Annotated in this window: 50 protein-coding genes (2 of these 50 cut by a window edge); 32 read left to right on the forward strand and 18 right to left on the reverse strand. The window is 40.2% G+C overall.

The window, feature by feature from the left end; all coding sequences use genetic code 11:
• Both AWN68_RS15915 and AWN68_RS15920 read right to left on the reverse strand, forming a co-directional pair.
• Positions 1–532 carry the 5' portion of a gluconate 2-dehydrogenase subunit 3 family protein gene (locus tag AWN68_RS15915; RefSeq protein ID WP_068417873.1) on the reverse strand. Its footprint begins 170 nt before the window's first position, so the window shows 532 of its 702 coding nt (coding positions 1–532); its start codon is at positions 530–532; its stop codon lies beyond the left edge, outside the window.
• A 3-nt stretch (positions 533–535) separates the two neighbouring features.
• A complete protein-coding gene (locus tag AWN68_RS15920; RefSeq protein ID WP_068417875.1) occupies positions 536–2,257 on the reverse strand; it encodes a GMC family oxidoreductase in 1,722 nt (573 codons plus the stop codon).
• 305 nt (positions 2,258–2,562) lie between these two features.
• Between AWN68_RS15920 and AWN68_RS15925 the strand changes: the two genes are divergently transcribed.
• The 3 genes from AWN68_RS15925 (at position 2,563) to AWN68_RS15935 (ending at position 5,069) form a co-directional block, all read left to right on the forward strand.
• Positions 2,563–3,438, forward strand: a complete 876-nt coding sequence (locus AWN68_RS15925) for a TolB family protein (protein WP_068417880.1) — start codon at positions 2,563–2,565, stop codon at positions 3,436–3,438.
• Positions 3,439–3,548: 110 nt separating this feature from the next.
• The gene (locus AWN68_RS15930) at positions 3,549–4,604 is read left to right on the forward strand and encodes an acetate and sugar kinases/Hsc70/actin family protein (RefSeq protein WP_068417881.1); all 1,056 of its coding nucleotides are present in this window, start codon (positions 3,549–3,551) and stop codon (positions 4,602–4,604) included.
• 12 nt (positions 4,605–4,616) lie between these two features.
• Positions 4,617–5,069, forward strand: a complete 453-nt coding sequence (locus AWN68_RS15935) for a bactofilin family protein (RefSeq protein ID WP_068417884.1) — start codon at positions 4,617–4,619, stop codon at positions 5,067–5,069.
• 21 nt (positions 5,070–5,090) lie between these two features.
• On the opposite strand, the gene galK is transcribed toward AWN68_RS15935, so the two are convergent.
• On the reverse strand, positions 5,091–6,239 hold the full coding sequence (gene galK, locus AWN68_RS15940) for a galactokinase (RefSeq protein ID WP_068417885.1): 1,149 nt from the start codon (positions 6,237–6,239) through the stop codon (positions 5,091–5,093).
• Positions 6,236–7,897, reverse strand: a complete 1,662-nt coding sequence (locus AWN68_RS15945; protein WP_068417888.1) for a sodium/sugar symporter — start codon at positions 7,895–7,897, stop codon at positions 6,236–6,238. Before AWN68_RS15945 ends, galK begins: the two co-directional genes overlap by 4 nt.
• A gap of 263 nt (positions 7,898–8,160) precedes the next feature.
• On the opposite strand from AWN68_RS15945, the gene AWN68_RS15950 reads away from it, so the two are divergent.
• From AWN68_RS15950 to mnmA, 4 genes are all read left to right on the forward strand, one after another.
• Entirely contained in the window at positions 8,161–8,409 is a 249-nt protein-coding gene (locus AWN68_RS15950; protein ID WP_068417891.1) for a hypothetical protein, read from the forward strand.
• A gap of 192 nt (positions 8,410–8,601) precedes the next feature.
• Positions 8,602–9,144 carry a TetR/AcrR family transcriptional regulator gene (locus AWN68_RS15955; RefSeq protein ID WP_068417894.1) on the forward strand — a complete coding sequence of 181 codons (543 nt, stop codon included), beginning with the start codon at positions 8,602–8,604 and terminating at the stop codon, positions 9,142–9,144.
• Positions 9,141–9,923 carry a GNAT family N-acetyltransferase gene (locus AWN68_RS15960; protein ID WP_068417896.1) on the forward strand — a complete coding sequence of 261 codons (783 nt, stop codon included), beginning with the start codon at positions 9,141–9,143 and terminating at the stop codon, positions 9,921–9,923. The genes AWN68_RS15955 and AWN68_RS15960 overlap by 4 nt, the downstream gene beginning before the upstream one ends.
• A 126-nt stretch (positions 9,924–10,049) precedes the next feature.
• Positions 10,050–11,252: a tRNA 2-thiouridine(34) synthase MnmA gene (gene mnmA, locus AWN68_RS15965; protein ID WP_068417898.1), complete on the forward strand. Its 1,203-nt coding sequence runs from the start codon at positions 10,050–10,052 to the stop codon at positions 11,250–11,252.
• 196 nt (positions 11,253–11,448) lie between these two features.
• Here the strand turns inward: mnmA and gyrB are convergent, their stop codons facing one another.
• The gene (gene gyrB / locus AWN68_RS15970; RefSeq protein WP_068417901.1) at positions 11,449–13,404 is read right to left on the reverse strand and encodes a DNA topoisomerase (ATP-hydrolyzing) subunit B; all 1,956 of its coding nucleotides are present in this window, start codon (positions 13,402–13,404) and stop codon (positions 11,449–11,451) included.
• A 104-nt stretch (positions 13,405–13,508) separates the two neighbouring features.
• Positions 13,509–13,874, reverse strand: a complete 366-nt coding sequence (locus AWN68_RS15975) for a CoA-binding protein (RefSeq protein WP_068417903.1) — start codon at positions 13,872–13,874, stop codon at positions 13,509–13,511.
• 102 nt (positions 13,875–13,976) lie between these two features.
• Between AWN68_RS15975 and AWN68_RS15980 the strand changes: the two genes are divergently transcribed.
• The 4 genes from AWN68_RS15980 (at position 13,977) to AWN68_RS15995 (ending at position 17,317) form a co-directional block, all read left to right on the forward strand.
• Positions 13,977–15,182, forward strand: a complete 1,206-nt coding sequence (locus AWN68_RS15980; protein ID WP_068417906.1) for a thioredoxin fold domain-containing protein — start codon at positions 13,977–13,979, stop codon at positions 15,180–15,182.
• A 118-nt stretch (positions 15,183–15,300) separates the two neighbouring features.
• The gene (locus tag AWN68_RS15985) at positions 15,301–15,999 is read left to right on the forward strand and encodes an aspartate/glutamate racemase family protein (RefSeq protein ID WP_068417907.1); all 699 of its coding nucleotides are present in this window, start codon (positions 15,301–15,303) and stop codon (positions 15,997–15,999) included.
• Positions 16,000–16,146: 147 nt separating this feature from the next.
• On the forward strand, positions 16,147–16,653 hold the full coding sequence (locus AWN68_RS15990) for an RNA polymerase sigma factor (protein WP_068417910.1): 507 nt from the start codon (positions 16,147–16,149) through the stop codon (positions 16,651–16,653).
• 4 nt (positions 16,654–16,657) lie between these two features.
• Positions 16,658–17,317 (forward strand): hypothetical protein, encoded by a 660-nt coding sequence (locus AWN68_RS15995; RefSeq protein WP_068417913.1) that lies wholly within the window; start codon positions 16,658–16,660, stop codon positions 17,315–17,317.
• A 214-nt stretch (positions 17,318–17,531) separates the two neighbouring features.
• Here the strand turns inward: AWN68_RS15995 and AWN68_RS16000 are convergent, their stop codons facing one another.
• Positions 17,532–19,109, reverse strand: coding sequence for an NAD(P)/FAD-dependent oxidoreductase (locus AWN68_RS16000; RefSeq protein WP_068417916.1), 1,578 nt, complete (start codon positions 19,107–19,109; stop codon positions 17,532–17,534).
• A gap of 146 nt (positions 19,110–19,255) precedes the next feature.
• Between AWN68_RS16000 and AWN68_RS16005 the strand changes: the two genes are divergently transcribed.
• Positions 19,256–20,452 carry a 6-bladed beta-propeller gene (locus AWN68_RS16005; RefSeq protein ID WP_157716285.1) on the forward strand — a complete coding sequence of 399 codons (1,197 nt, stop codon included), beginning with the start codon at positions 19,256–19,258 and terminating at the stop codon, positions 20,450–20,452.
• A 41-nt stretch (positions 20,453–20,493) separates the two neighbouring features.
• Positions 20,494–21,681 (forward strand): 6-bladed beta-propeller, encoded by a 1,188-nt coding sequence (locus AWN68_RS16010; RefSeq protein WP_068417922.1) that lies wholly within the window; start codon positions 20,494–20,496, stop codon positions 21,679–21,681.
• 20 nt (positions 21,682–21,701) lie between these two features.
• On the opposite strand, the gene ppk2 (AWN68_RS16015) is transcribed toward AWN68_RS16010, so the two are convergent.
• Both ppk2 (AWN68_RS16015) and ppk2 (AWN68_RS16020) read right to left on the reverse strand, forming a co-directional pair.
• Positions 21,702–22,484 carry a polyphosphate kinase 2 gene (ppk2, locus tag AWN68_RS16015; RefSeq protein WP_068417924.1) on the reverse strand — a complete coding sequence of 261 codons (783 nt, stop codon included), beginning with the start codon at positions 22,482–22,484 and terminating at the stop codon, positions 21,702–21,704.
• Positions 22,484–23,383 carry a polyphosphate kinase 2 gene (ppk2, locus tag AWN68_RS16020; RefSeq protein ID WP_084362894.1) on the reverse strand — a complete coding sequence of 300 codons (900 nt, stop codon included), beginning with the start codon at positions 23,381–23,383 and terminating at the stop codon, positions 22,484–22,486. The genes ppk2 (AWN68_RS16015) and ppk2 (AWN68_RS16020) overlap by 1 nt, the downstream gene beginning before the upstream one ends.
• A 121-nt stretch (positions 23,384–23,504) precedes the next feature.
• Here ppk2 (AWN68_RS16020) and AWN68_RS16025 point away from each other — a divergent pair, with 121 nt between their 5' ends.
• Positions 23,505–24,287, forward strand: coding sequence for a hypothetical protein (locus AWN68_RS16025; protein ID WP_068417926.1), 783 nt, complete (start codon positions 23,505–23,507; stop codon positions 24,285–24,287).
• Positions 24,288–24,291: 4 nt separating this feature from the next.
• Here the strand turns inward: AWN68_RS16025 and AWN68_RS16030 are convergent, their stop codons facing one another.
• The gene (locus tag AWN68_RS16030; RefSeq protein WP_068417927.1) at positions 24,292–25,326 is read right to left on the reverse strand and encodes a DUF1573 domain-containing protein; all 1,035 of its coding nucleotides are present in this window, start codon (positions 25,324–25,326) and stop codon (positions 24,292–24,294) included.
• A gap of 112 nt (positions 25,327–25,438) precedes the next feature.
• Here AWN68_RS16030 and trpS point away from each other — a divergent pair, with 112 nt between their 5' ends.
• Together trpS and AWN68_RS16040 are read left to right on the forward strand one after the other, a co-directional pair.
• Positions 25,439–26,407 (forward strand): tryptophan--tRNA ligase, encoded by a 969-nt coding sequence (gene trpS, locus AWN68_RS16035; protein WP_068417930.1) that lies wholly within the window; start codon positions 25,439–25,441, stop codon positions 26,405–26,407.
• Between the two features lie 83 nt (positions 26,408–26,490).
• Positions 26,491–27,033: a hypothetical protein gene (locus AWN68_RS16040; protein ID WP_068417933.1), complete on the forward strand. Its 543-nt coding sequence runs from the start codon at positions 26,491–26,493 to the stop codon at positions 27,031–27,033.
• 121 nt (positions 27,034–27,154) lie between these two features.
• On the opposite strand, the gene AWN68_RS16045 is transcribed toward AWN68_RS16040, so the two are convergent.
• Entirely contained in the window at positions 27,155–30,340 is a 3,186-nt protein-coding gene (locus AWN68_RS16045; protein WP_068417936.1) for a beta strand repeat-containing protein, read from the reverse strand.
• Positions 30,341–30,625: 285 nt separating this feature from the next.
• Entirely contained in the window at positions 30,626–33,757 is a 3,132-nt protein-coding gene (locus AWN68_RS16050) for a T9SS type A sorting domain-containing protein (protein WP_068417938.1), read from the reverse strand.
• A gap of 405 nt (positions 33,758–34,162) precedes the next feature.
• On the opposite strand from AWN68_RS16050, the gene AWN68_RS16055 reads away from it, so the two are divergent.
• The 3 genes from AWN68_RS16055 to AWN68_RS16065 all read left to right on the forward strand — a co-directional run bounded on the left by AWN68_RS16055 (position 34,163) and on the right by AWN68_RS16065 (position 38,133).
• On the forward strand, positions 34,163–36,196 hold the full coding sequence (locus AWN68_RS16055) for a M3 family metallopeptidase (protein WP_068418549.1): 2,034 nt from the start codon (positions 34,163–34,165) through the stop codon (positions 36,194–36,196).
• Between the two features lie 220 nt (positions 36,197–36,416).
• Positions 36,417–37,604 carry an MFS transporter gene (locus AWN68_RS16060; RefSeq protein ID WP_068417939.1) on the forward strand — a complete coding sequence of 396 codons (1,188 nt, stop codon included), beginning with the start codon at positions 36,417–36,419 and terminating at the stop codon, positions 37,602–37,604.
• Between the two features lie 43 nt (positions 37,605–37,647).
• Positions 37,648–38,133, forward strand: coding sequence for an SRPBCC family protein (locus tag AWN68_RS16065; RefSeq protein WP_068417942.1), 486 nt, complete (start codon positions 37,648–37,650; stop codon positions 38,131–38,133).
• 3 nt (positions 38,134–38,136) lie between these two features.
• On the opposite strand, the gene AWN68_RS16070 is transcribed toward AWN68_RS16065, so the two are convergent.
• Positions 38,137–38,685 (reverse strand): peptidylprolyl isomerase, encoded by a 549-nt coding sequence (locus AWN68_RS16070; protein WP_245658021.1) that lies wholly within the window; start codon positions 38,683–38,685, stop codon positions 38,137–38,139.
• A 46-nt stretch (positions 38,686–38,731) separates the two neighbouring features.
• Positions 38,732–39,271, reverse strand: a complete 540-nt coding sequence (locus AWN68_RS16075; protein WP_068417944.1) for a hypothetical protein — start codon at positions 39,269–39,271, stop codon at positions 38,732–38,734.
• 228 nt (positions 39,272–39,499) lie between these two features.
• Between AWN68_RS16075 and AWN68_RS16080 the strand changes: the two genes are divergently transcribed.
• The gene (locus AWN68_RS16080) at positions 39,500–40,333 is read left to right on the forward strand and encodes a hypothetical protein (protein WP_068417945.1); all 834 of its coding nucleotides are present in this window, start codon (positions 39,500–39,502) and stop codon (positions 40,331–40,333) included.
• A 1-nt stretch (position 40,334) separates the two neighbouring features.
• Here AWN68_RS16080 and AWN68_RS16085 read toward each other — a convergent pair whose 3' ends face one another.
• Positions 40,335–41,468 (reverse strand): DEAD/DEAH box helicase, encoded by a 1,134-nt coding sequence (locus AWN68_RS16085; RefSeq protein ID WP_245658022.1) that lies wholly within the window; start codon positions 41,466–41,468, stop codon positions 40,335–40,337.
• A gap of 81 nt (positions 41,469–41,549) precedes the next feature.
• Between AWN68_RS16085 and mog the strand changes: the two genes are divergently transcribed.
• The 5 genes from mog (at position 41,550) to AWN68_RS16110 (ending at position 45,822) form a co-directional block, all read left to right on the forward strand.
• A complete protein-coding gene (gene mog / locus AWN68_RS16090) occupies positions 41,550–42,077 on the forward strand; it encodes a molybdopterin adenylyltransferase (protein ID WP_068417947.1) in 528 nt (175 codons plus the stop codon).
• A gap of 179 nt (positions 42,078–42,256) precedes the next feature.
• Positions 42,257–42,949 (forward strand): GTP cyclohydrolase I FolE, encoded by a 693-nt coding sequence (folE, locus tag AWN68_RS16095; protein ID WP_068417948.1) that lies wholly within the window; start codon positions 42,257–42,259, stop codon positions 42,947–42,949.
• The gene (cysS, locus tag AWN68_RS16100; protein ID WP_068417951.1) at positions 42,946–44,457 is read left to right on the forward strand and encodes a cysteine--tRNA ligase; all 1,512 of its coding nucleotides are present in this window, start codon (positions 42,946–42,948) and stop codon (positions 44,455–44,457) included. The genes folE and cysS overlap by 4 nt, the downstream gene beginning before the upstream one ends.
• Before the next feature lie 4 nt (positions 44,458–44,461).
• Entirely contained in the window at positions 44,462–44,989 is a 528-nt protein-coding gene (gene dcd / locus AWN68_RS16105; RefSeq protein WP_068417952.1) for a dCTP deaminase, read from the forward strand.
• Positions 44,990–45,087: 98 nt separating this feature from the next.
• Complete coding sequence (locus tag AWN68_RS16110; RefSeq protein ID WP_068417953.1) at positions 45,088–45,822, forward strand: YoaK family protein; 735 nt, start codon at positions 45,088–45,090, stop codon at positions 45,820–45,822.
• Between the two features lie 170 nt (positions 45,823–45,992).
• On the opposite strand, the gene AWN68_RS16115 is transcribed toward AWN68_RS16110, so the two are convergent.
• Positions 45,993–46,541 (reverse strand): REP-associated tyrosine transposase, encoded by a 549-nt coding sequence (locus AWN68_RS16115; protein ID WP_068417956.1) that lies wholly within the window; start codon positions 46,539–46,541, stop codon positions 45,993–45,995.
• 309 nt (positions 46,542–46,850) lie between these two features.
• Between AWN68_RS16115 and AWN68_RS19235 the strand changes: the two genes are divergently transcribed.
• Complete coding sequence (locus tag AWN68_RS19235; RefSeq protein WP_262501386.1) at positions 46,851–46,979, forward strand: hypothetical protein; 129 nt, start codon at positions 46,851–46,853, stop codon at positions 46,977–46,979.
• Between the two features lie 13 nt (positions 46,980–46,992).
• Here the strand turns inward: AWN68_RS19235 and AWN68_RS16120 are convergent, their stop codons facing one another.
• Complete coding sequence (locus AWN68_RS16120; RefSeq protein ID WP_221405735.1) at positions 46,993–48,348, reverse strand: M28 family metallopeptidase; 1,356 nt, start codon at positions 48,346–48,348, stop codon at positions 46,993–46,995.
• Between the two features lie 109 nt (positions 48,349–48,457).
• Between AWN68_RS16120 and hrpB the strand changes: the two genes are divergently transcribed.
• The 5 genes from hrpB (at position 48,458) to AWN68_RS16145 (ending at position 55,459) form a co-directional block, all read left to right on the forward strand.
• Positions 48,458–50,941: an ATP-dependent helicase HrpB gene (gene hrpB / locus AWN68_RS16125; RefSeq protein WP_068418564.1), complete on the forward strand. Its 2,484-nt coding sequence runs from the start codon at positions 48,458–48,460 to the stop codon at positions 50,939–50,941.
• 136 nt (positions 50,942–51,077) lie between these two features.
• Positions 51,078–52,340: an alginate export family protein gene (locus tag AWN68_RS16130; RefSeq protein WP_068417957.1), complete on the forward strand. Its 1,263-nt coding sequence runs from the start codon at positions 51,078–51,080 to the stop codon at positions 52,338–52,340.
• A 216-nt stretch (positions 52,341–52,556) separates the two neighbouring features.
• Positions 52,557–54,023, forward strand: a complete 1,467-nt coding sequence (gene nirK, locus AWN68_RS16135; RefSeq protein WP_068417958.1) for a copper-containing nitrite reductase — start codon at positions 52,557–52,559, stop codon at positions 54,021–54,023.
• Between the two features lie 14 nt (positions 54,024–54,037).
• Positions 54,038–54,823, forward strand: coding sequence for a formylglycine-generating enzyme family protein (locus AWN68_RS16140; RefSeq protein ID WP_068417961.1), 786 nt, complete (start codon positions 54,038–54,040; stop codon positions 54,821–54,823).
• A 45-nt stretch (positions 54,824–54,868) separates the two neighbouring features.
• On the forward strand, positions 54,869–55,459 hold the full coding sequence (locus AWN68_RS16145; protein WP_068417964.1) for an SCO family protein: 591 nt from the start codon (positions 54,869–54,871) through the stop codon (positions 55,457–55,459).
• A 3-nt stretch (positions 55,460–55,462) separates the two neighbouring features.
• Here AWN68_RS16145 and AWN68_RS16150 read toward each other — a convergent pair whose 3' ends face one another.
• Complete coding sequence (locus AWN68_RS16150; RefSeq protein WP_068417965.1) at positions 55,463–56,533, reverse strand: AI-2E family transporter; 1,071 nt, start codon at positions 56,531–56,533, stop codon at positions 55,463–55,465.
• A gap of 324 nt (positions 56,534–56,857) precedes the next feature.
• Here AWN68_RS16150 and typA point away from each other — a divergent pair, with 324 nt between their 5' ends.
• Positions 56,858–57,671: the 5' portion of a translational GTPase TypA gene (gene typA / locus AWN68_RS16155; protein WP_068417966.1), read on the forward strand. Its footprint extends 989 nt past the window's final position; only the first 814 of its 1,803 coding nucleotides appear in the window; it begins with the start codon at positions 56,858–56,860; its stop codon lies off the right edge, out of view.

Here is a 57,671-nt window from a genome sequence, read left to right on the forward strand (position 1 = left end):
TCACTCCTATTTCAGAAGTAAAATAACCCGTCATGGTGAGGTTTCTCATGTTGGTGAAGAACCTTTCCCCGTGCTTTAATTCAGGTGGCGTTTTGCCCGGATAAGCAATGCTATCGCAAATGGCTTTGTGTTGTTCCTCATTGAGTTTTTTGAATTCCATTCCATACAATTTATTGGAATGGGAATCGAGCCAAGCCAAGCCACCACGGAGAGGCAATTGGTTGTTCGGCATATCCTTCACGATAAATTCGATAAACTCAGGTACGCCTGCATCGGTTGCCGATCCAAACTCAGCGTTGGCTGGAAGAATGATATCACACAACACTGCGATTGTTTCTAATTCATGTTCGTTGAAAAAGGTTTCTGAAAGTACTTTGGCATCATGTTCCTTTTCCGCTTCATTTCTTCCATAGCCCGGAAGTTGCGGCTTTTCGGGAATTTCAACTGTGTTTTCTGGCGCACAACCAGTCACCAGCAGTCCACCTGCTACAGAACCGACCAATAAAGATTTTAATGATTCGCGTCTATCCATGACTTAAATATTTCTTTGTTTTACTTGTTCAATTAAATAATCTGATGCTCTCCAAGCCAAGGCCAAAATGGTCCAAGTTGGGTTTTTATCTGCTTGCGATACAAATGGACCTGCGTCCATAATAAACACATTTGCACAGTCGTGAAGCTGGTTGTACTTGTTAGTCACCGACTCTTTCTTGTCGTCACCCATTCTGGTAGTTCCCACTTCATGAATAATCTCGCCCGGAGCGGTCAACCCAAAGTTTCGGTCTTTTCCTGGCTTATCGCCCAACAGAATACCACCAGTAGCATCTAAAATTTGCTCAAAAGTATCCTGCATGTGTTCCGCTTGGTTGACCTCATGCTCTGTCCATTGGTAATTGAACTTAAGCACTGGAATTCCCCACTCATCAACTACATTATTATCGATTTCGCAATAATTGCCACGCTGTGGAATACTTTCACCCCTACCTGAGACGCCAAGTACGGCACCATAGTATTTTTTCACATCAGTTCGTAACGATTCGCCATAGCCACCTACATCGCTCCCCATAATTTTATTCAAATTATTTGGGTTGAAACCGAAGCCATAGCTTGGCATTCCCATTCCACCCCAAACTTCAATATGATATCCCCTTGGGAATTTGAGTTTCTTATCGTTGAGCCACCATGGCGTGTAAACGTGCATTCCGCCTACTCCATCTTCATTATAAATCTTACGATCCATGAGCTTTGGAAGGAATACAGAGCGGCTCGCGCCAGTAGAATCGTGTAGGTATTTACCTACCAAGCCACTGCTGTTTCCTAATCCATCTTGATGAATACTACTTTTTGAGTTCAGAAGAATTCGGGCTGAGGAACAGGCCGAAGCTGCCATAACAACAACCTTAGCCCTAAGGTGATATTCCTTTCTGTCTAGCTTGTTGATGTAATTTACGCCAGTTGCTTTTCCTTCTTTGTCAGTGGTTACTTCTCGCACCATACAATTGGTCATCAACTCTATTTTTCCACCATTCTTTTGGGCTGGAAAAATTAAACACGTTCCTGAAGAGAAATCGGCATAAGCCGAGCAAGCCCGATTACACTGACCACAGTAAAAACAACTACCACGTTGGTTGTTAATTCTTTTGGTCAGTATGGAAAGCCTTGAAGGAATTACTGGAATCCCAGCTTTTCTTGCCCCATTAATATAGTATAGCTCATGAAGTCTTGGTTTTGGCGGAGGTAAGAAGAAACCGTCAGGCTCGTTGTGAATATTTTCTTTACTACCGAAAACACCAATGAGCTTGTCCACCTTATCGTAATAAGGTTTTACATCATCATAGCCAATCGGCCAATTGTCGCCAAGGCCATCAACGCTTTTTCGCTTAAAATCTAACGGCCCAAAACGAAGCGAAATTCTTCCCCAGTGATTGGTTCTTCCTCCCAACATTCTTGAGCGGAACCAAGCGAAACGCGTCCCTGGTGCTTCAGTGTATGGTTCGCCTTCTAGGTTCCAACCACCATAAGCGGCATCGTAGTCTCCAAAAGACCTTCTGTCGGAACTGGCGCTACGCCTTGGAGATTCCCAAGGCCAGCGTAATTGGGTTCTGTATTCGTCTTGTGCGGGGTCAAAAAATGGACCTGCTTCGAGTACTGCTACATCGAAACCGGCCTCTGACAATATTTTTGTCGCCATTCCCCCACCGGCTCCTGAGCCGACAATGACAACATCATAAACTTTTGAAGATTCTATAACTTGCATAAGGTACGGTTGATTTCAGCTTAAAATTTAAGGAATTCAACTGTAACGAAGGCCTTTCGCCAAATAAGTTTTTATGAAAAATTAATTTTTCAATCATCAAGCCGCTGGTTTTCAAATATTTTGGCAAAAAAGACTCATTCTAAATTAATTCAAAAACCCAAAATAATAGAAAGGTGTATATAAATATCGCCAAGGTTAACACTGATCATCCTCTTAAAAAATGGCAAACCACTTTCAAAGCTTCAATTAAATTTTTCGTTGTCGGTAAACTTTAATATTTTCGATAAACATTTTGTACTCACTTCATGAAAAAACGACTCCTCGTTTGTCTAGCCTTTGGCTTATCTACCTTGGTAAGCTATGCTCAAGCACCACCTCCAGACACTGAAATCTTTGTCTTTAATCTTAAGGAAGAAAAAGGCAATATAACTATAGAGAAAGGCAAGAATGTAACAGAGCGAAAAGGCTACGACAATCAACCTTACTTTTATGGAGAAGATCGAATACTCTATACGGCTTATGACAATGGTCAAACAGACATCATAATGTTAGACCTTTCAAATAATAAAAAGACGAACCTTACTAACTCAAAGGACAGTGAATACTCAGCAGCGATGGTACCTGGGTCTGAGTCATTTGCAGCGGTAAGAGTTGAAGATGATGGTGCCCAAAGACTTTGGCTATTTCAGTTAAACACAAATGAATCTCCGCAACTCGTTTTTGAAAACATTGCCCCCGTGGGCTATCATGCATGGAGCGGATCAAAGGTAGCCATGTTTATTTTGGGAACACCAGTTACCTTGTTAACAGCCAACACAAAAAAGCCTGATGAGAAAAAAATCACTGACAATATTGGAAGAACGCTCAAATTGATTCCTGGAACTTTAGATTTTGCCTTCGAAAGAACAGAAGAGAATGGTGACAAAAATATTTATCGGCTTAACTCAAACTCTTCAAAGTATGATTTAATAGTTAAAAAGCCTAAAAACTCAAGTGATTGGACTATCACCAAAGAGGGCACCTATGTAACCAGTTCAGAATCAAAAATCCTCACATTCAACCCAAAGTATAATAATGAATGGAAAGAGATTACCAACTTTAGTTCAATGGGATTCTCTGGAATTACTCGGATGGCCATAAATGAAAACAACACAAAAATTGCGATAGTCATTAACCAATAGAAGATTATCTGTTTTTAAATCAATTTTTTTTTCAGAGATTCAAGCGATAAATTGTATTATTGTTTTTTGTTGAAACCGCTCTAAAATATTTGCATACCAAATCATTAACTATGTTCAAAACTTATACTTTCCCAAGTGTCTTTGAAGGGAATAATACTGACCTCAAAAACGTGTCTCCCGACCTGATCAATGGATTGAAAATTTTTCATAATGGTGAAGGTTATGTAATCGGAAATCTTGCCCTAACCGAAGGGGTTTCTCCGCATAAAAATATTAACAGTGCACCAGACGAATTGGATTACCAACTTCTTCTAAAAGCCGCATTGCTCATTGCCAATCAAAAATTGGGAAACCCTATTACAATTACCACAGGATTCCCTTTTTCAACTTTCCAATTGAATAAAGAAAAAGCCACTCAGTTAATTGACGGCCAACATACGGTTGAGTATGATGCAGCGACCTTCGGTGGTGGAATCAAGAAAAACATTCAAGTTGAAGTAGCTGGCGCTCAGGTAATTCCAGAGGTCATAGGCTGTACCATCGCTTTACGAAAAGGCGAAACAAAAGCCCAAGGCAACTTCTTTATGATGAGTTTAGGGTATGGAACTCTTGAAGGATTGTTGAGCACTGAAGGTGGTATTGTACAAAGAACATCACTTTCAACTTACGGCCTTCGTTACGCAGTAAACTTATTAGAAAAAGAACTATCAAAGGAGCATTACTTAGAGTTGAAAACAGAACATCAGATTGATGCTGCTTTCCAAAAAGGAGTGATTTTCTTGAATAGAAAAAGAATTGATATCAGAAGCATGCGCGATAGAGTACTAAAGCAATATTACGAAGATGTAATATCGCCAGCCATGCGTAAAGCCTTCAATGACAATGACTTTACAGCAAGTCAAATCATGTATTTAGCTGGGGGTGGTGCTATATATACCGCACTTGTTGATTGCTTTAAGGAAGAATTCCGCGATGTACTAGATCTAGAAATCGCGCACGAGCCACAATCATTGGCAAGCCGTGGCTATTGCATTAACTCTGCCCAACTCAACGGAGGTGTAAAAAGTACAGCCGTAGGTTTGGATATCGGAAATGCGACCACCGTAGTCTCAATTTTTGAGGACAACAATACTGTAACTGAAACTTCAATTCCTTCTGAATATTAATTAAGAAATCTAATGGCTGTTATTACTCCATCCACACATATTACTCAAATTAAACAAGGCTCAATTATTACGGGCAATCTGAAATCGAGTCAGAGTATACGTGTGGATGGGAATATCACTGGAGATTTACTTTCGGATGAAAAAATCATCATCGGAATAAACGGTGAGATTGGAGGAAACCTAAGAGGCATCGATATTACCATTGAAGGCTTTGTCAATGGTGATGTAATGTGCAAAGGATTACTTCACATTACAAAAGGGGCTAAAATCTATGGTAAAATTTACGCCTTAGAAATCTCTGTCGAAAAAGGTGCTGAGCTTAACGGCAAGGTGAATGTGGGTAAAGACATAGAAATCCCAGAACTTAACACGTCATCCCCTTCTCGCTCTAGTCAAGAAAAGCCCAAAAACGCAGTTAACCCTCAAGAAGAGAAAAACAGCAAATACGGCTCGGTAGCTTGGTAAAGCTGCACCTGCTAGTCTCATTTAATCATATTCTTCCGTTCCATCTACCAATTCAAATTGGTAGAACTCAGGTGAGCTGTTAAATTCCTTGCTGAAAGGTGCTTCAATTAGTTTCTTAAAATCTTTAACAGCATTCGCCTGAATTAAAACGATGCAACAACCGCCAAAGCCCCCTCCCATCATTCTTGCTCCTTTGATATAAGGCAAGCCGTAGGTTCGTTCAATAATGAAATCAAGCTCAGGACAACTCACTTCATACTTTTCACTCAAGCCTTTGTGCGATGCCCACATCAGTTTGCCCAGCCCCGTTAAATCATTCTGATCTAAACAAACTTCAGCCAGATTCACACGCTCATTTTCTTCGATTACGAATTCCGCGCACACTTTCAATTTCCCTGAAAGTCCTACTCCTTGGATCATTTCGTGTTTTGCATCTCTTAAGCTTTCCACTTCTGGATACCTATTTTGAATCAGCTTTACAGCGCTTTCACAGGCTTCCCTTCTTTGGTTATAAGCTGTTTCCGCCAAAGCGTGCTTTACTTTTGTATCGACCAACAGCAATGTGAAATCTTTGAGGTTTAGGGAATGAAAAGTCTTTTCTCGGCTTCGACAGTCAAACTTAAAAACTTGCCCTTCCTTACCAAATAGGCTGGCCGTTTGGTCCATATTTCCACACATGACTTGCGCAAAACGATGTTCTGTTTGTTGGGCAATTTCTACCAATTCGTTTTTAGTAAAACCCGCTTCAAACATTTCATTCAAAGCAAAGGAGAAACAGCAAGCAATGGCGGCAGAAGAGGAAAGTCCAGCTCCAACGGGTACATCGCTAGTGAAAACGCAATCAATTCCTTTCAATTGAATTCCCTTCTCTCCGAAAATGGCCAATACGCCAATAAAGAAGTTCTCCCAACTGGACCGCCCTTTGGCTTCAAGTTGGTTCAAGTCGGTACTGAGCATTTCACCCAAATCAATCGAGCCTACATTCAGGTTTTCAGTCTCGTTAAAAGAAACTGCCATTCGCGCATAGCGATCAATAGCTGCTGGCATTACAAAACCATTATTATAATCGGTATGATCTCCAATCAGGTTAATTCTACCTGGTGATTTAAAGCACCTAGGCACTCCAGAAAACCGAGCTTCAAACTCCTTTTTTAAAGTATTCAAACTCATTGAAACAAAATATAAAGTACAGCAAGGATAATACACAAGGCGATAGCACCTGCATTAAAGCCACGTGAGGTTTTGAAATTGAAATCCTTCATGTCCATAGCCTTCTTAGCATCTACCCCTTTGCCTTCCACCAATGAAACTACAACCATTAAGCCCACACAGATCAGAAAAACATAGCCCATTCTGTCCAAAAATGGTACTCCTGACAAGAACTGCTTGAACAAGATGGAGAACAGGAATGTACTCACACCACCCACCAAGGCTGCTTTTGGCGTAGTTTTCTTCCAAAAAATTCCTAGAATGAAAATGGCCACAATACCAGGCGTTACAAAACCGGTGTATTCTTGAATGTATTGAAAAGCTTGATCAAGTTTCCCTAACATAGGTGCCACAATGATGGCCAAACCGAAGGCCACTAATGCGGTAATTCTTCCAACATTGACAAGTCTCGTTTCCGAAGCGCCTGTATTCACCAATGGCTTATAAATATCCATGGTGAAAATGGTAGCCGTACTATTGGCCATAGACGCCAAAGAAGAAACAATGGCTGCTGTCAAGGCCGCGAAGGCAATTCCCCTAAAGCCAGAAGGTAAAAACTGCAAGAGCACGGGATAGGCTTTATCACTCTTCACGGTCATAGTAGCTACATCCGTCATCGACTTGGTTACGCTGCTATCGGGTAAGCCAGCAAGAACATCATTGGTCACGCTCATCGAGGCCAAATCAGCAGCGCCCTCTTTCATCAGTAAGTAATAGGCCGCAATGCCGGGAAGCACCACAATAAGCGGCATTAATAATTTCAAATACCCAGCGAACATAACACCCTTCTGGGCTTCTTTCAGTGACTTTGCAGCCAAAGCCCTTTGTGTAATGTACTGGTTCAATCCCCAATAGCTAATATTGGCAATCCACATACCGCCAATAATTACGCCCCAGCCGGGCAGGTCACCATAGAAAGGATGATCCTTACTTAATATGGAATCAAAATGCTCTGGCACTGCATCCATTAAGGTTTGGAAACCAGCAATGGCGCCACTGCCTTCACTTACCGCATCCAAAGCCAAGTAAGTAGTGGCCAAACCACCTGCAATGAGGAATATTACCTGAATTACGTCTGTCCAAGCTACTGCGGTTAGACCTCCATAAATGGAGTAGATCATGGCAAAGAGCGCCAAGCCAATAATGGCATAAATACGGTCTACTCCCATCACGGTTTCTATGGCCAAAGAGCCCAAATAAAGCACTGAAGTGAGGTTGACGAAAATATATACACCAATCCAGAAAATGGCCATGGTGGTTTTTACATTGCTATTGTACCGCTGTTCCAGAAACTGCGGCATGGTATAAATCTGCTTCTTGATAAAGATGGGCAGCAAGAATTTACCTACCAGAATCAGGGTGATGGCTGCCATCCACTCGTAAGAAGAAATGGCAATGCCCAAGGCAAAACCAGAACCTGACATGCCGATAAACTGCTCTGCGGAAATATTGGAAGCAATGAGTGAGGCGCCTATCGCCCACCATGTTAATGACTTACCCGCCAAAAAATAGTCTTCAGAGGTCTTTTCCTTTTTCTTGTTTCTGAAAGACAAGTAGAGCCCGACACCTATAATAATAAGGCAGTAGGTGATAAAAACAGCATAGTCTAAGGTTGACATAAGATCTTATATGGTTTTAGTTTGAGGCCGCTAAAAGCTTTAAACCAGTGTAATACTGGTGGTGCTATGAGATTACAATATATGTTTATTTTCTTGTTTGGGAGAAGACATTTCCAGTATTGGCAACCTCTCTTGAGTATCATGAATTATTCTATTCAATCATGCTATATTTTTAAATCAGTAGATTATTTCGGGAGTTATTGGCAATTTACCTGAGGTAAACTTGTTGAGTACGTTAACCTGCTAAAAAACAAATACCAATCATGAAAAACCTATTCATCTACTACATCGCGATTTTTGCCCCTATGGTGCTGATGATTGGGTTAAGTAAAACTGACCTAGTAGGTCCACAATTGTGTGTAGAGCTATTCTTTTTCTACTTTTTGGTGTACCGAACAGTTATAGATGGCATAAGGCTTTCGACTAAGAACGTAATCCCGAAAAAGGACATTTGGAAAATGATCATCCGAGGCTATCACTTTAAGTATTTTAGGGAATTGTACCTGAAGTAAAAACACCCCCTTTTGCCTAGCCTTCTATTCGTCTGACCAATTCATATTGTCGCAGATACTCTGATTTATACGTCAAGATTCTGCCCTTCGTTCCTAAACACAAATCTCCACACCTTACTTCTTGTCTATCCAAATTAAATTCATAGGTTTGTAATACTGAACGCACGTGCAGTCAGCTATACATCTAAATTCATGGATAAAAGAGAAGAATTAATTCGTATCGCTACATCACTATTTTCTGAAAGAGGATTTGAGAATACTCCCCTCTCGGTAGTCTGCGAAAAGGCGAATGTATCCAAAGGGTTGATTTCACATCATTTCAAATCTAAGAATGGATTGCTCAGGGAGATCTTCATAAAAACAACTGAGCTCATTATTGAAATGAATCAGTTAGATCAATCGACCAAAACAGCTCATGAGCAACTAAAGGCATTATTAGAGTCATTCTTCGCTCAGCTTGAAAGCGACAAAATGCTTTTTCAGTTTAACCTCAATATGATGGTACAGCCCAATACAAGGGCCATCTTAAGCGATTTAATTAAAGAGAGGTCCGATTTCATATTGAGGTCTGTTCAAAGCATTTACAATCAAATCGACCCTAATACATCCCTAATCATAAGCCATGCTTTTATAGCAGAATTGGATGGAATAGCATTAAACTACTTGGGAATTTATGATGACTTCCCATTAAAGGAAATCAAAGCACACATTATAGCTAAGTACACATCACAATGAAGTTTTTAAAAACCAATAGCACAGAAACAATCGACAGTTTAGGGTCGGAATTATATCAAAAGCTGACCACACCCATTGATGCCATGTGGGAGCTACTCTACATTGCTTCATCGCAGCATTACTTCATTGAAGATGAAGCAAAGAACATTGGCTACTGCTGTATTGACGATGGTAACAGCTTATTGCAGATATACCTTATAGATGAATTTGCTCATCGAATGGATAAGGCCATCACATCATTAATCGAATCAGGGCTCATCAACTCAGCCAAGTTAAGCTCCAGCGCTCTTGTGGCTTTCAATACCTGCCTGTTTCATTCCAAATCGATCAAACCCAACACCATCTGTTATCAGCATACCAATAATGTCATTCAGAATGTGACTCCCCTGAATTTAGAATTAGCTACAGAAGAAGATATTTCTGGCATAAAAACCTTCCTAAAAGAACAGGTGGGCATGGACGATACTTTTGGTTACACTGAAAATCTGGTTACGAGACAGGAAATCTATTTCATCAAGGAATCAGATGTTATCATTGCTACAAGTGAGTGCCGAATGAGTGATACTCAACCAGAAATTGCGGATCTAGGAATTATCGTGAGCAGAGATCATCAAGGAAAAGGAATGGCAACACAAGTGATGCAAACGCAAGTAAACCGAGTTTTAAAAGCTGGGAGAAGGCCTATTTGCTCCACAACATTCGATAATGTAGCATCAAGAAAAGCGATAGAGAAGTCAGGTTTCTATTGCACCAATGTTATTTTCGATATTAGCTTTTAGAAAAAAAAACCTCAATAAACAGTGAATTGGTAATAATACCCTATCACTCAAATCAACATTACTTTTTAATTTTCAAATCAACTATTTTTGCAGAATTGGTGTTAGCCTAATTCAGAATTCAAATTGATGGCAAAAAGAGTAGTGGTAGGCCTTTCGGGCGGTGTAGATTCAAGTGTTACTGCACATCTGTTAGTGGAGCAAGGTTACGAGGTAATCGGAATGTTTATGCGCAATTGGGTAGACGATTCTGTGATTATTTCAGAGGAATGCCCTTGGGTTGAAGACAGCAATGATGCCTTGGCCGTAGCCGAAAAGCTCGGTATCCCCTTCCATGTAATCGATTTAAGCGAGCAATACAAAGAGCGTATTGTGGACTACATGTTTGCCGAATACGAAAGAGGGCGTACACCTAACCCTGACATTCTTTGCAACCGCGAAGTCAAATTCGATATTTTTCTGAAAGCAGCATTGAAGCTCAAAGCGGATTATGTGGCTACTGGGCATTACTGCCAAAAAGAAACCATTGTTGAAAATGGAAAAGAGATTCATCGCCTTTTAGCAGGCGCAGATGCTAATAAAGACCAGTCGTATTTCTTATGTCAGCTAAGCCAAGAGCAGCTGGCCAAGGCGCTCTTCCCTATCGGGCATTTGCAAAAACCTGAAGTAAGGGCCATTGCCAAAGAGGCCGACCTCATTACGGCTGACAAGAAGGATTCGCAAGGACTTTGCTTTATCGGCAAGGTGAGATTACCCGATTTTCTACAACAACAATTATCACCTAAAAAAGGTGAAATCAGGGAACTGGCCCCAAATTCAACTAATTTCAATACTTTCTTAGAAAAAAGAGTGTCTCACTTTGATACAAAACTAGAAGAACTAAAACACCTTACACAACCTTATGAATATGCTCCAACGGACGGCAAGTTAGTTGGTGAACACAGCGGAGCCCACTATTATACTATAGGCCAGCGCAAAGGTTTAGGCGTGGGCGGAACTCCGGAACCGCTTTTTGTCATTGAGAAAGACACCAAAGAAAATGTGATCTACACAGGCCAAGGCGAAAACCATCCTGGCCTATTACGAAAGGGCTTGTTCGTTCCAAGTGAACAAGTACACTGGGTACGTCCTGACTTGGCTTTGAAATCAGGAGAGTCGAGGACCTATGACAGCCGGATTCGATACAGACAGGAGCTTGACAAAGCGGAATTGTTTATGGAAGAAGATGGTCTTTATGTCATTTTTGAAAACTACCAGAAAGGAATTGCTCCTGGGCAGTTTGTGGCTTGGTATGATAAGAATGAGTTAATCGGCTCTGGGGAAATTCAGTAGTCGCCCTTTCTTCTACTGTTGCATTAGACCCTTCTCCGAAGTTTCGGAGTCAGGGGAATAAAACACTGACTATATTCGACAATCAGTTAAACTAAATACGCTTAAAATTACTGATTAATAATTAGTTATGATCTAAAATAAAAATCCCGTTGATCTTCATGATCAACGGGATTTTTTAATCTATTGTTATAAGGTCTTAAACGTCAACCTTAGCGTATTTTGCATTCTTTTCAATAAACTCTCTACGTGGTGGCACTTCATCGCCCATAAGCATCGAGAACAAGTGATCTGCCTCAACAGCCGATTCAATCGTTACACGTTTCATACTTCTAGAGTTAGGATCCATTGTAGTTTCCCAAAGTTGCTCTGGGTTCATCTCTCCCAAACCTTTGTAACGTTGAATGTTTACGGAATCTTCTTTGCCTGATTCTCCAACCATCTCTTTAGTGATCTGAGCCCTTTGTTGCTCATCCCAGCAATAACGCTGGTCTTTACCCTTTTTGAGTAAGTACAACGGAGGAAGCGCGATATATAAGTATCCAGCATCGATCAATGGCCTCATGTACCTAAAGAAGAAAGTCAAGATCAAAGTACGAATGTGGCTACCGTCAATATCCGCATCCGTCATGATTACCACTTTATGATAACGAAGCTTGGTCATGTTCAAAGCCTTTTCATCTTCTTCAGTACCAAAAGAAACGCCCAATGCAGTGATCATGTTCTTGATCTCCTCATTATCGTAAATCTTATGCTCTTGTGCTTTTTCAACATTAAGAATTTTACCCCTTAATGGTAAAATCGCTTGGAAGTTTCTATCTCTACCCTGCTTAGCAGAACCACCCGCAGAATCTCCCTCAACAAGGTACAATTCGCAAAGTGCAGGGTCCTTCTCGGAGCAATCCGCCAGTTTACCTGGTAGACCAGTACCAGAAAGAACGTTCTTTCTTTGCACCATTTCACGGGCCTTACGGGCCGCATGACGTGCCTGAGCAGCAAGTATTACTTTCTGCACAATAGTTTTGGCCGCTCTTGGGTTTTCTTCTAAATAATATTGAAGTGTTTCTCCAACCGCAGACTCTACAGCGCCCATAACGTCATTGTTACCGAGCTTGGTCTTCGTTTGACCTTCGAACTGAGGTTCTTGTACCTTTACAGAAATGATGGCCGTAAGCCCTTCTCTAAAGTCGTCTCCAGTAATGTCTATTTTAATCTTGTCCAGCAAACCAGATTTGTCTGCATAGGACTTCAAGGTTCGGGTTAAAGCCCTTCTAAATCCAGAAACGTGAGTTCCACCTTCAATGGTGTTAATGTTGTTTACATAGGAAACCACATTTTCAGCATAAGAAGTATTATAGCTCATGGCCACCTGAACAGGTACTTCGCCTTTAATATTTTCAATATAAATCGGCTCTTCAATCAGTTTTTCACGAGTCGCATCTAAGTACTCAACAAACTCTTTCAAACCACCTTCAGAATGGAATACTTCACCAATGAAGTTTCCTTCATCGTCTTTATCTCTTTTATCCGTTAGGGTAATTGTGATACCGGCATTCAAGAAAGAGAGTTCTCTTAATCTACCTGCAACGGTTTCATACTTGTATTCTAGCACAGTGAAAATACTATCATCTGGCTTAAAGTGAACCGTAGTACCCGTTCTATCAGATTTGCCCGTTTGCTTTACAGGGTATTTGGGAATACCAATTGAATATTCTTGTTGGAATTCTAAGCCACCACGTTCAACGGTTACAAGCATCATTGATGAAAGTGCGTTAACGCAGGATACACCTACACCGTGAAGACCACCAGACACTTTATAAGTATCCTTGTCGAACTTACCACCAGCATGAAGTACCGTCATTACTACCTCTAGCGCAGACCTTCCTTCTTTCTCGTGCATGTCGGTAGGAATTCCCCTACCGTTATCCGTTACAATTACTGAATTGTCTTCTTCAATGGTTACCGTAATGGTGTCGCAATGGCCTGCTAAGGCTTCATCAATGGAGTTATCCACCACTTCCCAAATCATATGGTGAAGTCCTTTAACCCCAATATCTCCAATATACATGGCTGGCCGCTTTCTAACCGCCTCTAAACCCTCTAAAACCTGGATATTAACCGCTGAATATTCTTGATTCTTTTTCTCTTCGCTCATTGTGAATAAAAACTGTTAAAAAAGGAGGTTACGGTCGGTTTAGGAATTAAATCTTAAGGATATTAGACCGCCCTCATACAACGTACGAAGATACGCAAAATAACTTAGAAATTGCCCACCGAAAGCATCACTAAAGTACAAGCTTCTTCACAAATTATGCCCTGCCCTTCGGCCAGCTTTTTAAGTTCCTGATTCTCAGTTCCGGGATTGAAAATAATGCGCTTTGGCTTCAAGGAAAGGATATAATCGTACCACTCAATTTGTCGCTGTGGATTGATGTACAGCGTCACTGTATCCACAGCTTCGATCTCAGGTCTATCATTGATATTCAATATTGATTTACCTAAAACCTCGCCTTCGCTGATGCCTACAGGAATAAATTCATGACCATGGTCTTGAAGCCTATTGGCTGCCGTAAATGCGTAATTGTTCGTTTTGGGATTACTCCCTATGATTACTGTTCTTTTCACTTAACTATAATTAACGATTGACATGAAACTAAATGAATAACTTTGCACTTGCAATGTGAGTATAGTACACTCGTTATTTGATTCCGAACATCCAAAAGATTTATGAGAGTTCCATTAGTAGTAATATCATTATTTATTTCCACCCTCACTTTCGCCAGTGATCCACTTCAGTTCAACGAAATCAAGAACGAAAAGGACTGGCAAAAGGTACTTGAAATGGCCAAGGCGCAAAACAAGCTTTTGTTCGTTGATGCCTATGCCCACTGGTGCGCCTACTGTCATCAATTAGATGAAGAAGTATACACTAACAATCAGGTAATCAAATATTTCAATGATAATTTTATCAACGTAAAATTTGATACCGAATCGGAATACGGAACACAATTGGCCTATACATTTAAAATATCCAGTTTACCTACTTTGCTCTTTCTTACCGAAAAACAAGAAGTCTTCGATACCATTTTAGGCTTTGTTCCTGCCCCACAATTAATGGCCTACGGTCAAAGGGCTGTGGATGATTTTGCGCTATTACCGAGACTACAAGAGAAATACAATGACCTAATTGCTACCAATGACGAGAAGCTCGAACTGATAAGAATTCTTGAAAATAAAGATTTTGAACAAGCAGCCGAAGTAGCCAAAGACTACATCAGTCAGTTGAAACTTGTAGACTATTTGGATAATCTCGAAAACCTGTGGTTGGTATCTAGGTTTGAAAACCAGTTGAGTTCTGTACCCTACCGCTACATCATAACCAATAAAGACGAGATTATTGAAGCCCACGGTTTAGACGAATATGAAGATTATTTCAAAACAATCTATAACGACAATCTGCAACTGGCCATAAAGTATGGTGATGAAAACCTGTTGTATCAGTTGATTCGCGAAGTATTACCTGAGTTTCTCCCTGAAGTAGAAATTGCAGAGGCAGCCTTCATTACTAAGAAGCTCTATTTCGGAGAGCGTAAGGCTTATCAAAAATACCAGTTTGAGGTGAATAGCTATATGAACAATCAGGTGGCTGAAGATGCTAGAGTCGATTTTCTATTTAGTAATGGCTTAGAGATTATTGAAGACCAAGAAGATGTTGCCATGCTTCAATTCGCGGCCAACTTGCTTACCCAAGCCGCTGCATTGGATCCTACACACTTTGAAGCCGCAGCCCTATTGGGTTACTCCAAAGGTCTATTAGGCGATTATGATGTAGCAATTGAACAGCTAGAAAAGGCCAAAACCCTTGCCAAAAATGATGAACAGAGAGAAATGGCCGACAGCCTTATTCTTGCCGTGCAGCAAATGAAGGGGTAATAAGTACTGACATATTCTTCCTAAGACTAAGATAATCCTGAAATTCCAAAGTCTCGGAACCTAAGGGATGACTTAATCCTGTACTTTTATGTACTATTGAATTGACCAACAATAAAAAATGAAAACACTAGGCTTAATGGGAGGAACTTCTTGGCATTCCACAGTAGAGTATTATCGCGATATTAATCAGGCGGTAAACGAGCATTTTGGCGATAACACCAACCCACCTTTACTACTTTTTAACCTGAACCAGTCTTTAATACATCAATACCAACGAGAAGGAAATTGGGCCGCAATTGCTAATTTAATTACCGATGCAGGTAAACGACTTCAACTCGCAGGGGCAGAAGCGCTTATGTGTTGCGCGAATACGCCTCACAAAGTATTCGACACGGTAAGCGCAACCCTTGAAGTTCCTATGCTGCATATTGCTGATGCCACAGCCCAAGCCATCAAAAGACGAGGCATTAAAAAAGTCTGTTTTATTGGGACGAAGTTTACCATGGAAGCCGATTTTATTACGGGTAGAATTGGGCAGTCTGGTATAGAAGTACTGGTACCTGAAGTCCCAGAAGTCTTTGAAGAGCTACATCGGATTATTCAGAAAGAGCTGACTTTTGGTCGGATCGAGGAATCGTCTAAGCAATATGCATTGGACACCATCAACAGAATGATTTCGCAGGGTGCTGAGGGTGTTATTCTAGGCTGTACAGAATTCCCCCTAATGATTTCTGAAAGTGACCTGAATGTCCCTATTTTTAATACTACCCATATTCATTCTCAGGCGGCAGTGGATTTCATTTTAGGAAAAGACTGATCATAGTTTTTATTCGTTAACCAACCCTACTTCTTCTGAAAAAGCGTTGATTTCCCCCTCTTAAATATTTTTCATTTTAAAATGTGATATTTTGTAAGTCTCTGCGAATAATGGGTAAACGAATTGAAAACGCTTTCGAGACTAAGAATGACATCCACCGAGAAAGACACATTTGAATTACTGATTGAAAGCAACAAGGGAATCATCTATAAAGTGGCCAATGCCTACTGTAAAGATGAGGAAGACAGAAAAGACCTTGTGCAAGAAATCGTCATTCAGCTATGGAAAAGCTTAGATCGCTACGATGACAGTTTCAAAATCTCTACCTGGATTTACAGAATTGCGCTGAATGTCGCCATTTCGTTCTTCCGAAAGGACAGTAAAAGAAAAGCCACTCAAACCTCCATTTCAGAAGGTATTTTCAACCTAAAGGAAGAAGAACCCAGTTCTGAATTAGAATCCAATTTAAACCTATTGCAGCAGTTCATTAGTGAATTAAAAGAGCTCGACAGGGCGCTGATGCTGCTTTACTTGGAACAAAAAACGCATAAAGAAATGGCTGATATTCTGGGGCTTTCAGAATCTAATATCGCGACCAAGATTAGTCGGATCAGGGAAAAATTGCGCGTTCGTTTTTCACAACATAACCACTAGAAAAATGGAAGAGAAAGATATCATGGACTTATGGAAAGCGCAAGATGCTAAACTTGAGAAATCGCTGGCCATCAATTTTGAATTGCTACAAGAAGTAAAACGTCAAAAAGCCACTTCAGCCTTAAAGAAGGCCCGAAACGTAAAGATATTTGCCATAGTCGTTGGGATTTTATGGGTTGCCTTTGTGGGCTTCTTAATCTATCATTCCCTTGAATTCTCAAAGATCTTCTTTCTGGTGTCTGCAGGTATTCATTTAGTAGTAACCGTGATTGCTATAGCTACTTACATTAAGCATTTGGTGCTTATGGATGAAGCCAACAATAGTAAAACAGTAGTGGAAGCGCAGCAAAAGCTTAATGAAATGCAGACTTCATTTCTCTGGATCGTCCGCTTATCCTTTGTACAAATGCCTGTGTTTACTACTTGGTTTATCTCATTCCAATGGATCGAGACATCTCCCGAAACATTTTGGGGTATTCACGTACCCACAGTGCTGCTCTTTACTTGGTTAGGGATTTGGCTGTATAGAAATATCAACTACCGAAACGCCAATAAGAAATGGTTTAAAGTACTTTTCAATAGCCCAGAATGGACTTCAGTCATTGATGCGATGGGTTTTCTAGAAGAAATTGAAGAATATAAGAAGGAGAATATAAAGAGCTAAATGATTTCAAAATAGTTAAAACCATTACCTAAAGCCATTCTCGCAAATAGCCCACGGTTTAAACCGTGGGCTATGAATTACGATATCATCTTCGTTGAAAACGAGAATTAATTAACTACTGTCGCAGGTTCTCCGATTTATCTGTCCTTTGGCAGAACCTGTGACACTCTATCTTTAAGGACTCTGTCCTTTCTTACATTAGCACTAATATTCTTTACTTTCTTTTCAAACCAGCAATCAAGCTCTCAGCACATTTCTCGCCATCCATGGCAGCAGAAACAATACCTCCAGCAAAACCTGCTCCTTCCCCGCAAGGGAATAAGCCTTTGATTTCCACATGCTCCAAGCTGTTTTTATCTCTTGGAATTCGTACTGGCGAAGAAGTTCTACTCTCCACTCCGACTATTTGCGCCTCATTGGTGTAATAGCCCTTCATTTTCTTAGCATAGCCTTTAAAAGCGTCTCTCAATCTCAAGTGAATCGACTCTGGCAACACTTCACGCATATCCACAGACATCAATCCAGGCTGATAGGAAGTATCGTTCAAGGAAGGTGAAACCCTGCCATTGACAAAGTCTGTCATGCGCTGGGCAGGTGCAGCTTGAGTACCTCCAGCAATCTGGCAAGCGCGTTGCTCAATTTCTCTTTGGAATTCCATTCCAGCCAAAGCCCCAAATTTGGAGTATGCGGTAAGGTCTTCCAGTTCAACTGCCGAAACAATACCAGAATTAGCGAAGGCTGAATCTCTTCTAGAAGGGCTCATTCCGTTGACAACCACTTCTCCTGGAGCAGTTGCAGCTGGAACAATAAAACCACCAGGACACATACAAAAGCTGAATACGCCTCTTTGTTTGCCCTCATGATACGTCTGATGAACCAATGCGTAAGAGGAAGCTGGTAAAAACTCACCTCTGTCCGTATCGCAATGGTATTGAATTTTATCGATCAGCGATTGCGGATGCTCAATTCTTACGCCCAAAGCGAAAGGTTTGGCTTCAATCAATACCTCATTCTTCTGTAGTAAATGGAAAATATCTCTTGCTGAATGGCCCGTAGCAAGAATTACGCCCAAGCCTTCTACTTTAGAGCCATCTGCCAAAACCACTCCTGTCATTCTTTTTTCCTTGATAAGAAAATCAGCTACTTTGGTATCGAAGTGAATTTCTCCACCGGCATTCGTAATACTCTGTCTGATTTCTTGCACCACTTTTGGCAACTTGTTGGTGCCAATATGTGGATGTGCATCTACCAAAATATCTTCGGAAGCACCATGGGCGACTAAAATCTCAAGGGTTCTGAGAATGTCGCCACGCTTTTTTGAACGGGTATAAAGCTTACCGTCAGAAAAAGTGCCTGCCCCACCTTCTCCAAAACAATAGTTCGATTCAGGATTCACAACATGTTCTTTGTTGATGGCAGCAAGATCGCGTCTCCTTTTCTGAACATCGCTGCCTCGTTCAATGACAATGGGCTTGTAACCCAATTCGATCAAACGCAGTGCGGAAAACATTCCAGCAGGTCCAAAACCGACAATAATAACTGGTTCAGCATTGGTGACTACTGGATAATCTCTTTTGTAGGAAATTGCTGGCGGAAGTTCTTCATTGATGAACACTTGGGCTTCAATATTGACTTTCACATTGCGTGAGCGTGCATCTATTGAGCGTTTTAGTGGTCTAACTTTCGCACTTTTAGGGTTGGTTATATTGGCCCTTTTCAGAATAATGGCCTCAAATAATTCGGGAGTGAAGGCTTCTTCGGGACGAAGCGTGGTTTTTATGGTCTTTTGCATAGCGTAGAGTATTTATCTCTAAAGTGATTGTTCTTTTATCTCCTGCAAATTTAGATTCAAAACATCAACAAACCTATTACCCCATAGCATACCGAGTGGCACTGATTTGGGTAGAACACAAAAATATATTTGTTAAGTTTATATTTATGAAATCAACCAAGGAAGCACTTCTAATTTCAGGATTAATCATCACAATTATTTTCCTGACTTCATCTTGTGGTTCCAATTCTAGGAATCAGAACGCCATAGTTACTTCAGAACGTATGGGGGTGATTGCTATTGACGAAATTAAGCCAAGCAAACTGTCGGATGTAGTTGATCACATCACATATACCGCCCTGAAAGACCACCCAGATCACCGTATTCATAGAATTGATAAGGTTTTAATTGAAGATGGATTACTCTATACCTTTGATTACTCATCTGGTAAATCACTCTCTGTTTATGATTTAAAAGGCAACTTTCAATTTGCCATTGCCAAACCGGGGCAAGGACCAGACGAATATGCGGCAGTTCATGACTTTTTAGTATATCAGGGCAAAATTGAGGTGCTAGATATTAGAGGAAAACTGCTTTTTTATGACAAAAAAGGCACTTTTGAGAGAAGTGAAAAATTACCTTTCTCTCCACAAGCATTCTTGAAAATAGGTAATGATTACCTGTTTCAAACGGGTAAAAAACCGAATGAACTCGGGAAAAATGGAAAGCCCTGTGAAGTGGTTCAATATAATTTGGAGACGAAAAAATCAGACTGTTGGCTCGAAATCAATAATGGCAGAAGATTAAGTGTCTCATGGGAAAAAAACATGCTAAAAAGAGTTGACAATGAGTTTTATTATGGCACCAGTTTTAATGATACGATCTATAGAAAACAGGATGGAAATTTTAAGCCTCAATTCATTTTCGATTTTTCTCCCAATGCATTACCCTCTGAAATATTTGATCCGAATGTTTCAATTAGCGAATTCGTTGACTACCAGAATAACAATCGGGACAAAGCTTATCATTCAGCAAGTCTACAAGTGAGCGCTGATTTTCTAATTACTAGATTCTATAATAACACAGGTCACCATCTGATTTATGATCAAAATAAAGGCAGTAAAACTGTTTTAGAATGGAGAGTTAAAAATGATGTTGATAATGGCTTACCTCTCTACTGGGCTCACGCATTGAACAATCGTGATATAATTATGATCTATGACTCTGAATACGTTCTGGAATGGGCGAGTGAGTTGCAAGAAGGAAAAAGCCAGTTTAATGAAAAAGAACAGGCCTTTTTGGATTTCGTTAACGAGTTTAATCCAGACGACCCTTTGGTAATGATTTCATACCACCTCAAGTAAAGAAGCTGAACGATTAGCAATCACTTATTCATTCTATAATCATGCGAACAACCAAGGAAGCACTTCTAATTTCAGGACTAATCATCACAATTATTTTTCTTAGTTCATCTTGTGGGGCTAATTCTGAAAAGCAAACATCTTTATCTACTTCAGAAGATATTAAGGTCATTCCTGTTGTTGGTATTGAAGAAAGCAAACTGTCGGATGTGATAGATAACATCACTTATACTGCGCTCAAAGACCACCCAGATCACCGTGCCTATAGAATTGACAAAGTTTTAATTGAAGATGAATTGATCTATATTTTTGATTACTACTCGGGTCGATCACTCTCGGTTTATGATTTAAAAGGCAACTTTCAATTTGCCATTACCAAGCCGGGGCAAGGACCCGACCAATACCTAGAAGTTCAAGATTTCTTAATAGACAAAGGCAAAATTGAAGTGCTGGATGCTAGAGGTAAATTGATCTTCTTTAACGACAATGGTGTTTTTGAGAAAAGTGAGAAACTACCTTTTGTGGCTCAAGCATTTACCAAAGTTGAGGGTAATTATATATTTCAAACAGGCAAAATCCCAAATGAACTAGGGAAAAACGGAAAACCCTGTGAAGTGGTACAATATAATTTGGAGACAAAAAAATCAGAATGTGTGCTGGAGATTCATAATGGTAAAAACCCACATTCTTTTAAAGAGAGAAATATTTTGAAAAACATAGGTAGTGAAACTTATTATGGCACCTACTTTAATGACACGATCTATAGAAAACGGGGAGACAAGTTCACTCCCGGGGTTATCATTAATTTCTCTTCCAATCCCCTTCCTGATGAAACCTTTGATCCAAAATTTTCTGTTTCAGACTTTACGGGAACTCTAAAAGACAAAGTATACCATAACCCAGACCTGCAAGGAAGCTCTGATTTCCTAATAACACGATTTAAAGGGAGTGGAAATAACCACTTAATTTACAATAGTCAGGAAAGGAAATCATCAATTATAAATTCAACCGCTAAGAATGATGTTGATGGTGGCATACCCCTTTATTGGGTTCACTCAGTCATCAACCGCGATCTTATCATGATCTATGACTCCGAAAACGTTCTGAAAAGGGCCAACAAATTGCAAGAGGAAAAAAGGCAGTTCAATGAAAAAGAACAGACCTTTTTGGATTTCGCTAGCAAGTTTGATACAAATGATCCTTTGGTGATGATTTCATATCACCTCAAGTAAAGAGCAATACCCTTTCTCAGTTACTTATAAGGCACTTTTTCTAGAATATGTCTCATCACCTGAATTCTAGCGGCCGTCTTTTTATTGGCTTTCAACACAATCCAAGGGTTGTTTTTCGTGTTGGTTTCTGCAAACATTCTAACTCTATACTTAGTGTAGGAATCCCAAAGCTCTTGCGCCATTTCATCTACTGGTGACATTTTCCAACGCTTCAATGGATTTTCCATAATGTCTTTAAACCTTGAAGCCTGTTCTTTTTTTGTAATCGAAAAATAGAACTTCAATAGAATGATGCCATCGTTGGTCAACATAGTTTCAAAATTATTAACTTCCCGCATAAAGCGTTCATATTCTTCATCGGTACAGAAACCATTTACGGGCTCTACCACAGCCCTATTATACCAACTACGATCGAAAAACACGATTTCACCTGGGTTTGGCAAACGTGTAATGTAGCGTTGAAAATACCATTGCCCACGCTCTTCTTCAGTTGGTTTTGGCAAGGCCACTACCCTATAATTTCTAGGGTTCAAGTGGTGGGTTACCCTTCTAATCGCTCCACCCTTTCCAGCAGAATCTCTGCCTTCGAACAACAAACAAATTCGTTTCCCCTCATTAATCGCCCATTGCTGGAGCTTAATGAGTTCCATTTGAAATTCTTCAAGGCGCTTTTCATACTTAACATAACGCAACACCTTTTCAGGATTAAAATTATCCTTGTCTTTTAACAATAGCTTGATCGCCTTGTTACTGTTCAAGAGTTTCAATTCCTTATCCGTAAAATTGTATTTTAAGTCAGACATTATAACAAGTGATAAATTGAACGGTGAAACCTCATTACGATGTTAGGGTCGGGCAATACAACGATATCAGCTTCCTTTTTCCCTGGGTACTCAAACTTGGAGAGTACATGTCGGATGCTTTCCAGACGGGCTTGTTTTTTGGTATTCGTTTTTATGATTATCCAAGGGCTAAAACTGTTGTGTGTTTGAGCAAACATCTGCTCTTTATAATAAGTATATCTCTGCCACATTTCTTGCCCCTTCTCATCCACAGGACTTAATTTCCACTGTTTCAATGGGTTAGCCCTTCTATCATTAAAGCGTTTTACTTGTTCATCCTTACCTATAGAAAACCAAAACTTAATGATATGCACACCATCTTCAAAAAGCATGTGTTCAAACTCCGGAACCTGGCGCATAAACCGTTGGTATTGATCTTCATCACAAAAACCCATTACAGGCTCTACTACTGCCCTATTGTACCAGCTACGATCGAAAAACACCATTTCTCCAGCATATGGAAGTTCCTTAATATACCTTCTGAAATACCACTGCCCCTTTTCCATATCCGTAGGCTTGTTTAAAGCAACAACACGCATGGATCGTGGATTAAGGTGTTCCGTAAATCGCTTGATCGTCCCCCCCTTTCCAGCAGCATCTCGACCTTCAAAAATTATGGCAACCCTTTGATTGGTTTCAGCAATCCAGTGTTGAAGCTTAACCAGCTCAACCTGTAATTTCTCCAGCTGTTGTTCATATTCAAGGTTGTACAATGCTTTTGAATAGTCCCTCCCTTTTTCCTGAAGTAAATGCTCTAAGTCAGCTCGATTCTTGATAATCGAGAAATCTCGATTATCAAGAATTTGGTCTTTGGTTAACTTATTGTGAACAGAATCATCTGTTATTAAAAATTCGCTCATAATCCGAATTGGTTTCTGGCGTTAAAATAATGAAAATGGTTACACCCTTTGCATTAAGCTTCATCAATTCTCTGGAATTAAAAAAAAATATGCCCTACCTTCGCAAACTCAATAAAACCATATGAAACGATATTTATCTATTTTCACCTTTTTACTTCTTTCTTTCTCAGCCATAGGCCAAGATATTCTAACAAAACGCTCTGGAGAAACAATGACTGGAGATGTTCAGCTACTATCTGATTCTGATGGAATGCCTTATGCTGTTGTGAAAAATGGAAAAGATAAAGAAACTGTTAAGCTATTTGATATTCAGAATATTTCGATGCCTGAGTATGGATTGATTAAACCAATGAAAATTGGAGAGCAATATCATTTTGCTTTGCTGGTTAGCGAAGACTATTTAAGTGTTTATAAATACTCTGCTTCCAACAGAATGGATGATTTCGGCATGATGGCATTACAGAAATTCGGGGGAGCTGCCTTTGCTTTACCAGGCATTATGGGGTTTAGAAATTTAATGACAGATTACCTATCGGATTGTAAAGAAGTTTCTGACCGAATTGAAGAGAAAGAACTTAAGAGGGGGGATATAGATCAAATTGTGGAAGATTACAATGGATGCATTGCCTTGAAAAACTCGACCCAACAAGAAGCTGTATCTTATTATAAACCTGCAACCTCTAAAATCTCAAAAACTATGGAAGCCCTCTTGCAGGATTTTGAGGATACATTAAAGACCTCAAAACAGGTAGAAGATAAGGGGCAAGTTTCAGAAATGTTTTCTGATTTTTCATCCAAAATTAAAAAAGGAGAAAAGGTACCTGAGTACCTTATAAATGCTCTAAAAGATGCAATTAAGAACGATCAAAAGCTTGTTGAATTGATGAAAAAAATCATCGGATAAGCGCCTATTTCACATGCGATCTAAAAGTAATTACCGCTGTAGGTTTTCTGGGGTCGTTACTAAAAATGGCTAAGGTTTTTCTTTCATACCCCAGTCGATCGGTGGCATCAAAGATAACTTCCATTTCTACGGATTCACCTGATGCTATTGCGGCTCTATTGAGATTATACTGCAAACACGAGCAGTTGCTTTCAATCTTAAGCAGGTCCAAGGGCTGATTTCCCCTATTGGAAAGAGTTATCGTTACAGACTTTTTAGTATTAGGTGACATTACCTTGAAGTCATGATCTAAATCACTTATTGCTAAATATGGTGAGTCAGCATTGACCTCAGATGGTTTCTGCTCTAGCGTAAACTGTACTGGAATGGAGAACACCAGTGAATCATTTTTATCCTTTACCTGAACAATCTCCTTTACGAAGCCAGGGTTAAGCAAAGAATCCGTTTTTAAAACGATGCTCATCTTAGTAAAACTGTTGTGCGGAATTTCTGTGGGTTGAAACTTCACATCATAATAAGCCGAAATGTTAGCACCTGATAAATCCAATGACGCTCCCCCAAAGTTGTATAAGATCATTTCAGCATTCAGTTCATCTCCAATAAAGCCAGATTTAAAATTAACGACTTGATACTTTGACCGAAACGGCCAAAATACATTTCTATATGCCTTGAACACATCGATTACCGGAGCAAGAATTCTACCCTCCACAGCATATTCCTTCAGAATAATTTCGGACGAAGCTAAAACCCTCACTCCTATTCTAAACCCACCGACATAACCGTCAGTAGCGATCGTAAATGGGACAGATACAGTCTGTTTCGGGTTTACTTTAATATTCTCTTTCTCGAGTTTCAACTTTTCATCTCCAGACCAAAAACTAATCGTAACAGTATCTTCAGAAGTATTCTCCCACGGAAAGCTAAAGTAGAATGTCCCCACCTCGCCATCAATCACACCAGCTTCAATCACCTCAGGCTTTTGAGCAAAAGCTAAAGTAGGAATGCAAATCAAAAAAAGGAGGCGGAAGAATTTACTCATAAGCTAATGACGACAGGAATGTATTTTTAATATATGTTGAAGAGCAAAAATAACAAGCCAATGCTTGAATCGACCAGTCAATAATCATTTATTTGTGACAAATATTAAATTCATGGCAAGAATACTAACGGGCATACAAAGTTCGGGCAAACCACATTTAGGAAATTTATTGGGAGCAATTATACCAGCAATCGAATTATCTAAGAATCCTAAAAACGATTCTTTCTTCTTTATCGCTGATTTACACTCGCTTACCACAATTAAAGACCCTCAAACAAGAATAGATAATACCAATGCGGTAGCTGCCGCTTGGTTGGCATTTGGTTTTGATACGGACAAAAATACTTTCTACCGCCAATCTAGAATTCCTGAGGTTTGTGAATTAACCTGGTATTTGAGCTGCCTTACGCCCTACCCGATGTTGGCAAATGCGCATTCATTCAAAGATAAATCTGACCGTCTTTCAGATGTAAACGCGGGGCTTTTTACTTATCCGGTATTAATGGCCTGCGATATTTTACTATATGATGCGGCCTATGTCCCTGTTGGTAAAGACCAAAGGCAACACCTTGAAATGGCCCGTGATATGGCCAATACTTTTAATAATCAGTACGGAGAAATATTTAAAATTCCAGAAGCCAAGATTAACGAGAAGGTAATGACCGTTCCCGGTACAGATGGTCAAAAAATGAGTAAGTCTTACGGAAACACCATTAATATCTTTCAGAGCGACAAAGCGCTTAAGAAAAATATAATGCAGATTATCACGGACAGTGCTCCATTAGAAGCGCCTAAAAACCCTGATACTGACAATACATTTGCTATTTATTCATTAATTGCTTCTGAAGCTCAAAATCAAGAGATGAGAGCCAATTATGAAGGTGGGAATTATGGCTATGGACATGCCAAACTCGCCCTTTACGAACTAATTTTAGAAAAGTATGCCAAGGAAAGAGAAGTATTCAACTACTATATGGCCAACCTTGACGAGTTGAATAAAAAGCTTGAAGAAGGTGAAGCAAAAGCACGGGTGATTGCACAAGAAGTGCTAGCAAGGGCCAAGAAAGCAATTGGTTTTTGAACCAAACGTTAAAAATATTGCTTAATTAAAGACCAAAGCTAACAGCCGACCGTTGTATTAGTTGGTTGAAAAATATAAAGACTATGAAAAAAGTATTTCTACCCAGCTTAATTTTGTTCACTGCACTTTTCATTGCGGCTTGCAGCGACTCTGGAAATGAACTTTCAGAATTTACAGGAAATGAAATGGAAATGGCTTTAATCCCGGGTTCTGTAGAAGGCAACACGACTTCTGGCACTTTAAAAATCAGAGAGAGAAATGACGGGAGAGCACAATTAGAAATCACGTTGAACGATGTGATTTCGGGTGCTGAACATCCAGTTCACCTGCATTTTGGTAGCCTTAGCGACAATGGTGATGTAGCCACATATTTAACCACATTGAAAGAAGTAAATGGAGTGGGAAAAAGTGTTTCCATTTTGGAGTCACTTGATGACAACACAGTGGTCAATTACAGCAATCTTTTGGGTTTTGATGGTAGCATTAAAATTCATTTCGAAACTTCTGGGCCATTGGAAAATGAAATTCTTGGTTCTACAAATATTGGGCTCAATGCTGATCAAAATGAAGCCTACTTAAATGGTACGAAAAGTATAACGAGTTGTAATTCCAGCTTCAGTAATTAATATACCACATTATTTCTTGATCTGTATTTTTTTCAACTAGGAAAAACATGAGTCCCGCCTGCTTTATCTATCGAAAAAGGCATAAAATTCATTTAATCCCCATTCTATTAAAGCCGCCTGTTTATTTAACTATAATTTTGAATGACTTTTTGAAGCTTGAACCGGTTACACTTAAAACGTAATGGCCCGCCTGAACATCTTGAGGGATTTCAAATGATGTTTGTTTTGAGAGTTGAATCTTATACTCAATAACACGATGCCCAGCTATTGATAAGAGTTGAATAATTGCAGTTTCATCCATAAACTCACCTTCTGGCCTTACATTTATAGTTTGGCCTGCTAATACAGAATTGGGGTATATCAAAAAACTTGGCGTTACTAGTTGTTTCCTTTTATAAGATACACTGATTACTTCTGAATAATCAAAGGTTCCGTTAAAATCTGTTTGCTTTAACCGATAGTAAGTTCTTTCCGAAATAGGAGAATCATCTACCGCTACATAATTATTTATCTCCTCACTTGTGCCCTTCCCCGGTACATATAAAATAGGCTCAAAGTCAATCCCGTTACTCGAGCGCTCAATGGTGAAATAATCATTATCTAATTCTGATGCTGTTGACCATTGTAATTGTACTTTAGAAGCCTTGACTTCTGCCGTGAAGGATAGTAGTACAATGGGCAATCGAGTTTGCTCATCATCCATGGCATACATATCTCCAAAACCATCCCCACTGTCTATTGAAACAATATTGGTACTTGGATTTACCGTTCCTGCATTCTTCCAATCCAATACTGGCCCCATGGTCCCTTCTTTTGTTCTACGAAGGGCAGCAACCATATCAGATTCTGTTCCTACTACGTCTGTTTCCAAATATTGATATGAGGCACTAAATGTTGGCTCTGAAATGTTGTTTCCGCTTACTGTCCAGTACCTACTTATATAAGCGGTCGCTACGGTATCAGCATCATCTCCTCCGGAGGCTTTATTGGGGGCGTTCATTTGAGGATGTATCCCATCAGTGACACTGAAATCTATATACGCTCCCCCAGCTACTGAACCTCCACTTAATGTAAAATTGGTAATAGGTGAGAAATCGTTATTATCACCGATAGGAATTGAAACAGAAACGCCTGTTGCAGAATATTTTTGTCGCACTGTCCCAGAGCTATTTACTTGAATATAATTATCATCTCCTCCGCCCGACACACTTGCTCCCACCGCCAAAGTCAACGTATTTGCATCGAGTATTAGATCTCCCATGGTCAGTGTCAACTGATTATCAATAGTGACATTTCCTGCCAAAAATAAATCCTGTCCAGCCAAACTAGTATTGATTACCACATTATAGTAGTTGTTATTACCATCCGTTGTTGTTCGCAGTTGCTGATCTCCTGCCCTACTAAAAGTCACTGTATTGCCAGTAGCAGAGGCTGTGAAATTGGTAATATCGAAGTTAGATCCATCCGAATTATTCCCAGAGTAGTTGAGCGAACCACTTGACCCATTAATGAAAGTGCCCGTGCCTGTAATTCGATCAATAACTGTAAGATTCGCCAAGTTTGTATAGCTACCAGGAGAATTGATGATAATATCGGACATATCTATTGCTCCACTTCCAGAAATGCTACCACTACTGTTAGTCAAGGTATAATCACAAGAACTTCCGCTACACCCCACCCATGAGGCTCCGTTGTGCGCAATATCTCCATTAATTGTAAAGCTGGCTGTAGTGGTATTATTCCAAGCCCCACCACTTGCAACCACAATGTCATTAAAACTCTTGCCTCCAGAATTACTGTCAAATGTTAAGGTTCCACTAATTGTAGTCGTGCCCGTAGAGGTAAAATCAAGAGAATTTACTGTAAGTTCTTGGCCCGTAGCAATATCGATATCTCCAGCACTAAAACTGCCAGAGTTAAAATCATTTGTACCTCCATCAAGGTTATAGAGATTATCAACACTTAAAGTAGCCCCAGAAAGGGTAAGACTACCAGAGTTCACAGTGAGCCCTCCTGAACCATTATTAACATTAACAGTTCCTTGGGTAAGTGTAACATCACCAGTAGTTATCGTCATGTCGTCTACATCTAAGGTAGAGGAAGTGCCATTGAAGGTCATTAGTCCGCCAGTAATCAAAAAGTCTCCTGTTACGTTAATATCTCCATTATTCTGGTCGTAGATTCCATCAGACATTAAAATATCTCCAGATATATTGGCCACCGAACTTGCATTAACTGGCGTAAACTCTCCTCCTTCAATTGATATATCTTCTAGAACGGTCAAAGTAGCTGCATTAAGCTCAAGTTTAGTTCCAGTTCCAATGGTTATAGCACCATCAACATTCATAGTGGCATTAATATCGAAATTACCAGACTGTAATGTGAAGTCATTAGCAATATCGACTGTACCTCCATTGTATGGAGTTCCTGAAGACTTATTTATAATAAGATTATAATAATCACCCGAGAGGATTTCATTTGAGCTCCCGGCACTATAGGTTACCGTGTTCACAGCGGGGGATGCATCAAATGTAGAAACACTAAATGGGCCAGAGCCCTGAAGTTCAAGTGATGCGCCATTTTCATTAGTGAAAGAACCCGAACCTCTTAATTCATCTGTAACGACTACAGTAGCTGAACTAGTAATGTCCGCAGGAGAGTTAATCACGATGTCAGAAATAGTAATAGCGTTACTCCCAGAAATACTTCCTGAACTGCTCGTAAACTCATAATCGCAGCCATTCGCTGAACAACCATTAAAAGTACCATTATTGGTAAGATTGCCTGTAAAAACAAAGTCTTCACTTCCGGTATTATTCCATGTGCCAGAACCATTAATAACTATGTTTCCGAAGGTTTTATCTCCTGTACCACTGCTGAAATTAAGGGAACCATTCAAAGTGGTCGTACCTGTGATGGTTACTTTTTGACCAACTATATCAACATCCGCACCAGATGCTACATTAAAATCACCCGAGACGGAAAGCATTTTAGTTGCACCATTTCCTGTAACCTCAGCCACTCCTCCAGACATGGTTAAATTTCCATTAACCGTTAAGGTTCTATTATTAGTAGCAAAATGTAATCTACCCACAATTGTCAGGTCATCACAGGCCTCATTATTTCTTATATTAATCCGATGGCCGGAAAGAATTGTGACATCATCATTAGCATCTGGAACCCCATTGGCATCTGATCCACTCACCAATGTCCAACTTCCTGAATTCTGCCAATTACCACTAGAGGTATTGCTTTCAAATACACCTTGTGCACAAACTGGGTTGATTGTTACACCCGCAAAAAACAATAGGGAAAAGCAGAGTTTTAATATACGTGATTGTTGGCAAGCCAAAAGGCAAATAATGTTTTATAAGAGGGTTGATTCAAAAAATAAGTTTAATGAAATCAAATATCACCTCAGATTTTCAAGAATAATTAATGCATCAGACAATGAAAATGCATCAACTAAGTGGACCATTATTAAATACGCACAATAAGGCGCACTTTTTAATTATAGTGTAATTTACTATAAAAAGTGAACTTATCCGATCAATTGCTACTTAAATCAAGTAACTCGATTACCACCCCCAGTCTATTTTATAATAATTTTGAATGACTTTTTGAAGCTTGAACCTGTTACAGTTAAAACGTAATAGCCTGTCTGAACATCTTGAGGAATTTCAAATGATGCTTGATTTGAGAGTTGAAAGTTATATTCAAGAACACGATTCCCACTTATTGAGAATACCTGAATCACTGCAGTTTCATCTGTGAACTCACCTTCTGGTCTTATATTTATGGTTTGGCCTGCTAATACCGAATTGGGATATACGGTAAAATTTGGTACTCTTGCTGTTCCCGTTTTATAAGAAACGCTTTTCATTTCAGAATAATCAAAGCTTCCATTAAAATCCGTTTGTTTCAAACGATAATAACTTCTACCCGAAATGGGAGTATTATCTACCGCTACATAATTATTAGTTTCCTCACTAGTCCCCTTCCCTGGTATATATAAAATAGGTTCAAATTCAGCCCCATTGCTTGAACGTTCAATGGTGAAAAAATCATTATCTATTTCTGAAGCAGTAGACCATTTTAAGAGAACAGTTGATTTGTATACATCAGCCGTGAAGGATAGCAGCACAATCGGCAATCGAGTCTGCTCATCGTCCATGGCATACATATCTCCAAAGCCATCTCCGCTATCCATTGAAACAGTGTTCGTGCTTGGGTTTACGGTGCCTGCATTTTTCCAATCTAGCACTGGCCCCATTGTCCCTTCTTTTGTTCTACGCAAGGCTGCAACCATATTTGATTCTGTTCCCGTTACATCATCATCTATATATTTATAAGTGGCGCTGAACTCTGGACCTGTAATACCACTTCCACTCACCGTCCAGTACCTACTGATATAAGCAGTGGCCACAGTATCCGCATCATCTCCGCCAGAGGCCTTATTGGGGGCGTTCATTTGAGGATGTACTGCATCAGTTACGCTAAAATCTATATACGCCCCCCCACTTACTGAACCTCCACTCAAAGTGAAACTGGTAATGGGTGAATAATTGTTAACATCCCCGATAGGAAGAAATATTGCCCCACCTGTGCCTGAGTAGTATTTTCTAACCACTCCAGAACTGTTTCGCCTTATGTAATCGGTAGCGCTTCCTCCTGTAATACTAGCACTTGAACCAAGTTCCAAATTATAGTTATTGAGTAGTGGATCTCCGGCAATAATATTCAAGGTACCATTCACCCTTATATTACTCGCCAATTGTAATCGCTGATAATCCCCTGTGCCTGTAAAATTGACTGTAACATTGTAATAACCATTGGTTGTAGCTTTCCATCTTTGACTTGAAGAGGCGGCTCCGTACACTACGGTATTTCCAGTAGCCGAAGCCGTGAAATTTGAAATAGTGAAATTTGAGCCTCCGCTGTTATCGCCTTGATACCTTAGCGTACCTGTGGCACCATTAATAAATGTGCCCGTTCCGTTTAATGTTCCACCTACCGTTAAGTCCGTATTATTGGTATAGCTAGCGGGACTATTGATCAAGATATCTCGAATGGATAGAGCTTCAGAGCCACCTATGGTGCCTGAAGACTTTGTGAGCGAATAAATACTGCTTCCATAACTAGGGTTGGTAAATGATCCATTGTTGGTTATATCGCCTGAAACAGTAAAATTATTAGGTTGAGTAACTGCCCATGAACCACCAGAGTTTACCAGAATAGAATTAAAGTTTTTAGCACTTCCTGATGAGTTAAAAGTTATGGTACCATTTACTGTTGTGGCTCCTGTTACAGTGGTTGGAATATTTCCAAGAACAAGTTCTTTGCCAGCAGCCACCGAAATCGATCCAGCAGAAAAAGTCCCTGCACTAAAATTGGTAGTGCCGTTTACCAAAGAAAACAGACCACCAACCGACAATGTTGCCGAAGCATTATTTACAATTAAATTACTGGTTCCATTTAAGGTAAAACCACCTGTGGTTGTTATGGCGCCACTACCGAAGGTAATGGCAGCGTTATTCATGGTAAAAGAACCTGCATCTAAGGTAGATGAAGCTCCATTAAACAAAAATTCAGTACCAGTAATATTCACATTGCCAGTAACATTGACATCCCCATTATTATGGTCATACTGACCTCCTGTACCCAGAAAATCTCCACCAATATTCACCACTGCCGAGCCATTATCTGGGGTAAACTCGCCTCCTTCTAAAACCAAATTATTCCCTATAGTGAGCGTAACTGCGTTTACTTGGAGTATACCAGACTTCACCGTCAAATTGTTTGATACAGTTAAGCTACTGCCAAAACTTAAGGAACCACTCGATTTATTAAGAACTAGGTTATAATAATTACCAGAAAAAGCAGTTGGATTGCCGTAACCTGTATAAGTAATTGTATTCCCAGTAGCCGAAGCATTAAATGTACTTACCGTAAAAGGACCACTATTCTGAAGTTCCAATTGTCCTCCAGCTCCATTAGTAAAACTTCCTGTGCCTGACATTGATGACAGAACCTGAAGGTTTCCGTTGTTAGTATAACTTGCTGGAGAATTTAGAATCAAGCTATTAAAGCTAAGAACGCTACTCCCACCAAAGGTTCCAGATGTACTAGTAAAATCAAAGGTTGTCCCATATGAAGTGCCCGTAAACGTACCATTATTGATCAAATCCCCATTAAAGGTGTATGCATCTGCTCCAGAACAAGTCATTGAACCACCCACATTGATAGTGACATTACCAAAATTTCGAGGTTTGGCACTATAACCAGAAATCGCCAAAGTTCCATTAATAGTAGAAGCTCCTTGGATTTCAAATTTAATAGCCCCAACGGAAAGGGTGTTGCCACTGCCAACATTTAACGTACCCTCCACTATAAATTCATGTGAATTACTATACCCTGTGATTGACGAACTAGCTGTCACAGTTACATTTCCACCCAGTGTAAGGGCCCTATTACTATTAAAGGCGATGGTTCCTCCATTAAAGGTCAGGTTATTTCCATCTTCATTATTCGAAATAGTAACTGTATGACCGGACTGAATAGTCACATTATCATTGGAGTCTGGTACTCCATTTGGGTCAGAACCACTGACCAAATCCCATGTAGATTTAGACTTCCAGTCTCCAGAACCTTTAGAAACAAAGGTTCCCTGAGCAGCCAGATAAAATGGAGCTAAGAAAAGAAGGATGAAAGTAATAAGCCTCATTAAAGACAAATAATAAATAGTTAACGCTTAATCTCTTATATACGAAAACACCTTGGAGTCGGATTAATTATCAAGGATATTTTCTTGTCTGAAACGTTCTTTTCCTTAAGCGCAGCAAAGGTATTACTCTTATATTGATTTACACCCTACCCAGTTAACTAATTTAATAATATTCTATTTTTCAATATATTAATATATTAAGAAAAAACCCAATCTTCAATAGACCTAAAATTCAATCGCTTAATCAAAAAAGACAGTAGCTATAAATAAAATACTATACCTCCCCTCTAAAACACTGTCATATTTCACTCTCCAAAACCATTGTAAAATTTTTTACGGAATTAGAAAAGCTTCTATTTTGAGTTGGTTAATATTGCAGTGTTCGAACAGATAAAAAGAATTCAGATGAATCCACTTATTGAAAAAAACAGCAGTCCTTTTCAAACTCCTTATTTTTCACAAATCAAAAATGAGCATTATCAGCCCGCTATTGTGGCGTTGATTAATCAAGCAAAGCTTGAAATTGATGCCATAAACAACCTGAGTGAAGCCCCTAGTTTTAAGAATACAATAGAAGCCTTAGAATTTTCGGGAAAGCAACTAGACAGGACCACTTCTATCTTCTTCAATTTGAACTCTGCCGAAACTAGTGATGAGATGCAGGCGATTGCAAGAGATATATCCCCGCTTTTAACTGAGTTCTCTAACGACATTCTTTTAAACGAAACTCTCTTCAAAAAAGTAAAATCTGTTTATGATGCTGCGGATAGATCCAAGCTCACTCCTGAACAGATCACTTTACTTGATAAAACTTACAAAGGCTTTGTACGAAATGGAGCACTTTTAAACGATGAACAAAAACAAAAACTCCGCAATATTGATGTAGAGCTTTCTAAACTATCTCTTCAGTTCGGAGAACACGTGTTGGCTGAAACCAACAAATACGCTTTAGTGATAGAAAATGAAGCTGACTTGAAAGGTTTGCCTGACTATGCTATTGAACAAGCGGCTCAAGACGCAATTGACAAAGGGCACGAAGGTAAATGGGTGATTACCTTAGATTACCCAAGCTATATTCCTTTTATGACGTATGCCGCCAACAGAGCATTGAGAAAAAAGCTAAGCATAGACTTCTCTTCCAAAGCCTTCAAAGGAGATGAGTTAGACAACCAAGAAACGGTTAAGGAAATTGTTAAATTAAGGAATGACCGTGCAAAACTTTTAGGTTATAAAACCCATGCCGACTTCGTATTGGAAGAGCGCATGGCGGAGTCGCCCAAAAAAGTGCTTGATTTCTTAGATGAAATTCAGAAACACGGAATTGATGCGGCTAAAAATGACGTAAAAGAGGTAGAGGAATTCGCCAAAAAACTAGACGGCATTGACAAATTAGAACGTTGGGACTTCGGTTACTATTCTGAGAAACTGAAAATGGAGAAATACAGCATTGACGATGAAATGCTCAAACCCTATTTCAAGCTTGAAAATGTAGTGGATGGTGTTTTCCAAACTGCGCAAAAACTCTTCGGCCTTACATTTAAGAAGAATGACGAAATAGAAGTATACCATCCTGATGTAACAGCCTACGAAGTGAAAAACGAAAAAGGCGAACATATGGCAGTTTTCTATGCCGATTTCTTCCCTCGTCCTGGCAAACGCGCAGGCGCTTGGATGACCCTTTTCGCTGGCCAATACAAAGATGAAAAAGGCGATCACCGCCCCTTAATTTCTAATGTATGCAATTTCACCAAACCCGGAAAAAGTAAACCTTCGCTTCTTACGTTTGACGAAGTCACTACGCTTTTCCATGAATTCGGTCATGCACTACATGGAATACTCTCCAATGTACAGTACGAAAGTCTTTCAGGCCCAAGCGTCTATTGGGATTTTGTGGAGCTTCCATCTCAGATTTTAGAAAACTGGTGTTACGAAAAGGAATGCTTAGATCTTTTCGCAAAGCATTACGAAACAGGAGAAACCATTCCAGAGTCACTGGTGGAGAAAATAAAGGAAAGTGCCAACTTCCTAGAAGGTTATCAAACCCTACGTCAGTTAGGTTTGGGTAAGCTCGATATGGCTTGGCACGGACAAGACAACTCTAACATTACCAGTGTTTCTGATTTTGAGCGTAGTGTTCTCAAGAATACTGAAGTGCTCTCTCCTATTGAAGGAACGAATATGAGTTGCTCGTTCAGTCATATTTTCCAAGGCGGTTACTCAGCGGGTTACTACAGTTACAAATGGGCCGAAGTGTTAGACGCAGACGCCTTTGAGTATTTCAAAGAGAACGGCATTTTCAATAAAGAAGTAGCCAACAAGTTCAAAGACAACATCCTATCTAAAGGAGGTTCGGAACACCCTATGACTTTGTACAAAAGGTTTAGAGGACAAGAACCTGATGTAAAAGCACTTTTAAGAAGAGCAGGTTTACTGAATTGAACCATCTATAGGGCGCTTGACTTATCAGGCGCCCTATCAAATACTAACTAGGTAAGCGTTGATTAATGCTATATCATGTGTTATTTTCGCTTCAAATCAATGCTCAAAATCATGATTAAACAAATGAGTTAATTCAGAAGATTATCGAGAAGATATAACCCAAATTTACTGGAGCAATGTACCTTTACTCAATCTATTCATACAACCGACCCCATTAATTTTGACTTTACAAGTTCCAAAACGGGTGCTTCCCACCATTGTATTTGCCCAATTTGCAGGCACATCGCTTTGGTTTGCAGGTAATGCGATCCTAAAAGAACTCCAACTGGAATGGCAATTGCCCGCGGATGCTTTAGCCACAGTCACTTCATCTGTGCAGCTAGGGTTTATCTTGGGCACCTTTATTTTCGCTTTGCTCTCAATTGCAGACCGCTTTAGGCCCTCGCTCGTTTTTCTAGCATGCGCCCTTTTGGGAAGTGCGCTCAATGTTTCCTTAATCTTCTTACCCCCTAGCTACTTTTTTTTGCTTTCGGCTCGTTTCTTTACTGGAATTTTCATTGCAGGGATTTACCCTGTAGGGATGAAAATCGCCTCTGATTGGTTTGAAGGTAAACTGGGCAAAGCACTTGGCTATTTGGTGGGCGCCTTGGTATTGGGTTCTGCATTTCCGCATTTATTAAATTATACGGGCAGCAGCCTTTCTTGGAAATTCGTTTTGATCGGCACTTCCATTTTAGCAGTTCTTGGTGGTTTAGCAATGGTCTTCTTTGTGGGGGAAGGCCCTCACCGCAGAAGGGGCGCTAAATTCAACCCCGCTAAGATTTTCGAAGTATTTAAAGTACATGAATTTAGATCTGCTGCCTTTGGCTATTTTGGTCATATGTGGGAATTATACACCTTTTGGGCTTTTCTGCCTGTAGTACTGGTGTATTACAACGAAACGCACAGCACAAGCCTCCACCCTAGTTTATACACCTTTATCATTATGGCTGTGGGCGCCATCAGCTGCGTTCTAGGCGGTTTTATTTCCGTGAAAAAAGGAAGTGCTAAAGTAGCCTTCACGTTCCTATTGATTTCTGGAATACTCTGCTTGATTTCGCCACTCTTTTTCAATTTGAGTGAACCAATTTTCGTTACCGTTCTCTTAGTTTGGGGCTTTGCTGTTATTGGAGATTCTGCTCAATTCTCATCGCTCACAGTCCAAACCGCACCGAAAGAATCTGTCGGTACTGCAATTACCATTGTAGTGAGTATTGGTTTTCTACTGACCATTCCAAGCATTCAACTTTTAGGCTATTTGGCCACAGTCATCGATACCAAATGGTTGTTGTTCACTTTGTTTATTGGGCCTCTCTTTGGCTTAATCCATACGTGGAAGTTGGTAAAGAAAAATATGTCAAAGGCTTAAAACACTTCGCTACCCAAAACAGTTGATACCCAAATCTTAATTAATGGTATCGCTGAAAAGTCATTCTGGAATTTACACACTCAAAACCGAACAAGAACTGCCTATCGATCTAAAAACTGCATGGGATTTCTTTTCTTCCCCCAATAACTTAGAGAAAATAACACCAAAGCACATGGGGTTTGAAATCACCTCAGGACAAGCAAAAAGCATGTACCCAGGCCAAATCATTACCTATAAGGTCTCCCCATTTCCGGGTATAAAATCTAATTGGGTAACGGAAATCACACATGTAAATCACCTCAATTCATTTGTAGATGAGCAGCGCTTTGGCCCTTATGCCATGTGGCACCATGAGCACATTTTCGAGACCTCTCTCAATGGAGTAAGAATGATCGATAAAGTATCGTACAAACTCCCTTTTGGTATATTAGGAAGAATGGTTCACCCCTTTTTAGTGAAAGGAAAGCTCATGAAAATCTTCACGCACCGTTATAAAATCTTGGAGAAAATGTTTCCTGCCAAACAGTAGAAATTACTTGCCTTTGACTGGCATGGTATATCCCTCTGCTTCAATTTGAGCGGCTGTCATTTGTACAACGCTAACATCCAACTTGATAGGAACCAAAGGTGCATTGGTAGAATCCTTTTCTACCTTAACAATTTGATCAACTACATCCATTCCTTTAAACACTTGGCCGTAAATGGTATAATCTCCATCTAAGCGAGGTAAACCCTTCTCATTCTGAACGATATAGAACTGACAGGTAGCCGAAATTTTACCCGGATTACCATCTCTTCCCGCTCCAAAAGCACCATAAACATGTTTGGCAATTGGATCAAATTCAGGTTCTAAAAGGTGGGTTGAATAAGCAAAACCTTCGGGCGTATCTGGGCAACCGCCTTGTGCTACAAAATTTTCAATGACACGGTTGAAAGTATAGTCGTTCCAATACCCCTCTTCGGCCAGTTCAATAAAAGCTTCTTTGTGGTTTGGGGTTTCATCATAAAGCCAAATCAGAATATCGCCTTTATCGGTTTTAATTTGCCCTACTGGGTAAGTTGTTTCTGGGGTACAGCTCATAACTATAGCTATGAGCAAAAAGCAAAAAAGATTTTTCATATTTATATTAACTTCCAGTATGTATCCATTCGTATTTTCCAGCATTCCAAACTATCAAGTTAGACGCACCCTCGCTTTGAGCTACTGAAATTGCAATATTACTCAACTTAATTTCTTCAGAACTATCAATATCTCCGTTTTCCGTGAAAGTCGTTTTGTAAGCCCATTTCCCTCGGTACAGCTTCCAAACTTTCATCCATTTATAATCATCTCCCCCACTCCCAAAGTTGCTACCAGCACCTAAAAGATGTGTATCTAAAGTCTTACCATGAATGATTAAAATTCCTATTTTATCTGTTTCTTTATCTATAACACGTAATGCTAAATCAAGATAGCCATCACCATTAAAATCAGCTTCTAAGAAGAATGGATTTAATCCGCTATCGACAAAAAATGATTTTTCAATTTTCACTTCTTCAAGTGCTAAATCAAAATCCTCAGGTAAATTTTCCCACAATTCGGGTTTTGTGAACACAATGCTTTGAGCATTAGAGTACGACACACTAATAGTCAATAGGAAAACAAAACACAATATACCCTTTCTCATAAGTGCTTACATTTAACTTCGAATCTATGAAAAAAAATTCTGTATATCTTGTGTTTAGACCACTAACCTTCCGTGTGATTCTAACAAAATAGTTTTCATATTGTATGGGTTAACTAGTAATCTTTTAGACCTCGTCATAGTACATTTGGAGAGTCAATTTATGAATATGTTAAGAGAAATTCGTAGGTTGTAAAGGCCAAATTTCAACCATAATTAGACTTCTGAACCATGATCATCAATAAATTCCCTGGAACCCACATCACGGCAGAATTACTTAACCCAAAGCACTCCAATTTCTGTGCTGTATTCTACGAAACGCCTCCGCTTCAACCCGAAGTAGTAATGGGCTCTGTAAATGCAGGCACTTCTTATACCGGTTCATTATTCGAAATGGGGCAAGAAGGCATGACCGGAGCTTTTTATGGCATCCTCAGTGTACAGCAGAATTTTGTAGGGAAACATCCTTATCAGAAAATCCATAAGACCCTTCATCGCCTTGCTGAAGGCAAAGAGACTACTTATATCGATGACTTCGATAGTGATTTTGGGGTGCAGTTTGCGCTTATTCAAAAACCACCCGTAGACACGGCTTGCATCGATTTTGACGGTACGGTTTTCATCGATGTATTCAAGGATCATTTGCGTCCTTACCAAATTGACGCCAATTATGCCATGATCTATGTGGTGCCTCCCCTAGCGGATTTGTACAGCACTCCAAACGATTTCCTGAACGCCATTGAAGACACTGCGGAAAACATCGTTCGGGCAGTAATGAACTACAACAAGAATTTTACATTGGAGAGCAGCCCAAATAGCCTAAACCTCAAGCCGATCAATACGATTCGAGTGTGTTTGTTCAGCGCAGGCTATTTTAACTCGTTCCAGATCTCACACGATCAAATCGCTGCTTACATCTATCACGGAATAGCAAGTCAACTGCATAGCGCAGAAACTTACATCACCAACGTGCAGTTCGAAAACAACTACCACGAGGTAATGGCCACTGGCCTGAAGTCAGAAACTCAGGATTTCAGTGTTTTAAGAAAGTTAATGGCAGAATGAACTAGCTCAGCTCTTTGATCTTGATTTTCAATTCCTTTTCAATTTCAAAGATTCTTTGCTTTTCCTTTTCAGAAATAAACAAGATCGAAGTTCCTTTTAAACCAGCACGACCAGTTCTTCCGCTACGGTGGGTGTAATATTCAATTTGCTGAGGAAGTTGATAGTGCAATACAAAGCTTAAGCCTTTCACATCAATACCACGGGCTGCAATATCGGTTGCTACTAAAATCTCGATCTTTTCACTTTTAAACATACGCATTACCTTATCACGGTCGCGTTGCCCCATATCACCTTCAATTACATCTATAGCAATATTTTTGGCCAATAACTGCTTGGTAAGAATTCTTGCCGCGTTTTTAGTCTGGCAGAAAATCATTCCGCGTTCATCTTTGTGATACGACAAGAAATGATTGATTTCCTGCACCTTATCTTTTGAGTGACAAACCACATATTCGTGGCTGATGTTGGCATTTACGCCAGCACTTCTTCCTACTTCAATTTTCTGGGCATTAGGTCTTAAGAATTTCGAAATGATCTCTCTAATTCCATCAGGCATGGTAGCCGAAAACAACCAAATGGTACGCTCGGCAGGAACAAAATCCAAAATACTGTACATGTCCGGCTTAAAGCCCATGCTCAACATTTCGTCTGCTTCGTCCATTACCACATACTTCACTTGAGAAATATCAATTACTTCTCTTTTGATCAAATCCATTAAACGACCAGGAGTCGCCACAACGATATGAGTAGGTCTTTTCAAACGTTGAATTTGAACTTGCATATCAGCACCACCATAAACCGCCTCGATAAATATCTTATCGGTGTACTTGGTGAATTTGAACAATTGCTTTGCGATTTGTTGACACAATTCACGTGTGGGTGCTAAAATCAAACCTTGGATGGCCTCTTTCTTTGTGTCAATTTTCTGAAGCAAAGGCAAGCCAAAAGCTGCCGTTTTTCCAGTTCCTGTTTGTGCCTGACCAATAAAATCGGTGTTCTGTTGAAGGAGAATTGGGATGGAAAGCGATTGAACCTGAGATGGTTCAAGGATATTCATTTCGCTTAAGCCTTTGATTAAATCTTTAGATATGCCGAGTTCGGAAAATGTAGTCACTGTGTCTTTTATTTTTTGCAACTGCAAAGGTAGAACGAATACTTCGCATTAAAGCATTGGATTCTTCTTTCAACCTGACTTATTTGCAGTAAAATAAGGAGCATGGAAGTAAAAATAGGAATAATCACAGTATCGGATCGGGCGAGTAAAGGAACTTACGAAGACCTCTCTGGCCCTGCCATTATTGAAACCCTCAACGAATACCTCGTTTCAAAGTGGGAGCCTATCTACCATGTAATTCCAGATGAGCAACATTTAATTGAAAGCACCATCAAACAAATGGCCGATAAAGAAGGCTGTTGTTTAATTGTAACCACAGGCGGAACAGGCCCCGCTCCTCGTGATGTAACCCCAGAAGCCACCGAGGCAGTTTGCCATAAAATGATGCCGGGCTTTGGTGAGCTGATGCGACAAGAAAGTTTGAAATACGTGCCTACGGCTATTTTATCAAGGCAAACCGCAGGAATCAGAGGGAAATCGCTGGTGGTGAATTTACCGGGAAAACCTAAGTCCATAAGAGAATGTCTGGATGCCGTTTTTCCTGCCATCCCCTATTGTATTGATTTAATTGGTGGGGCCTTTATTGAAACCAAGCCCGAAGTAATGCTGGTTTTCAGACCAAAACAGTAATCTGAAAGCGATTGTAAACAGCTTTTGAACTACATAGGGCAATACCATGTTTATGGGCTGCAATAGGCATTAATCATTTTTGAAAACCCGTTTCAAAAGCCAGTCAATTAATTGTACTTTTGCACAACTTTTCTGCTTACGGGCAGTATAAACGATTCATTGTTTTAGGTAACCAGTTAATGAAAAATAAAAACGGTAAAAGTTCAGAGGATTTGTTGAAGCAAATTGAAGAGATGGGTGACGATCACATGATGTCCTCTATTGAAACACCGATGCGCGAAGGCGCTTTTGATTTATCAGACGAAGAGAAAATCGCCATTATTCAAGGCCACTTCGAGAAAATCATGCACACCTTAGGCTTAGACTTGACTGACGATAGTTTAAGTGGCACACCAAAACGCGTAGCCAAGCTTTACGTAAAGGAGCTTTTTAAGGGCTTAAAGCCAGAAAACAAACCTTCACTTTCTACTTTTCAAAATAAGTATGAGTACAGTGAAATGCTTGTTGAAAAGAACATCACCCTTTACTCCAACTGTGAGCATCACTTCTTACCTATTGTTGGTAAAGCACACGTTGCTTACATTCCCAATGGAAAAGTAATTGGCCTTTCTAAAATCAACAGAATCGTAGATTATTACTCAAGAAGACCACAGGTTCAAGAGCGTTTGGCCATTCAAATTCTTGATGAAATGAAACGTGCTTTGAACACCGAAGATGTAGCGGTATATATAGATGCCGAGCACATGTGTGTAAGCTCTAGAGGCGTATCAGATCAATCTTCATCTACGGTTACTGTAGAATACAGCGGTAAATTCAAGGAAGAAGAAACCAAAAGAGAATTTTTAACCTACGTGAACGACAAGCTTAAATGAGCCTGATTGAACAATACCCAATTTCAGTATACAACTCTCTCACAAAACAAAAAGAGGTTTTCAAGCCCCTTGTAGAAGACCGAGTAGGTATGTATGTATGTGGACCGACCGTGTATAGCGATGTCCATTTGGGTAATGTTCGCACCTTCCTTTCTTTCGATATTGTTTTCAGGTACCTCAAGTTTTTAGGATACAAAGTGCGCTATGTGCGTAACATCACCGATGTGGGTCACCTCGTAGGCGATGCCGATGAAGGAGAAGATAAAATTGCTAAAAAAGCACGTTTAGAAGAAATTGAACCGATGGAAGTGGTGCAGAAATACACCAATGGCTTCCATGATGTCATGCAGCTTTTCAATATTCAAGCGCCTTCTATTGAACCTACGGCCACCGGCCACTTAATAGAGCAAATTGAATTTATTAAGAAGATCATTGAAAATGGCTTTGCCTATGAAAAGGACGGTTCAGTCTATTTCAATGTAAGAAAATACAACGAGGCACATCAGTACGGAGAGCTTTCGGGCAGAAACGTTGATGACATGCTTTCGAACACCCGAACCTTGGCGGGCCAAGATCAAAAAGCCGATCCATTGGATTTCGCTTTATGGAAAAAGGCTGAAGCAGGACACTTAATGCACTGGCCATCGCCATGGAGCGAAGGTTTCCCTGGTTGGCATTTGGAATGCTCTGCCATGAGTACAAAATACTTGGGTCAGTCCTTCGATATTCACGGAGGAGGAATGGATTTGAAATTCCCTCACCACGAAGCGGAGATTGCCCAAAACAAAGGATGTCACCATGCTGGAGGCGCCAATTATTGGATTCATGCCAATATGCTTACCGTAAATGGTCGTAAAATGGCCAAAAGCGAGGGCAATGGTTTTACTCCAGAAGAACTGGTCACAGGAAATCACAAGCTTTTGGAACGCGGTTATAGCCCTATGACGGTACGTTTCTTTATGCTCCAAAGCCATTATGCAAGCACGCTGGACTTCAGTAACGAAGCCTTACAAGCTGCAGAGAAAGGCTTTAGGCGTTTGATGGCCAGCGTGCAGCTGATCGACAAACTTCCTGCTGCTGGAACTGGAAAGGTTTCTCAAGAGAAATCGGAAGAGCTGAAAGGCTTTATCGACCAAGCCATGCAAGACTTGAGCGATGACTTCAATACTGCTAAAGCGATTGCTTCATTGTTTGAAATTAGTTCTAAAGTCAATACTTACTATCAGAACCCTTCGGAACTGGCAGAGATTGATGCTGAAGCTTTTGACTTTGCGACTACGAAATTCAAGGCCATTATCAACGATGTGCTAGGTTTGGTTTCTGAAACCGAAAATGCGGCTCAAAACAATGTTTTAGAAGGCGCAATGGAGGTTTTGATCAACTTAAGAAAAGAGGCAAAGTTTTCTAAAGACTATGCGCTTTCAGATAAAATTAGAGATGACCTCAAAACTGTGGGCATTCAATTAAAAGACGAAAAAGGAGGCGAAACCTCTTTTACCATAGACTAAGCATATGATTCTTTCAGGAAGGGAAATTCAAAGAGAAATGGGCAAAGGCATCAATATTGAGCCTTTCAATCCATCTCAGCTGAACCCAAACAGTTATAACCTAAAGTTGCATCAGGAGCTACTCACCTATTCGAATACCGAATTGGACATGAAGCAGCCCAACCCAACGGAAAAGTTGACCATTCCTGAAGAAGGATTGCTCTTAGAAACCAACAAGCTTTACTTGGGCCGTACAGTGGAGCACACTGAGACTTCTAAGTTTGTACCCATGCTGGAAGGCCGTTCTTCTATCGGACGCTTAGGCTTGTTTATTCACGTCACTGCTGGCTTTGGCGATGTAGGCTTCAACGGTTTCTGGACATTGGAGATTTTCTGTGTGCAGCCCATCAGAATTTACGCTGGAGTAGAAATTTGTCAGATTTTCTACCATACCATTGAAGGCGATTACGACATGTACAAAGAAGGCAAATACCAGAACAACCAAGGCATTCAGCCGAGTTTACTCTATAAGGATTTCGAAAGAAAGGCTTAATATTTTTTATTAATCTTCATCATCCCAATCCCTAATTATAAATAGCGAGGCGTATATAAAAGTAAGTATATAGGTTAAATTAAGTCCGTTTCAATCCTATGTTTAGACATCAAGGAAAAAGAAGAACGTTTAAGAATAACTTACGGATTGCGATCGTACTTTCCTTTGTGGCGGGTATTGTAAACCTAGCGGGCTTTCTAGCCATACACCAGCTCACCACCAATGTAACAGGGCATTTTGCTCTTTTCATCAACGATATACTTGAGTTTGAATACTGGAAAGGCCTCGCCTACTTTCTTTATACCGTTTCCTTCCTCTTCGGTTCTTTTACTTCAAGCTTGTTGATTGAGTGGGCCATGAAGACCAAGAAACTCAACATTTTCATTTTACCTACATTACTTGAATCCGCAATTTTACTGCTGGTTGTTTTATTCAATGACTTATCAGTATTGGAGTCGCCAAATACAATAGCCTGCCTGCTACTTTTTGCTATGGGGGTGCAGAACTCATTCGTTACTAAAATTTCGAATGCCGTAGTAAGAACCACTCACCTGACAGGGCTTTTCACCGATTTGGGCATCGAATTGTCCCAGCTGTTTTTTCTCAAAAAAACAACCAGAAGAAGCGGCATTGTCTCCACCATTAAATTGAGGATTTACATCATCACCTTTTTCTTTTTAGGAGGCATCTTTGGAGGCTTTCTTTATATGAAAATCCAGTTGAACGTGCTGATCATAGCGGCCGTGATTCTATTAACTGGACTGATTTACGATGACATGAGACATAGATTCTTACTGGCCAAACGGAAGTACCTCCACAAAAAGATGGTGTGAGACAGGCATGCATCTAATTCGTTTTAAGTGCTCCTCAAAATAGGCAAGCATCAGTTACCGTAGTGGATAACTAAACCTCAGAAGTTTACTAGTTCGCACTTGCAGTGCGGATTGGTCTTATATTCTTCACTTACTTTTGAGAATTCAGTGTTGGCTGGTCTTTAGATATATCAAATTATAAACTCAATATTCAACATGCCCTCCTTTCCTGCATATTGTCGAGCGGATGAATATATGTAATGATCAGGCTCGTCTACGATGTGTTCAGAAACTGGATTATTGTGAATGTAGACTAATTTTTGAGATACCATTTCGCCAGTCAGTAATTCTCTGGGATGGAAACCATCTTGCCATAATTTATAGGACTTACCTCTTACTCTACGTTGGGCTTCGAATCTAAACTTGTTCAACATCCATTCTCTTCTACTTTCATTGATGGCCTGAATTTCCTTGATCAATGCCTTGGCAGTAAAGGTTTTGAAATCACGGATAATATCAGGGAGTTTTGTTTCATGAGTGGTACTCACAATCAAATGGATATGACTGGTCATAATGACAAAGGCATGTACATTTAAACCTTTGTTTTCTATACAGTATTGAAGTGATTTAATCAGTATGTCCTTGTACTCTGGCCTTGTAAATAGGTCTACCCAACCTATGACTGTACAGGTGATGAAATATACTCCTTCGGAATTATTGACTTTGTATTTTCGGGACATAACGAATTTTGAACTAAACTAATTTAAGTATTTTTAAAAATAGTTCAATAAATAAAGCTCAAAAGCCCGGCTAGTTCGCGTCTTTAGTGCGGCCTAACCTTTCTTTATCCTTAAAGAAAATGCATTAAAAAAGCATGACAAGATAGGCACGCACAACATGTGCGCGCCAGTTACGGCCGTAGAGCTTACTAGTTCGCACTTGCAGTGCGGACTGGTCTTATCCCCCCTTCTCAACGCATAACCTCATAAAAAAACCAGCCCTGTTTCCAAAGCTGGTTTTCTGCTATGTTTCTAATCAATCCACTTCAAATGCATAACAAAATAGGTACTCGCCAAAGGCAAGCACCAGTTACTCCAGTTACCGCAGTGGGAGTACCTCCACAAAAAGATGTCGTAAAAAAAGGCTCATCCGCAAATGCGAATGAGCCCTTTTTATGAATTTCCTTTCAGCTTATCTTAAACCACTTGGGTCAACCCTTGTTGGCGTTTGTGCACCAGAGATCATTCCTTCAGCGGCTTTAGCAATGGCTTTAATCGTGTTAGTCATATGCGCCATATCCAATGTACTTACTTCATCAGTAGCTTTGTGGTAGTCCTCATCAATATCGATTTGCGTAGTACTGATAGAGTGTGCTGGCACGCCCAATCTCGCCAATGTAGCATTGTCAGATCTGTAGAATAAGTTCTGAGTTGGATAAGGATCTGGGTAGAAAGTATATTCCGTTCCTTCCACTGCATCTTGTAATAATTTACCAAAGCTAGACTTCTCAAAACCTGTAATCCAAGCGGTGTTTGGTCCTTCTTTCGCACCCTTTCCAATCATTTCAATATTGAACATCGCTACAATTTCATCTGGATTCAATTGCTCAGAGAAATGTCTTGAACCATATCCACCGCTTTCTTCAGCCGTAAAGGCTACAAATACGATGGTTCTTTCTGGCTTCTTGCCCGATGCGGCAAAGTACTTCGCCAATTCAATCACCGCTGTAGTTCCAGAAGCATCGTCATTAGCACCGTTGAAAAGGTTATCGCCTTCCATTCCCTCGCGAACACCTATATGATCATAATGCGCTCCAAAAAGAACAATTTCGTTGGCCCTGTTTCCTGAAATCTTACCTGTTACGTTAGAAAGGCTCTGGGCCGTTACAGCATTTTGAACTTCAATATCAACAGACGTTACTGCTGTCAAATTAGAGATTACCATTACCGTAGCATTGTCTGGGTCTAAAGCAACCACTCTGCTTCCACGTGATGAAAAGCCTTTATATCGTTCGAATAAATCCTTGTGGGCTGAATTCACCAACACCAAGTTCTTCCCTGTTCCTCTTCTGATTTCGTTGTAAGCGGTTTGAAAATTATCATCCGCACCAATCGTTCTTACGTTCAGGTCGGCAACATTAGTCCAATCAAAGCCTTCAGAATTCGACATGGCCATCATATCAGCCGCATCAACAGCTTTTCCATTCAAAGAAGCTGACATGCTTTCTGGTGCAATCGAGTAAATATCAAACTGCTGATCGTAGCTGGTCATTCCTTCTAAATACTCTAAACCTGCTTTCTTAAATTCTTCCTGAATAAATTGAGAGGCTTTTTCAATTCCCGGAGTAAAGATCATTCGACCTCCCATATCATCGGAAGCCAATGTGGTGACAACTCTTGTTACCTCATCCTGAGTGATCTCGTAGGGAGTTTGGCAACTCGTAATGCTTAACGAGGAAGCAATAAAAAATGTGATAAGCGATAAAATGGGCTTTTTCATGGTGTAATAATCAATTTGTTTGTGGTGTGAATTTAGAATAATTTTCATCAATTATCGCTACCGCTGATGTCATTCAAAGCTTTTGCCCCAAAGGGTTTTAAGCTAAACAAAAGCATCTTAATTTTGCTTGCTCATCTACCCCATAACAAAACAGGCTTTGTCTTTCGATCCGCATTCCGTTCAGCTTCCCGTTACCGAAATCATTGACGATGTTCGCCAACACCTGAGCCAAGGAAATACACTGATCGTAAACGCTCCTCCTGGAGCTGGGAAAAGCACACTGCTTCCCCTCGCCTTGCTGAATGAGCCGTGGCTAGAAGGAAAGAAGATCTTGATGCTAGAGCCACGAAGATTGGCCGCCAGAACCATTGCCGAACGTCTCTCCCACTTTTTAGAAGAGCCTGTGGGCCAAACAGTCGGTTTCAGAATTCGGTTTGAAAACAGAACTTCTGAAAACACCAAAATAGAAGTACTTACAGAAGGAATTCTCACTCGAATGATTCAAAACGATAATGCTTTGGAGAATGTGGGCTTGGTGATTTTCGATGAATTTCACGAACGCAGCATCCATGCCGATATCGCCTTGGCGCTCTGCCGAGAAGCCCAACAAGTTTTGCGCAGCGATTTGAGAATTATGATCATGTCGGCCACGCTGAATATGCCGCAATTAACTTCGCTATTGAAAGCGCCTGCCATAGTTAGTAAAGGCAAGCAATATCCAGTTGAAGTGCGTTACGAAAACGACATTGATGAATTTTCAATGGCCGAACTCTGCGCCAGAACCGTAATAAAAGCGGCAAAAAACAACGAAGGCGACATTCTGGTTTTCTTGCCCGGCCAGCGGGAAATCCATACCGCCAACGAAATTTTAAGGAGAGAACTACGAGGATTCTCCATCCACATGCTCTACGGTTCGCTGCCGCAAAGGCAACAAGCCGCAGCCATTTTACCCGACAGAAATGGAAATCGAAAGGTAGTGTTGGCCACCTCCATTGCCGAAACCAGTTTGACCATTGAAGGTGTTAAAGTGGTGGTGGATAGTGGTTTTGGACGTACCTCTAAATTCGACCCCAACTCTGGCTTGTCTCGATTAGAAACCGTTCGTATTTCAAGAGATTCAGCCGACCAACGGGCAGGAAGGGCTGGTCGATTAAGCCCGGGGGTTTGTTATCGCATGTGGTCTACGGTAACCCAGCAACGATTAACCGAGCATATCACTCCAGAAATTCTTGAAGCGGATTTGGCCTCTTTGGTACTCGATATGTCGCAGTGGGGCATAACCGATGTGCAGCAAATGACTTGGCTCACTCCTCCTCCAAAAGGGCCTTTAGCGCAAGCCACCGATTTATTGCATCAGTTAGAAGCATTAGAAAACGGTAGAATCACAGCGCATGGAAAGAAAATGCTTCGTTTGCCCTGTCATCCGCGAATTGCACACATGCTGCTAATGGCCGAAGAAGACAATCAATTAGAATTGGCCACTGATATTGCGGCTTTATTAGAAGAAAGAGATCCGCTGGGTCGAGAAGCAGGCATTGACATCAACACTAGAATTGAAGCGCTGAGAATCCACAGAAGAGAAAACCGCGACAATCGGAAAATGGGACGGATCGAAAAAATTGCAGAGCAGTATCGCAGTCTTTTCAATATTCAACCCAACAATAGCAGTGTAGACCCTTTTGAAACAGGCGTGCTGATTACCCGTGCATATCCCGAAAGAATTGCTTTTGCGCGTCCTGGAAACAATGCCCAATTCCAACTTTCCAATGGCCGCTATGCCATGGCAGGTCACCGTGAGGATTTGGCCGATGAGCCTTGGTTGGCCATTTGCCATATTGATGCCCGTGAAGGCATGGGCAAAATCTTTATGGCTTCTCCTTTGAACCCACGCGATTTAGCGCCTTTGGTAAAAGAAACGGAAGTCATTACTTGGGATACTAGTGAAGGTGGACTGATTGCCACCAAAGATTTACGCATCGGTAGCATCGTATTGCAAAGCAAACCTCTGCCCTCTCCAGACGAAAGTCATAGGGTGGCTGCCATTTCTGAAGCATTAAAAAAGGAAGGTGAGCAACTTCTAGATTTTAGCGAAGATGTTCAGCAATGGCAAAACAGAACTCTTAGTTTGAGGAAGTGGAATCCTCAAGATCAATGGCCAGAAGTAAGCAGCTCAAGCCTGTTACAAACCAATGCTGAATGGTTGAGTCCGTATTTAATCAAAGTCAAACGGCCTGAAGATTTAAAGAAAATCAACCTAAAGGAAGTGTTGCAACACAGCCTCACTTTTGAACAACAGCAACAGTTAGACAAACAGGCCCCAACGCACATCAGCGTCCCCAGCGGCTCTAAAGTGAAACTGATGTACCGCGACAATGCCGAAGCACCTGTATTGGCCGTTCGCATTCAGGAAGTATTTGGTTTGGCCGAAACACCAAAAGTAAATGAAGGCAAACAATCCATTTTGCTGCACCTACTCTCCCCTGGTTTTAAACCGGTTCAAATCACTTCGGATTTAAAGAGCTTTTGGTCTGATGCCTATTTTGAAGTGAAGAAAGAACTCAAAAGGCGATATCCTAAACACGTTTGGCCCGATGACCCATGGAATGAACCCGCGATTAGTGGTGTGAAAAAGAAGTATTGAGGGTACAGGTTTTTTAAGAATAAATCTAAAATTAACATAAAACAACCCACCTAAATCAGTTCATAAGCTGATATAAGTCATAGTGTACACTATGATTTCACACAACTTTTGTATTCGACAATAAAACCAAAATGTCATGAGAATACTGAAAGGAATATTCGTAGTGTTTTTTTTACTCTTTTTTTCAAATCTCCATGCGCAGATCAGTGTAGATGCGCAACTGAGAAGTCGTTTTGAATACCGTCACGGTTACAAAACCTTATTTCCAGACAATGCAGACCCAGCCGCATTTATTGGACAGCGAACTCGTTTGAATGTCGATTATAAGACCGAACAGCTCGATGTATTCATGAGTTTTCAAAATATCAGTGTCTGGGGCGATGTTCCCCAATTAAATACTGCGGACAGAAATGGCCTCATGATTTATCAGGCTTGGGCAAAGGTTTATTTGTCTGAATCATTTGCAATTAAGGCTGGCCGTCAGGAAATCATTTATGACGACAGCCGGATTTTTGGTAATGTGGATTGGGCAACGCAAGGAAGAAGCCATGATGCCTTACAACTGAAATGGCAAAACGAGGGCTTCAAACTAGATGTTGGCTTGGCTTACAATCAGACGAACGAGCAACTCACAGGAAACGACTATAACATTTTAGGTACCTATAAGACCTTTCAGTACATGTGGCTTCACAAGGATTGGTCTAATTTTTCAACAAGCTTTTTGATACTGAACAATGGTTTGCAATACATTGACAACGCGAACAGCCAAAACAACGAAGTACGATTCAGCCAAACCATTGGACTACACTCCAACTACAAAAAGGACAAGCTTGGGCTATCCTCTAACCTTTATTACCAAGGAGGGAAAGACATCACCAACAGTAGCCTATACGCCTACCTCCTCGCCTTATCTGCTGACTATCAAATTTCGGAAAAATCGAAAGTTGTACTTGGTGCGGAAATAATCAGCGGAAATGATAATGGAGTGCCTAACAACCAAAAAAACAAAGCTTTTAGCCCACTGTATGGCACCAACCATAAGTTCAATGGTTATATGGATTACTTCTATGTGGGTAACCATTATCCCAACGTAGGCTTGACCGACATTTACCTTACCAATACCACCAAGCTAAACGCTAAAAGCAGCTTAGCAGTAACCTTACATAACTTCTCAGCAGCTTCAAATATAGCAGGTAGCAATAAAAAGCAATTGAGCAATGAAATCGACTTGGTGTTTTCTCATGCGGTACAAAAGAGCATATCCTTGAAAGTGGGCTACTCACAGCTTTTCGCTTCTGACGGTATGGAGATTTTAAAAGGAAATTCTGACAAAAACACAAACAATTGGGCTTGGGTTATGCTGGACATTACTCCTACACTATTCAAAGGAACTGACTGATTTCATTGCTCTTCATCAGAGCTGATCAACGACCAATCTCAATCCAAAACAAACACAAAGAGATCAAGCCCTTAACTCATTGAAAAACAGTAAAAAAGCACTATAAATATGAGTGTAAATCATGCAAATACATGACCTAAATCATGTAGTGACGCTTGCTCCTCACTTATCTTTAATACAAGAAAAGAAGCCATATATAATAAACAAATCAACACTATGAAAAACATCTCGTTTAAACCGCTCAAGGACATAAAAAGGGCCACATTATTGGTGCTTTTTCTAGTCACTCTGGCATCATGTTCAGATGACAAACCTAAAACCAAGAACGCTAAGGATATGCTCATTACTGGGCAGATTACTGCGGATCTTACGGCCCCACCAAAAGTTCCAGTTCCTATTGGGGATAGAAAAGCCAAAAAGCTAATTGTGAATATGGAAATCCTTGAACAAGAAGGTACCATGACCGATGGCGTGAAATACATCTATTGGACTTTCGGTGGCTCAGTACCGGGTAGTTTCATTAGAACTCGCGTAGGAGATGAAGTAGAGTTCACCTTATCAAATCACCCAGACAATAAATTACCCCACAATATTGATTTACATGCAGTAACAGGCCCTGGCGGTGGTGCAGAATCTTCTTTCGTTGCCCCAGGTCACGAAAAAACATTCTCTTTTAAAACGTTAAATCCAGGCTTGTATGTGTACCACTGTGCTACAGCGCCTGTGGGAATGCATATTGCAAACGGAATGTATGGTCTAATCTTAGTGGAGCCAGAAGGTGGTTTGCCCCCTGTGGACAAAGAGTATTATGTGATGCAAGGTGATTTCTATACAAAGGGAGCCAATGGTGAGCGTGGTTTACAAGCATTCGATATGCAAAAAGCAGTAAATGAAGATGCCGATTACGTGGTTTTCAATGGCAAAGTAAATGGACTAACTGGCGATAATGCACTTACTGCAAATGTTGGTGAAACGGTTAGAATATTTATGGGTAATGGTGGCCCTAACTTGGTTTCTTCTTTCCATGTCATCGGTGAAATTTTTGACAGAGTATTCGTTGAAGGCGGCACTATGGTCAACAAAAACGTGCAAACCACACTAATTCCAGCAGGTGGCGCGGCCATGGTTGAGTTTCAAGTAGATGTTCCGGGCACCCTAGTCCTAGTAGATCACTCCATTTTCAGAGCTTTCAACAAAGGAGCTTTGGGCATGTTAAAAGTTTCAGGAGAAGAGGATGAGAAAGTTTATTCAGGAACACAAATGGAAGGTATTTACCTACCTGAAGGTAGTGGAATCCAAACAATGCCGTCCACAGCTACAGCCAAGGAAGAGGCACCTCAAGAACTATCGCTAGCAGAAAGACTGAACCTTGGTAAAAGTGTTTATCAACAAACTTGCTTTGCTTGTCACCAACCTGAGGGTCAGGGTATTCCTACCATCTTCCCTCCATTGGCGAAAGCTGATTATTTAAATGCAGATGTTAATCGGGCAATCGATGTTGTATTGCACGGAAAGTCAGGAGAAATTACTGTAAATGGCACAAAGTATAATAGTGTTATGACAAAGCAAACCCTGACTGATACTGAAATTGCCAGTGTACTTACCTACGTTTATAACAACTGGGGGAACTCCAAGAAAGAAGTTACTTCAGCCATGGTGAAAAGTAGAAGAAACGCAAAATAGATTATTAAACAGAAATGAACTCCTTTTACAAAAAGATACTCGCATCATGCCTTTGCTTAGCCTTACCCTTTACTGCCTTTGCGCAGAAAGACAATATGGTTTTAGTGAAAGGCGGTGAATTCATTCCCTTATATGGTGTGGATACAATGACCGTAAAAGTGAGTTCATTTTTAATGGATATTTATCCGGTGACCAATGCCGAATACCAAAAATTTGTGGTTGAATATCCGGAATGGCAAAAAAGCAGAGTAAAGAAGCTATTTGCAGACGATAGCTATTTAGTAGACTGGGAAAACGACACCACTTTTAGTAGAAACCTCCTTCCTAACGCGCCTATTACTAGTGTATCATGGTTTGCCGCCAAAAACTACTGTGAATGTCAGGGCAAAAGACTTCCTACCGTAGACGAATGGGAATATGCCGCTATGGCCGATGAAACTACTGCAGATGCGAGGAGAAAGGAAGAATACAACAAGTTCATTTTAGCATGGTACGAAACCTCAAATACTATAAAGAAACCAGTGGGTTCCACTTTCAAAAACTATTGGGGCATATATGATCTTCATGGTTCGGCATGGGAATGGACATATGATTTCAACTCAGTACTTATTTCAGGCGAGTCTAGAAAAGATGTAGATAAAGACAGTGATCTATTCTGTGGTAGTGCTGCAGTAGGTGCATCAGACCTTATGAATTATGCAGCCTTTATGAGATATGCCTTTAGAGGCAGCATTAAAGCACGATACTCAATCAAGAACCTAGGTTTCAGATGTATTCAAGAAGTCAATACAAATCAATAATCCATTTCAAAAAATGGTTAAACGCATACTAAACAAACCTTCAAGATGAAAAAGCTCTCAATATTTGCGATAAGTTTAACCATTCTATTCTCTTCATGTGGAAGTCAAAAAAAGCAAGAAGTAGCAGAAGTGAGTAAAGATATTTCCGAGCTCTCCATCTACAACCTTCCTTCGGTTTGGACTTCTCAGAACAATGAAAGTACTGAACTTAAAGATCTAAGAGGCGATGTGCTAGTGATGGTGATGATTTATACTACTTGCCAAGTAGCCTGCCCACGATTAGTGGCCGACATGAGGGACATTGAGTCTAAATTACCGAACAACAAGAAGAAAAACGTCAAGTTCGTTTTGGTCAGCATTGACCCTGAAACTGATACGCCTGAAAGATTAAAAGAGTTTGCCATTGAAAATGAAATGGATTCCGATCAATGGCTTTTCCTAAGAGGTTCAGAAGACGATACCCGTGAGTTTGCCGCTGTTTTAGCTGTCAATTACAAGAAAATTTCTCCAATGGATTTCTCCCACTCTAACATCATCAGTGTATTCAATCAAGAAGGAGAATTAGTTCACCAAAAAGAAGGTTTGGGCGTCAATAATCAAGAAACCGTAGATACAATTATCAACTTAGCGAAGTAAGTTTCAATGATTAACACTTACTTCATCTACATTCGTGATTTTATCCCCCGACAATTCAGCTAAAGGCTTTAGTGGCTCTATTTCTTTAATGACAATACGAGCCATTGCAGCCAATGGCAGAAACAACACCATTCCGGCCAAACCCCAAATGTAGTTGCCAACAACCAAAGCCATCAGCGAAGCCATTGGGTTTAATTTCATACTTCCCCCAACAATTTTTGGAGTAAGGAAATTACCCTCCAAAGACTGAATTAGAACAATACATCCTATAAGGCCCAAGGCAATAAAGTGATTATCATAAGTTACGTAAGCGTAAATCACCGGTAATGAGGCCCCAATAGTGGTACCGATGTATGGGATGATGGCCAATGTAGCCGCCACAAAGGCAAATACTAGCGAATATTCTAGACCAAAAGCATAAAAAGTAATGGTATATAATGTAGTGAGAATAATAATGAGCAAGCCCAATCCAGACATGTATTGCTGACCCGTTTTGGCCAAGCGCAATAATAACTTAGCATAATCCTTGGCATTGGTTTTATCGCCTAAATGAATTACTACGTCTGCTATCCCCTTACGATAAAGTAAAATTAAAAAGGTAAAAACTAGTGCTAAAGTACCATTGCTTAGCAGTAAGCCCGTGGTTTTGAATGTGCCTCCAATCAATGGCATCCCAACATCACCAAGCATATTTTTCATACTTTCCGACACCTCTTTTTCATCCACCGACATCATTCCTGCTGGTACTTTGTCGTTGAAAAATTCAGCAATTTTCGCAGAGGCGTTCTCAATATTCACATCAGAATCCATAGACTGTGCCACTTGAAAGATTTGAGAGGTCATTAAATAACCTACAAAGAAAATGACGATGCTACCGGTGACAAGCGGAGTAAAAATAGACCAAAAGGAATTAAACCCTTTGGATTCTAGCCACTGAACAGGCCGCAAGTAAAACGATACACCAATAAATGCAAATGCCAAGGGAATAAATAAGAAGCCACCTTGCTTAAGGATTAGCACGCCTAATACAATAACAATAAGCGTGTATGCTGTTTTTGAGAGAGAGATTTTCATATTTCGAACATTCCTAAAACCCTGCCACACTACAAATAGCTTAATTCGCTAAAAACAACGATTTACTATTTTTAGAATAGCGTAATTTATCCACACTTGGGTATTTTTACCAACCCCAAAAAGCCATCTCTCAATGTCAGTTTATTCACTGACAATATCAAATTAACATCAAAAGGAACCGTATCAACTTCAACTCAAGTATTACGCTATGATCCAAAATGGGCGATAAGTCACAATGAATCAACATGCTAATATTCATTTAATAAAGAAATCACAATTATTAAATCGGAATCCCTACCTTTGCGGCTTCAATTTTAAGCTGTCATGCAAAGCATTAGAAACATCGCGATTATCGCACACGTAGACCACGGTAAGACAACCTTGGTAGATAAAATCATCCACGCTTCTCAGATTTTCAGAGAGAATCAAGAAACTGGTGACTTAATACTGGATAACAACGACTTAGAACGTGAAAGAGGAATTACTATTCTTTCTAAAAACGTGTCTGTTGTTTATAAGGGAGTTAAGATCAACATTATTGACACTCCTGGTCACGCAGATTTTGGCGGTGAAGTAGAACGTGTATTAAGAATGGCCGATGGTGTTCTTTTACTTGTTGATGCTTTTGAAGGTGCAATGCCTCAAACTCGATTCGTATTGGGTAAAGCTTTAGACCTTGGTTTAACTCCTATTGTAGTAGTAAACAAAGTAGACAAAGAAAACTGTAGACCTGACGAAGTTCATGAGCAGGTCTTCGACCTAATGTTCAACCTTGACGCTACAGAAGAGCAACTAGGCTTCCATACTATTTATGGTTCTTCTAAACATGGTTGGATGAGTACTGATTGGCAAAAGCCAACGGACAACATCTTTGCACTTTTAGATAAAATTGTAGAGGTAATTCCAGAAGCGCCTTCTCCAGAAGGTATTCCTCAGTTCCAAGTAACTTCACTTGACTATTCTTCTTTCGTAGGTAGAATTGCCATTGGTAGAGTATACCAAGGTAAGATTGAGGAAGGAAAAACAATGGGCCTAACCAAAGCTGATGGTACTGTAAAAAGAGTTCGAATTAAAGAACTACAAGTTTTTGAAGGCTTGGGTAGAGTAAAAGTTACCGAAGTTAAAGCGGGTGACCTTT

The sequence above is a fragment of the Roseivirga echinicomitans genome, from assembly GCF_001592935.1.
In the GTDB taxonomy this organism is placed as follows: Bacteria; Bacteroidota; Bacteroidia; order Cytophagales; family Cyclobacteriaceae; genus Roseivirga; species Roseivirga echinicomitans.

Bases quoted from the DNA above. Each gene is read 5' to 3' on its own strand.
- ppk2 (WP_084362894.1), bottom strand. From the start codon at position 23,383: ATGAGCGAATTTTTAATAACAGATGATTCTGTTCACAATAAGTTAACC.
- AWN68_RS16025 (WP_068417926.1), top strand. From the start codon at position 23,505: ATGAAACGATATTTATCTATTTTCACCTTTTTACTTCTTTCTTTCTCA.
- AWN68_RS16040 (WP_068417933.1), top strand. From the start codon at position 26,491: ATGAAAAAAGTATTTCTACCCAGCTTAATTTTGTTCACTGCACTTTTC.
- AWN68_RS15995 (WP_068417913.1), top strand. From the start codon at position 16,658: ATGGAAGAGAAAGATATCATGGACTTATGGAAAGCGCAAGATGCTAAA.
- gyrB (WP_068417901.1), bottom strand. From the start codon at position 13,404: ATGAGCGAAGAGAAAAAGAATCAAGAATATTCAGCGGTTAATATCCAG.
- AWN68_RS19235 (WP_262501386.1), top strand. From the start codon at position 46,851: ATGCATAACAAAATAGGTACTCGCCAAAGGCAAGCACCAGTTACTCCA.
- AWN68_RS15960 (WP_068417896.1), top strand. From the start codon at position 9,141: ATGAAGTTTTTAAAAACCAATAGCACAGAAACAATCGACAGTTTAGGG.
- AWN68_RS16000 (WP_068417916.1), bottom strand. From the start codon at position 19,109: ATGCAAAAGACCATAAAAACCACGCTTCGTCCCGAAGAAGCCTTCACT.
- mnmA (WP_068417898.1), top strand. From the start codon at position 10,050: ATGGCAAAAAGAGTAGTGGTAGGCCTTTCGGGCGGTGTAGATTCAAGT.
- AWN68_RS16050 (WP_068417938.1), bottom strand. From the start codon at position 33,757: ATGAGGCTTATTACTTTCATCCTTCTTTTCTTAGCTCCATTTTATCTG.
- AWN68_RS15950 (WP_068417891.1), top strand. From the start codon at position 8,161: ATGAAAAACCTATTCATCTACTACATCGCGATTTTTGCCCCTATGGTG.
- AWN68_RS16010 (WP_068417922.1), top strand. From the start codon at position 20,494: ATGCGAACAACCAAGGAAGCACTTCTAATTTCAGGACTAATCATCACA.
- AWN68_RS15985 (WP_068417907.1), top strand. From the start codon at position 15,301: ATGAAAACACTAGGCTTAATGGGAGGAACTTCTTGGCATTCCACAGTA.
- AWN68_RS16120 (WP_221405735.1), bottom strand. From the start codon at position 48,348: ATGAAAATTATTCTAAATTCACACCACAAACAAATTGATTATTACACC.
- cysS (WP_068417951.1), top strand. From the start codon at position 42,946: ATGAGCCTGATTGAACAATACCCAATTTCAGTATACAACTCTCTCACA.
- AWN68_RS16140 (WP_068417961.1), top strand. From the start codon at position 54,038: ATGAACTCCTTTTACAAAAAGATACTCGCATCATGCCTTTGCTTAGCC.
- AWN68_RS15935 (WP_068417884.1), top strand. From the start codon at position 4,617: ATGGCTGTTATTACTCCATCCACACATATTACTCAAATTAAACAAGGC.
- AWN68_RS16115 (WP_068417956.1), bottom strand. From the start codon at position 46,541: ATGTCCCGAAAATACAAAGTCAATAATTCCGAAGGAGTATATTTCATC.
- AWN68_RS15980 (WP_068417906.1), top strand. From the start codon at position 13,977: ATGAGAGTTCCATTAGTAGTAATATCATTATTTATTTCCACCCTCACT.
- trpS (WP_068417930.1), top strand. From the start codon at position 25,439: ATGGCAAGAATACTAACGGGCATACAAAGTTCGGGCAAACCACATTTA.
- AWN68_RS15930 (WP_068417881.1), top strand. From the start codon at position 3,549: ATGTTCAAAACTTATACTTTCCCAAGTGTCTTTGAAGGGAATAATACT.
- AWN68_RS16070 (WP_245658021.1), bottom strand. From the start codon at position 38,685: ATGAGCTGTACCCCAGAAACAACTTACCCAGTAGGGCAAATTAAAACC.
- AWN68_RS16150 (WP_068417965.1), bottom strand. From the start codon at position 56,533: ATGAAAATCTCTCTCTCAAAAACAGCATACACGCTTATTGTTATTGTA.
- ppk2 (WP_068417924.1), bottom strand. From the start codon at position 22,484: ATGTCTGACTTAAAATACAATTTTACGGATAAGGAATTGAAACTCTTG.
- dcd (WP_068417952.1), top strand. From the start codon at position 44,462: ATGATTCTTTCAGGAAGGGAAATTCAAAGAGAAATGGGCAAAGGCATC.
- AWN68_RS16145 (WP_068417964.1), top strand. From the start codon at position 54,869: ATGAAAAAGCTCTCAATATTTGCGATAAGTTTAACCATTCTATTCTCT.
- AWN68_RS15955 (WP_068417894.1), top strand. From the start codon at position 8,602: ATGGATAAAAGAGAAGAATTAATTCGTATCGCTACATCACTATTTTCT.
- nirK (WP_068417958.1), top strand. From the start codon at position 52,557: ATGAAAAACATCTCGTTTAAACCGCTCAAGGACATAAAAAGGGCCACA.
- AWN68_RS16055 (WP_068418549.1), top strand. From the start codon at position 34,163: ATGAATCCACTTATTGAAAAAAACAGCAGTCCTTTTCAAACTCCTTAT.
- AWN68_RS15925 (WP_068417880.1), top strand. From the start codon at position 2,563: ATGAAAAAACGACTCCTCGTTTGTCTAGCCTTTGGCTTATCTACCTTG.
- AWN68_RS15945 (WP_068417888.1), bottom strand. From the start codon at position 7,897: ATGTCAACCTTAGACTATGCTGTTTTTATCACCTACTGCCTTATTATT.
- AWN68_RS16130 (WP_068417957.1), top strand. From the start codon at position 51,078: ATGAGAATACTGAAAGGAATATTCGTAGTGTTTTTTTTACTCTTTTTT.
- AWN68_RS16005 (WP_157716285.1), top strand. From the start codon at position 19,256: ATGAAATCAACCAAGGAAGCACTTCTAATTTCAGGATTAATCATCACA.
- AWN68_RS16030 (WP_068417927.1), bottom strand. From the start codon at position 25,326: ATGAGTAAATTCTTCCGCCTCCTTTTTTTGATTTGCATTCCTACTTTA.
- AWN68_RS15990 (WP_068417910.1), top strand. From the start codon at position 16,147: ATGACATCCACCGAGAAAGACACATTTGAATTACTGATTGAAAGCAAC.
- mog (WP_068417947.1), top strand. From the start codon at position 41,550: ATGGAAGTAAAAATAGGAATAATCACAGTATCGGATCGGGCGAGTAAA.
- AWN68_RS16110 (WP_068417953.1), top strand. From the start codon at position 45,088: ATGTTTAGACATCAAGGAAAAAGAAGAACGTTTAAGAATAACTTACGG.
- AWN68_RS15920 (WP_068417875.1), bottom strand. From the start codon at position 2,257: ATGCAAGTTATAGAATCTTCAAAAGTTTATGATGTTGTCATTGTCGGC.
- AWN68_RS16080 (WP_068417945.1), top strand. From the start codon at position 39,500: ATGATCATCAATAAATTCCCTGGAACCCACATCACGGCAGAATTACTT.
- galK (WP_068417885.1), bottom strand. From the start codon at position 6,239: ATGAGTTTGAATACTTTAAAAAAGGAGTTTGAAGCTCGGTTTTCTGGA.
- AWN68_RS16075 (WP_068417944.1), bottom strand. From the start codon at position 39,271: ATGAGAAAGGGTATATTGTGTTTTGTTTTCCTATTGACTATTAGTGTG.
- AWN68_RS16065 (WP_068417942.1), top strand. From the start codon at position 37,648: ATGGTATCGCTGAAAAGTCATTCTGGAATTTACACACTCAAAACCGAA.
- folE (WP_068417948.1), top strand. From the start codon at position 42,257: ATGAAAAATAAAAACGGTAAAAGTTCAGAGGATTTGTTGAAGCAAATT.